Here is a 57,671-nt window from a genome sequence, read left to right as displayed (position 1 = left end):
AAAAAATATCGGAGTTGGATTTCCTTTGCTGACAGTGTGTTTGCCTGAACCATGATTTACCCATTGCTCGTCCGTAAATTTATGTCCCAGTTCCGGAATGAGCACATCGCTGTCCTGCTGTATTTCTTCTTTTCCATCTTTATCCAAAAAATGTTTCCCGCAGGATGTACAACGATAGGTATCCTTCATTCCCGGATTCAGACACTCCGCCGGATATCCCTTTTCTAATTCCAGAATGTGCTCATTCGTCATCGGTATTATCAGCTCACTATCTTCCGTAACCTTCTCGGTTCCCTTTTCATCAAAGAACATCTGCTGACAGTAATCACAAATATAGTAACTTTTTCTTCCCTCATTTGTACAGGTTGCTTCATATCCCTCAATATATCTCATTGTATGATTCTGAGGTTCTGTCGGAATCATCAAATCTGCTTCTTCTACTATCTGAGTTCCTTCCTGATCAAGGAAATATTGATAACAATTATTGCAGTAATAATAAGCTTCCATACCTCCATGTATACAATTCGGCTCATTTTTCTCATGGTATTCCATCTGATGCCCCAATGCCGGAATCATGATATCCTTCTCTGAAATCTCCGTTTCACCATTCCAGTCAGAAAAATTTTTGCCGCAGGTTTCACAATGATAATATGACTGATTGCCTGACTGTGTACAGGTTGCGCTTTTTCCTGCATAATAGGTCAGATTATGACCCAGTTTACTGATAGTCAGACCGCCCCATACTACACTTGAACCTTCTGCATTACAAAAATCCCTGCCACATACTTCGCAGTGCCAATATTGATAGTTTCCATCACTTGTACAGGTTGGCTTAGATTCTTTATGAAAGGTAAGTGGATACTTTATGTTATGGAACGAAAAACTGTTTTCCGTAGCATATGTTTCCGCCGTAGAACCTTTATGTCCCATAATAAGAATATTCTGCTTTGTACCATCTGCATTATAACCAAATGCCTTTTTTTCTATCACTGTGGATGCATTCGCAATGTAAACACTTCTCAGATATGTACAATTAAAAAATGCATTGGTATCAACATGTGTTATATTGTCCGAAAGAATGATCTCTGTCAGACTGGTACAGTTGGAAAATGCTCCATATGGAATTTCTGTAAGATTCTTTGAAAATTTGATTCGATTTAAACCACAATTCTCAAACGCAGACTCTTCAATCGTTGTTACGCTGTCTGGTAAAGTTACTTCTCCCAAAATCGTGTCAGTGAATGCATTCTTTCCAATCTTTGTCACCCCATCTGGAAGTATGATATTTTGTAAGGAGCTACATTCCCAAAATGTACCCTTTTTTATCTCAGTTATATTCTTTGGAATATTTATTGATTGAAGATTAAAATTCCAGTTAAATGCACTTTCTCCGATATCTGTTACTGTATCTGGAAGTTCAATACTTCTAAATTTACAATAAGAAAAAGCCGCATTTCCTATCGTTTTCAGACCTTCTGGAAAATAGATCTTTAATATTTCACTATTAAAAAATGCACTGTTTCCTATACTCGTTATATCTTTTGGTAACTTAATTTCTGTTAAACCACATTGCCAAAATGCCCTATTGCCAATCTCTGTAATGCTATCCGGCAAAACAATATTCTCTAATCGTCCACATCCAAAAAACATCTCTTCGCCTATACGTTTCATGTTTTCAGGTAATTTCACACTTCTTAAATCCCAACATCCATAAAATAACCCATCACCCACATCTATTACTGTTTCTGGTAATACAAAATTTTTTAATGCACAGCCACTAAACGCATAGTTACCTATTTCCGTTATATTGTCTGATAATTTAATACTACTATCCTTTAAACTACTACATCCTCTAAATGCATTTTCTTTTATACTTGTCACGTTATCCGGAATATTAATATTTTCCAAACTACTACATCCACTAAAAACATTACTTTCTATAGTTGTTATTCCCTGAGGAATATTAATACTCTTCAAGCTACTACACTCTTCAAATGCACCATATCCTAGATTAACAATTCCATCCGGCAAAGTAATTTCTTTTAAATTACTGCATCCTGAAAATGTATAGTTTCCCAAACTTGTTAAACTTTTTGGCAATGTTACACTGGTTAAATTCTTACAACCTGCAAATACACCATTCCATGACCTATATTCAAGTAATGTAATTCCCTCTCCAATTTCTACTCTTTTAACCCTTTGATCACTAATGAATCGATCCGAAGATAGCTCTCCACTCCCCTCAATCACAAGTCGTCCATCCTCATAAAGTTCATAAGTAGCATTATTTCCATTTCCAAAACTTCCACAACTAACAACTTCCGAACTTTCGCCCGCACCGACAACTGCTGCTTCTCCGTCTGAAAAGTCGTCTTTCACATCTGCCTGTAATTCTTCTGTATCAGAATTATCTGCTTCCGCGTCCTTCTCCAGTTCTTCGGTGCTGTCCTCAAATAGTTCAAGGTTACTGGTGTCATTATCCTGCGAATCCTCTGAAGCTATTTCCGTTCCTTCTGCTTCATCTGTCTCCGCCTGGAATTCCTCAGCCGCATACACAGACACCGTCTCCACCGGGGCCGACGCTGTTGTCAGGATCATAGCCGCAGACAGCAGCCATGCAATATTCTTTTTCTTCATAGATTTCCCCCATTTTCAAATTCACATTTATAATAAAATTATAAATTTCCCATCACATTTAATCAAGCTTTGTTTAGAATATTTTTGTCATATTTTGTCTGTTTACAGACATTTTTTAACATTTTTTCTACTATAAAAAACCCGGCAGCTGCACATGTGATAACTCTCCATGTTTCATCTGCCGGGCTTCTGTTTTTATTTTCTTTTGTATTCTTTCACTGTTATGGCGATTTTACGTACGCCTGCTTCATCGTTACTTCACCGTTATCTTACAGTTCAGTTTTTTCGCTCCGCTCTGCACGGTGATCACGGCCGTCCCTTTTCGGATTCCCTTTACAACACCTTTGGAATTTACCGTAGCGATCCTGCGATCCGAGGAACGGAAAAGAATCTTTTCGTCGCTGTAATACGGCACGGTCACTGCCTGGATCGTATATGTTTTTCCACGAAGTATGGTTTTTGTTTTGGGCACGCCGGTCATCTTTGCGGTCCTTACTGCGGCAGTATTGTTCAAAAAACGGAACCCATTTTTCTTTGCGTAAGTCTGAGCAGTAGAACCCTTTTTTCCGGCAATGACAAAAGTTTTATTTTTTCCACTATTGAAATTATAGCCGATCGCTTCTTTTTCTATCACTGTTTTACTGTTGAGGATCGTAATCTTTTTCATTGCCAGGCAATCATAAAAAACATGGCTTCTGATCTTTTTCACACTGGCAGGTACTGTAATATTCCCCAGTTTTCGACAATTACTGAATACACCGTTCCCGATCTCTGTAAGCTTCTTCGGCAACGACACCTTTCTGAGATCTGGACAAAAAGAAAACGCACCTTCACCAATAACCGTAACACTGTCCGGAAAGCTTACTCCTGTCAAACCGCAATGCCGAAAGGCCGCTCTTTCTATCCTGGAAACGCCCTGTCCAAGCGCAACCTTTTTCAGTTTCATATCTGCCTCAAATAACGATTCCGGTAATATTTTCACACTTCCCGGAATGATGACAGATTCCAGACTGTTACAGTAACTGAAAGCATATTCATCAATTTTTGTTACAGTTTTCGGTACATCCAGGCTCATAAGCTTACTCTGGTAAAAAGCATATGCACCAATGCTTTTCAGTCCATCAGGAAGCTTGATCCTGGTGATCGCAGTATCTCCAAATGCTCTTACCCCAATACTCCGCAGAGTTCCCGGCAACGAAATCCTCTTCATATTTCTGCAGTCTGAAAAGGTTCTGTCACCGATTCCCGTGATCCCAGATGCAACGGTTACTGTTTTTATCATTGCTGATCTGTATGAAAAATCATCGGTAACCTTAACCTCCCCTTTTCCCTGTATCTGCAGGTTTCCATTGGAGTACAACCGGTAAACAGCTTTACTTCCACAGGAGCCCTTCGCAACAAGCTTTGCAGTGCTCTGCACACCTGCTGCCGATGCTTCCTGTGCATATTCAGCCGCATAACCAGTCTGTGCATGTACAGCCACAGAAGATACACAGGACCCTGTCAGGATCATTGCCGTTGATAACAGTATTGCGATTTTTTTCCCAAACATAAAAGCTCCCTCCCTGAGAATCAATCGGATATCCACGATCTTCTCCCATGTAGCAACAAAAGGACCGACATACATCCGGTCCTCATGTTCATTATTTAGAATCTGTTGGTTAATCCAACCACATACATATCTTCTTTATATTCCGGGATCTTCACAAGAAGTCCTTCTGCAGTATCTTCAGTTTCTACCTTCACTGCCGGATCAAATGGTCTCAGCGCCCCGTGATAGCCCTTGATCAGGAATTCATTGGCACCTTCCTTCAGATGATCTGCAAACACATTCAGATTTCCGTCTTTCTGTGTATAATGGAGCTCGATTCCACTCTCAAGCAGCTCAGATTCACGGTCACTGCAGCGTGTTCCGTAAATACCGTCATGGTTTACCTTCAGCCATGCACCCAGGATCTTCAGTCTTCTTACCTGCTCCTCCGGGATAGTTCCATCTGCCTTCGGGCCGATGTTCAGGAGAAGATTTCCGTTATTTGCCACTGTTCCGACAAGAAGTGAGATCAGATCCGGAACAGAGATCAGCTTGTCATCGCCTTCGTTGGCATTATAACCGAAGGATAAGCCCATTCCACGGCACATCTCCCATTTCTCATTTCTGTTTACAGAACCGGATTTATATTCCTTAGTAAGGAAATCGTGATAACGTCCGTTGAAACGGTCATTTACCACACCCTCCGGAACCTTATTGTAATAATGTGCAAAGAAATACGGCATCATCTCTTCACTCTGTGTCGGCCATCCGATATCATTCCAGAACACACTCGGTGCATAATCATCTACAAGCTCTTTCATCTGATTATAGGAATAATCTGCATATGCAAATGTCGGGCTGGCTGTTCCAAACAGATCATCATCCTCAAAAATAGGATCGTTTGCATACTGCCAGTCGATCAGTCCGGAATAATACAGGCCCATGCGGATTCCTTCGTCACGGACAGCTTCTGTCAGCTCACCGGTGATATTTCTCTTCGGTCCCATTTCTACGGAATTGAAATGTGTATATTTACTTGGGAACAGGCAGAATCCGTCATGATGCTTGGTTGTCAGAACAACATACTCCGCACCTGCTTCTTTAAAAATCTCTGCCCACTGCTTCGGATCCCAGTTTTCAGCTTTCCACATAGGAATAAAATCTTCGTATTTGAAATCTTTTCCGTATTTTTCTATATGATGCTTATATGTAGGGCCTTTTCCAATGTTCAGAGAATTGTAATACCATTCTGCATACGGATTATCCGCAAACCATTCCTTAGAATCAACCTCTCCCAGCTCCCATGTATGCGGTGCAAATGCCGGCACGGAATAAATTCCCCAATGGATAAAAATTCCAAATTTACAATCCTCATACCATTTTGGAACTGTGTGTGCATTTACAGAGTTCCAGTTTCCTGTGAATCTTACATCTCCCATAATTAAAATACCTTATCCTTTCTGTCCTTTCAAAAAGACATTATAATTTACTTGCTTCCCCCAACAGCTATTCTACTGTGATCTTCAATACCACCGGCATATCTCCCGCCTCAATAACCCCTCTTCCGCAGGAAATATCCAGTTCTTTATTTCTCGCAAATGCCGGATGCAGATCTGTTCCGAGGATCTCAATATCCCGGATCGTGGATTTCAAAAGCTTCATATCATTGCCAAGAGCTTTAATATGGATCTCTCCATCCTCCGGCCAGTGCAGAACAGTCGCATAAATATGATTGCTCTTACTTGTAAAACGGATATCCTCAGAAGTAAAGTGCTTATCATAGGTATCCGTGAAATGTCCCTCCGGAACCACCGTCGGTCCCTCTCCGAATGTCTTCCAATATCTGGTTCCGTATATCGCCTCTCCGTTTACCTTCAGCCATTTTCCCATTTCTCTCAGGATATGTGCATCCTCTTCCGGAATTGTTCCATCCGGCTTCGGTCCGATATTAAGAAGAAGTGCACCATTTTTGCTGACTACATCGATCAGATCCAGCACTACATCGGAAGGCTTCTTATAATCATTTCCAATTGTATAGCCCCAGGAGTTCTTAGCTACAGACGTATCATTCTGCCACAGATCCGGCGTGATATGGTCTAACTGACCTCTTTCCAGATCATTGACTGCGCTGCCGTAAACATATGCGTCAAATTTGGCATCAATAGCTGTTTCTTTTCCCCACTGTGCAGAACGGTTGTAATAATATGCTGCAAATTTACGAAGATACGGTTTCCATGCATACTGCTGGATCCACCAGTCAAAATACACGATAGATGGCTGATATTTATCCACGATCTCGCAGGTGCGGACAAGCCAGTCCTGCATATGCTCCTCTGTCGGAGGATTGTCATAAATATCACTCATATCTCTGGTGATTCCTGCTGCCGGCCCATAAAGATCCGCATATTCCGGATCATTGACATCAGCCTCCGGGATCTGACGACCTCCGTTAAAGAACCAGTAATGCTCTGCTCTGTGAGAAGAAGCACCGAGAACCATTCCCTCTTTCTCAACCTCTGTCTTCAGCTCTCCGAGAATATCTCTTTTCGGTCCCATCTCAGCAGCGTTCCAGCGACAAAGGTCACTGGCATACATCTGAAATCCATCGTGATGCTCCGCTACCGGAACTACGAATTTCGCCCCCGCCTCTTTAAATAAGGCCGCCCATTCCTTCGGATCAAACTTCTCAGCCTTAAACTGAGGAATAAAATCCTTGTAACCGAATTTATCCAGAGTTCCGTATTTCTCTGTATGATGCAGGTTCTCCTTAGAGCCTTTCACATACATATTTCTGGGATACCATTCATTTCCGAAAGCCGGAACACTGTAAACACCCCAGTGGATAAAAATTCCGAATTTATCTCTTGCATACCACTTCGGCGTAGGATGCTCACAGAGAGAATCCCAGGTATCCGTGTATGGTCCCTGTGCGATCACCTCATCGATCAGAGAAAGGTATTCTTCTTTTTTCATCTGTTCGTCCTCTTTACATCTTTTATTTATATTGTATGGATGCCTCTATGTTATCATCAAACCTTTTGGTTGTATATGCCCAACAATTCACAAATAAAACGTTTCGTTTTTATATAAAACATACAACAAAAAAAAGACCTTGATGATGTTTTTATTCCAACTTCATCAAAGTCTTTTCTTTTTTACATAATATTCTCTTCGATCACCTTTTCGATCCGTCTCTTCACTTCTTCTGCGAGCTCTGTGGTATGCATATCTTTGTATTCCTCATAATACATCGGAGGAAGGATATGCACCTGTACGGTGATCCTCTCTGTAGAACCGGTATCAAAAGCCTTAAAGGAATCGATCAGTGCAACCGGAACGATCGGGCATTTCGTCTTGGTGGCAGTCTTGAAGCTGCCGCCCTTGAACGGCCCCGGATGATTTCCGTTTTTACTTCTGGTTCCCTCCGGAAAGATCAGATAATTACGACCAGCCTTCACTTCCCGTATTACATTGACGATGACCTGCATGGACTGCTTCAGGTCTTCCCTGTCAATGATAAAGGCCTTCATACAGGCAAAAACCTGCTTCAGAAAAGGAATCTCTCCAACTTCCTTCTTGGCAACTACCGAAAAAGGAACCGGGCATGCCCGGATGATCGCCAGCACATCAAACAGTCCCTGGTGATTCGGAAAAAACATAAATCCCTTTTCTTTTGGGATATTTTCAGCTCCATGCACATCAATATGGATATTTCCGCCTTCGATGGCATGCTCATCTACCAGTCTCAGGAATGCGTATTTCTTCTCTTCCGGATAATCATCTGTATGCGCTGCATACCAGCAAAGCTTGATCCACCAGTAAGGAACAAAGACTATATTTCTGAGCACCATCAGCAAAATCCGCTTCATTCTTACATCCTCCCGCCTCTGCTTTATCCGTTCAGTTTCCCTGCGATCTTATCCTCGTATCCCGGATTCTTTTTCAGAAAAACCTCATAAGCCTTTGTATAATCTGTATAGGTTTTCGTAGTCATAAATTTCTGATAATCCTTAGCAGCCTGCTGGCTGATCTTATCTGAAATCTCAGAAGGCGCATACAGATAATACTTTTTGTCCTGGACCTTTACAAGATAGGTACTGATACATGGATATTCCTGCTCGTTCTCCAGAACAAGATTATAGCGGATATAAACATAAGAATAATTTTTGTTTTCAGAAATGGAGCCACAGCTGTCGATATTTACATCCTTTACTCCATGGGCCTGAAAATATTTTATCGTGGAGGAAATCTCTGTTTTCGCCTCATCCGATAACTTATCCGCACTGTAACAGCTCTGCATCTTTTTATTCTTGCCTGCTGCTGCCGCTTTGATGTAGCCTTCCACAACCCCCTCCGGAGTTCTGTGGCTGATCTTTCCGCAGCCTCTGGCCGCCAGAACGATCACCAGCAGGATCAGAATGATCCCCGCCAGTGTCGCAATGTGGACAAAATTCAGTTTTTTATTAGAGTATTTCAGCTTCTTTACTGATTTTTTTCTGCGTTTTTTCTTTGTCGTCGTCATGACTTATCCTCGACCTTATTCCTCTTCACTGCCTGTGACAGCTTCCTCTGCAGAGCCTTCTTCGTTATCGCCGGTTTCTCCGTCAGCTTTTTCGGCATTTGTATCTGCTTCCGGATCTTTATCTCTTACCTTGGCGATACTTGCAACGGTTACACCCTCTGTAAGATTGATCATCTTCACACCGGAGGTGATCCTTCCAAGAACAGAGATATCCGCACACTGCAGACGGATAATGATACCCTCTGTAGTGATCATCATGATCTCGTTCTCTTCGTTGACAGCCTTGGCGCCGACAACATTTCCGGTCTTCTCGGTGATCTTGTAGCACTTCACACCCTTACCGCCACGGTTCTGGACAACGAACTCACTCATAGCTGTACGTTTGCCCATTCCGTTCTCGGAAACTACAAGCAGATAATCTCCCTGAGTGTTCAGCTGCATGGCAACAACTTCATCACCGTCAGTAAGATTCATACCTCTTACTCCCATGGACGCACGGCCTGTGCTGCGGACATCCGTTTCCTTAAAGCGGATACACTGTCCGTCCCTGGTCACAAGAATAATATCTTTGTTATTATCAGTAGCCTTAACCTCGATCAGCTCGTCATCATCACGGAGAACGATTGCTGTAAGACCTGTCTTACGGACATTCTCGTAATCCTTGATCGGAGTTTTCTTCACAAGGCCTTTCTTGGTGGCCATCATCAGATAATGCCCCTCTTCATATTTACGAAGCGGGATCACAGCTGTGATCTTTTCTCCCGGTGCAAGCTGCAGAAGATTGATGATCGCAGTTCCTCTGGCTGTACGACCGGCCTCCGGGATCTCATATGCCTTCAGTCTGTATACACGTCCTGTATTAGTAAAGAACATGAGATAATGGTGCGTTGTCGTCATCAGAAGCTCTTCGATATAGTCATCCTCAATCGTCTGCATACCCTTGATTCCTCTGCCGCCACGGTTCTGGCTGCGGAAGTTGTCAACGGTCATACGCTTGATATAACCAAGCTTTGTCATTGCGATCACTGTATTTTCTCTCGGGATCAGATCCTCTGTAGAGATATCATATACATCGTATCCGATGGAAGTCTTTCTGTCATCGCCGTATTTCTCTGCAATGGCAAGGATCTCCTCACGGATCACCCGGAGAAGGAGCTTGCGGTCAGCAAGGATTGCCTGGAACTTGCGGATCTTCTCCATAAGCTCTGCATACTCAGCCTCCAGCTTCTCTCTTTCCAGACCTGTCAGTGCACGGAGACGCATATCCACGATCGCCTGTGCCTGCACATCTGTCAGCTCAAAACGTTCGATCAGCTCCTGCTTGGCGATCTGTACGTTGCGGGAACCACGGATGATGCGGATCACTTCGTCAATATTATCAAGTGCTTTCAGAAGACCCTCTAAAATATGGGCTCTCTCCTGTGCCTTATTAAGATCATACTGTGTTCTTCTGCGAACTACATTCTCCTGATGCTCCAGATAGTACTCCAGCATCTCTTTCAGATTCAGAACCTTCGGTTCCATACTTCCATGATTTGGAACAAGCGAAAGCATGATCACACCAAAAGTATCCTGCAGCTGTGTATGCTTGTAAAGCAGATTCAGGATCACGTTGGCATTGGCATCCTTACGAAGATCAATACAGATTCGCATACCCTCACGGCTGGAATGGTCGTTCAGGTCTGTGATCCCGTCGATCTTTTTGTCACGGACAAGCTCTGCGATCTTCTCGATCAGACGTGCCTTGTTTACAAGGTACGGGAGCTCGGTAACCACGATACGGGATTTACCGTTTGGCAAAGTCTCGATATTCGTCACCGCACGGACACGGATCTTGCCACGTCCGGTACGGTAAGCTTCCTCGATCCCTCTCGTTCCGAGGATGGTCGCTCCTGTAGGGAAGTCCGGTCCCTTTACGATCTCAAGAAGCTCCTCCATAGCTGTTTCTCTGTCTTCTTCTACAATGTTGTCAATGATCTTAACAACTGCATTGATAGTTTCACGAAGGTTATGCGGCGGAATATTGGTTGCCATACCTACCGCAATACCTGTAGTACCGTTTACCAAAAGGTTCGGAAAACGTGCCGGAAGCACAACCGGCTCACGCTCTGTTTCATCAAAGTTCGGCTGAAAATCAACCGTATCCTTGTTGATGTCAGCAAGCATCTCCATGGATATCTTGCTGAGACGTGCCTCTGTATATCGCATGGCAGCCGCACCGTCACCATCCACAGAGCCAAAGTTTCCATGTCCGTCAACCAGCGGATATCTTGTGGACCATTCCTGAGCCATATTGACCAGCGCACCATAGATGGAGCTGTCACCGTGCGGATGATATTTACCCATGGTATCACCGACAATACGCGCACATTTTCTGTGTGGCTTGTCAGGACCATTATTCAGCTCGATCATAGAGTACAGAACTCGGCGCTGTACCGGCTTCAGACCGTCTCTTACATCAGGCAAAGCTCGTGAGGCGATAACACTCATGGCATAGTCGATGTAAGATTCCTTCATCGTTTTTTCCAGATCCACTTCGTGGACTTTGTCAAAAATATTATCTTCCATTCTTCTTTATTCTCCTAGATATCAAGATTCTTAACGAATCTTGCATTTTCTTCGATAAATTCACGTCTTGGCTCTACCTTGTCTCCCATAAGAGTGGTAAATGTCAGATCGATCTCAGATGTGGCAGCTTCGTCCATGGTCACACGGAGAAGGATTCTCTTCTCAGGGTCCATAGTAGTCTCCCAGAGCTGCTCGGCATCCATCTCACCCAGACCTTTATAACGCTGGATCTTATTGTTTCCGTCACGTCCGATCTCGGTAAGGATATTGTTCAGCTCATCATCGTCATATGCATACCATACCCTTTTGTTCTTCTCCACTTTATAGAGAGGAGGCTGCGCCAGGTATACATATCCCTGCTTGATCAGCTCCGGCATGAAACGATACAGGAATGTCAGAAGCAGTGTTGCAATATGTGCACCGTCAACATCGGCATCGGTCATAATAATGATCTTGTGATAACGAAGCTTGGAAATATCAAAATCCTCATGGATTCCGGTTCCGAAGGCAGTGATCATTGCCTTGATCTCTTTGTTTCCGTAAATCTTATCCAGACGTGCCTTCTCAACATTCAGGATCTTACCACGCAGCGGAAGGATCGCCTGTGTGGCACGGTTTCTCGCTGTCTTGGCAGAACCGCCCGCGGAATCTCCCTCTACGATATAGATCTCACAGTTCTCCGGATTCTTGTCAGAACAGTCTGCAAGCTTTCCCGGAAGCGACATGCTGTCCAGTGCGGATTTTCTTCTTGTAAGGTCACGTGCCTTTCTGGCTGCCTCTCTGGCTCTCTGTGCAAGAACAGATTTCTCAACGGTAGCCTTGGCAACTGCAGGATTCTGCTCCAGGAAAATCTCCAGCTGTTTACTTACAACACTGTCTACCGCACCTCTGGCCTCACTGTTTCCAAGCTTCTGCTTGGTCTGACCCTCAAACTGCGGATTCTCGATCTTAACACTGACGATCGCAGTCAGGCCCTCACGGATATCATCACCGCTTAAGTTCGGCTCACTGTCCTTGAGAAGCTTGTTCTTACGTGCATAATCATTAAATGTATTGGTGATCGCATTACGGAAACCGGTAATGTGTGTACCGCCCTCCGGTGTATTGATATTGTTTACAAAGCCATAGGTGTTCTCTGTATAGGAATCATTATGCTGCAGCGCAACCTCTACAGACACGCCGTCCTTCTCACCCTCACAGTAAATGATCTCCGGGTAAAGAGCCTCCTTGCTTCTGTTCAGGTAGCTTACAAACTCACGGATACCACCCTCATAGTGGAATACCTTCTCGCGCTCCTGTCCCTCTCTCTTATCCTCCAGAACGATACGAAGACCCTTAGTCAGGAAAGCCATCTCACGAAGTCTCTGTTTCAGGATATCATAATCATAAACAGTCTCCTCAAAGATCTCCTTGTCCGGAAGGAAATAAACCTTCGTTCCTGAAAGCCCCGGATCACAGTCACCTACCACCTTCAGCGGGTACATAGTCTTGCCACGCTCATATCTCTGTTTGTATTCCTTACCCTCTCGGTAGATGGTAACCTCCAGCCATTCAGAAAGTGCATTTACAACAGATGCACCAACACCGTGAAGACCACCGGAAACCTTATATCCTCCACCGCCGAACTTACCGCCTGCGTGAAGAATGGTAAATACAACCTCAACTGCCGGAATACCAGCCTTATGATTGATACCAACCGGAATACCACGACCATTATCTGTAACTGTAATGGAATTATCCGGATTGATATCTACATGGATCTCCGTACAAAAACCAGCCAGTGCTTCATCGACTGCGTTATCCACGATCTCATATACGAGATGATGAAGTCCACGGCTGGAGGTACTTCCGATATACATTCCAGGCCTCTTACGTACGGCTTCCAGTCCTTCCAGGATCTGGATCTGATCCGCGCCGTATTCTGTATTCTCTGCGCCCATGTCATTCCTCCTGTTCTTGTCGTCCGGACGTGTTTGAAAATTCATTTCTGCAGAACCATAGCAGCTTCAGAAATCATTACATCAAATCCTGAGCAAGATAAACTGATCTGTTAATTTCAGGAAATACTGTATTTTCATTTTGCAGAAAGCAATTCTCAAACCCGCTCCGGAAGTGTCATTTATACCTGTAAAATAAATATTTTTTACATACGAATACAGAGTTTATTATAGCACAAAAAAGCCTGTATTTCCACGCAAAATCATAGGAAATACAGGCAAAAAAGTATCTTATTAAATGCAATCCCAAAACACAGCACAATATGCTCTTAAAACATATGAAATATTCAGCTACTCCGGCAAAATCCCAAATTCCTTTAACAATTTCTTCTGGTATTCCGGATCTGATGCCGATCTTATGATATCAGACGTCCTCCCCAGCTCAGCAAGGCAGAGGATCAAACTGTTAATACTATGTTCTCCCTGCTGCATTCCCTGCTGCATTCCCCGCTGCATTCCCTGCTGCATCCCATCCTTTATTCCATCCTGCATTCCAATTCCATAACCTTCATCATAGCCAGCCTGTAAACTTTTTCTTATCTTTTCCTCGATCTGATCCTGTATGATCCGATTTAATGCTTCACACATACAATCCGCCTCCCTGAATTTTTCTTCATTAGCCCTTACGATCATCTGCATGACTGATTCGTACAAAGGATTTTTCTGCTTTTCTCTGTATTCATTGAGAAGTCGTTTCATATCTTCCTTATCTTTTATTCTATCAGTCAGACTTCTCAGCCACAGATTTTTCTTCTTCGACAACTGTTCCGTTACAATAACCTGAATTGGGATCTTAGATCCTGTTACGTAATAAATTCCTTCTTCCATCTTTTTTACCCGGCATTTCCAAAACTCCCTCAAATGGCGGAGCATCTTCCGGGGATATGCCCTGCTTACCAAAGAGATCGTAATCTCCTCAATTGGGATTTCATCCTCAGTTACCGTATCCGCTTTATAAAAAAATGCATATCCACACACCTTATAAAAATCATTGATGCTTATATAATCCGTCGGACTCTTATATTCAATGATATTATATTTCCGGAAGATCCTTCCGATGTTTTTATTAATGGGGATATCTGATTTCTTTTTGATCACAAGCGCATCGATCTCCATTGGTTTCGTCCCAAGCTGATGCTCATTCTCAAAAATCAGATTCTCCCTTTCTGCCTCCAGTTCTATCTGGATATCAGCAAAAAATGCAGGATGCCACTGCCGCAGGTTAGAGCTGTTTGTTCTGTTATTGTTTACGATCATACACGACTCCTCTGTTTTGATCTCAAGGAGCCTCATCTGAAAACTCCTGCTGAAAAATGGAAAAAAGCATGAATTTTCTGAGATGACAGGCAATCTGCCTGATATATGAAATGTAATAGAAAAATAAGATTATTTTTAGAAAATATGCTTTTACAGCATTTCCATAGAATCCCGGAACTGCTTTTTATTTTTGATAAGATCAGCTTACCACAATATGGTCTATACTGCAAGCAAATCATTTCGACAAAATCCGCACAGTACTTTTTATGTTACTGTTCACTGGCAATATTCCGCGAGGTGTTTTTTGTGAGCGAAGGTCACAGAAAACCCGAGACATACCGCGCGGATTTATGCGATTAGCATAAATTCTGTGCATCGCGAAGCGTGTTGCTGAGAACGGAGTGAACAGTAACCTTTTTATTACCACAATAAAAAAAGCCACATACGTTCCCAAAAATCCCTGGTCACAGTATGCAGCTTATTCAATCATCCACGATCACGTTACCTACGATCCGTACCACAATTACACCTGATCATTCAGCAGAACCTTCTCCATCCAGAAGCGCCTTATAAATATCCCGCTTGGAAACACCACGATCCTTGGCAGCAAGCTTCATGGCATCCTTCCTGGAATTCCCCTGCTGCTCATACATCGCCACATGCTCCGCAATGGAAATCTCCTCCCAAGAAGCACGCTTCTCCGCCTCCATCTCACTGCGGCTCCTGCCCTCGATCACAAGAACACACTCACCCAGCGGCTTCTCATCTTTATAAAAATCCATCAAATCATCGATCGTAGTCCGGAATGCCGTCTCATGCTTCTTGGTCAGCTCTCTGCAAAGAGTCATCCGGCGGTTGCCAAGCGCCTCTCTGAGCTCACCAAGAGTCCGTACAAGCCTGTGAGGTGCCTCATACAGGATAATAGTCCTGGTTTCACAGGAAAGCTCCTCCAGGATCGTTTTTCGTTCTTTCTTATCCGCCGGAAGAAAAGCCTCGAAAGCAAAACGCCTGGTATGCAGGCCTGACAAAGTCAGAGCAGTGATGCAGGCAGCAGGACCCGGAAGTGAAGTCACTTCAATTCCGGCTTCATAGCACATGGCGGCAAGCTCCTCCCCAGGATCTGAGATACCCGGAGTACCTGCATCTGTGATCAACGCAATGTTTGTACCCGCCAGCAGCTTTTCCACGAGGACATGGCCCTTATCGATCTTATTGTATTCGTGGTAGCTGGTCATGGGGGTTTTTATATCAAAATGATTCAGAAGTTTTATGCTGTTGCGGGTATCCTCCGCAGCGATTAAGTCCACTTCCCGAAGGGTTCTTAGTACTCGAAGGGTGATGTCTTCGAGATTTCCTATGGGGGTGGCGCATAAGTATAGTTTTCCGTTTTGTTTCATAATTTGCCTCTTTTCTCGCTTGACCGCGGGGAGTTGTTTTCCACTTGGCCGTGGGGGAGTTGTTTCGCTTGACCGCGGGGGTTTGTTTAAGTTTGGGAACTTTGAAAACCGCAAAGGGGCCGCAAAGCCGCGCCCCCTCTGCACACCCCTTGGGCTTTTTTTAAGTAGTGCAAGGGATTCGCTGTTCTTATTTGTTGACTTGTGTCTGTATGCTTCGGTACTCAGCGCACTACGCTGTGCCGATGTTGTTTTATTTCTTCACTTTCTCTGTGGTTCACTTCCGGCAAGGCGTCTGTATGCTTCGGTATTCAGCGCGCTACGCTGTGCCGATGTTGTTTTATTTCTTCACTTTCTCTGTGGTTCGCTTCCGGCAAGGTGCCCGTATGCTTCGATATTCAATGTGCTACGCTATGCCGATATTATTTCATTTCTTCACTTTCTCAGTGATTCACTTCTGGCAAGGTGTCTGTATTCTTCGATATTCAATGCGCTACGCGTTGCGATCTCTCGCTTTGAATCTCAGGCGAGGGGAGGCAGGCTGCTGGTGGTGACGTTAGCGGAGCCCCCGTCAGCGAGGTGAGGATAGCTGCTGCCACCGAGCGCACTGTTTGAGCGAAGCGAGTTTGCGCGAATGGCAGCAAACCGGCGCCGCAGCCGAGCAGGGGGCGCAGCGTGTCACCACCAGCAGCCTGCCTCCCCTCGCCGTCCCTTCACCAACCGAAGTACCACAGCCACCACTACCTCCCAGCCATCCAGCGCAGCGCCGATGGCCCAAAACCTCCCGAGCAGCCACCCCAATCTCTCACAACCGGGGCAGCCACCCTAAGCCACAACATCACAACATTCACACCATCCAATACAACTCCAAAACATCCTCCGTATAAACCCCAGGCCGCTCATAAACCACCAGCGGCCGCTCAACCCGGATCCTGGAATTCCCGCCCTTACAAGCCTCGATCAACACCATATTCGGCTCCTTATCAATAAAAGGATACACCAGCTGCATCCTCTTAGGCTCCAGCTTATACTTCGTCAAAGTCGCCATCAGCTCCACAAGCCGAAACGGCCTGTGCACCAGAAAAAACCGCCCCCGGTCCTTCAGGACCCGGGCAGCCTGACAAGCCACATCATCAAACGAACACAAAATCTCATGCCTCGCAATCGCCTTCGGAAGATGCGGATTCGTCAACCCATGCTGCCCGATCATATACGGCGGATTACACGTCACCACATCAAAAGAAGCCGCCCCAAAAATCCCGGCAGCCTCCCTGATATCACCCTCAACGATCCGAACCCTGTCCTCAAGACCATTATACCTCACACTACGGTCAGCCATCTCCGCACACTCATGCTGGATCTCCAGCCCCGTGAAATGCTCCCCATCCGTACGATCAGAAAGCAAGATCGGAATGATCCCCGTACCGGTCCCCATATCCAGCGCAACCTCACCCCTCTTCACCCGGGCAAAGCCAGACAACAGAACCGCATCCATCCCAAAGCAAAACTTCTTCGGATCCTGGATCACAAACAACCCATTCTGAAGATCATCCACACGCTCACCGCAATAAACCAGATCACTTCTCATTCGGCTTCGAATCTCCCTTTTTAACCTCTTTCTCCTCGTGGTCAGCAGAACCACCCTTACCCTTTTTTCTCTTAGGGCGGAACCTCAGATCACGGACCGGAAACTCCTGGATCTCCTTCTCGTCATTCACCTCAACCACGATCTTAACCATCTGCCGGAGAACATTCACACTCTGGACCGTACCCGAAACACCCTGCGGCGTCGTTACCATATCACCGATACCCGGAAGATTCCGGTTCAGCTCCTCATAAGTCTCCTGCTCATTCTTCAGACAGCACATCAGACGACCACAGACACCAGAAATCTTCGTCTGGTTCAGAGAAAGATTCTGCTCCTTCGCCATCTTGATGGAAACCGGCGCAAACTCCGAAAGATACGTATGACAGCAAAGCGTCCTTCCACAGATACCAATACCGCCAAGGATCTTCGTCTCATCACGGACACCGATCTGACGAAGCTCGATCCTGGTCTTAAACACAGACGCCAGATCCTTAACCAGCTGCCGGAAATCAATACGGCCATCCGCTGTAAAATAAAACAGCACCTTGTTATTATCAAAGGTATACTCCGCATCGATCAGCTTCATATCAAGCCCATGCTCACGGATCTTCTTCTTACAGATCTTAAAAGCCTCTTTCTCCTTCTGGCGGTTCTCAGCCTCATGATCCTCGTCCTCCTTCGTTGCAACACGGAGAACCTCCTTCAGCGGATGGACCACCTCGTCCTCCTTCACGCTGCGCGGCTCCAGGACAACACGGCCATACTCCACACCACGGGCAGTCTCCACGATCACATGATCGCCGACCTTCACCTTATAATTCTTAGGATTAAAATAATAAATCTTACCAACGTTACGAAATCTGACTCCAACTACCTTTTCCATTCTATTTCTCCCTAATTGTCAGGAACAGGAGCTCCAGGGCAAGTTCGAGATTAACATTGGCACGGAGACGCACCTTCGTCTTCTCCAGTGCCTCAAGGATTTTTTCGATATTCTCATAAGAACGCTCGCTGGCCTGCTCTCTGATAAAATTAATCTCCTGTTTAAAAACCAGGTTGTCAATTTCCCTTGTTGCCTTAAACATCAGAACATCGCGGAACCAGAACTGGAAAATATCCAGATAATCATTGATATTATTCTTATCAGCAGTCAAAGTCTTGATCGCCTCTGTCAGCTCATAAACCTCCATGGAATTGGCATATTTCAAAATCTTCAGGGCATTGGCAGTCATATCTGCAAACTCCTGAGAAGTCGCAGCCTCCTTCGCCTTGCCGATACTGCCCTGCGCATAAGACGCATCAATCTCAGCCTGATAATCCGGCACCTGAAGATGCTCCATCAGATATTCCTTCACAAGACTGTCATCCACCACCTTCAGATCCAGACGCACACATCTGGAACGGATCGTAGGAAGAAGACTGTCGATATTACTTGTCAGCAGCATGATCACCGCATATTCCGGCGGTTCCTCGATAGTTTTCAAAATGGCATTCTGCGCCTGCACCGTCATCATCTCCGCATCCGGAATGATATAGATCTTATACGGACTGCAGTACGGCTTGATATCCACATCACGCACAACCTGGTCACGCACCTCGTCAATGCTGATGCTTCCAGGCTTCTCATGAGTTACTGTAATGATATCCGGATGATTCTTGCCGATCACCTTCTTACAGGAATCACAAGTCATACACGGTTCAGACTCTCCCGATTCACACTGCAGCGCTGCCGCAAAAGTCCCCGCAAGAAGCTTCTTGCCGGATCCCGGTTCCCCTGTAAAAATATAAGAGTGGGATACCTTCCCTGTCTCTATCGCATTCTTCAAATGCCTGATTATATCGTCATGGCCGATGATGTCATGAAATCCTGCCATAAGAATCACCTCTTTCTGCCTTTTGTGCCCTCCGTTATACCCGGCGGACATCTTTCAACTAATTATAACATAATCTTCTGTATAAAAAAAACTATTTTTCCTTATTGTACAGATTTTATATAATTTACGATCTCCTTCACACATTCATCCAGATTATGATTCTCAAAACGCTTCCATATACCTGCTTTAAGAATATTTTCCTCGGAAAAATCATTCTGGTCTGCAAGAAAACGCCTGCACATCTCCTCGTACTTCGGCACCTCCTGGGTCTTCTCCCTGGCAAGCGCACGCTCCAGACGCTCTCCGTCTTCCACCTCTATATAAATAGGCCACATCACTTCATTGCCGTAATACTCCCGGAGCCTCACAAAAGACTCCAGTGTACCGATCCCCAGATAGCTGTCATTACCCACAGACACCTGCCCATCATCCGCAGTAAAATATGTCCACGGCCCGTAAACCGTCTGATAAGTACGCGCCTCGATCAGCTTCCCGTTTCTTCGGAACTCCTTCAGTTTATTCTCATCTGCAAAAAAATATTCTCTTCCGTTCTCCTCTCCATCCCGGATCGGACGGGTGGTATAGATCACAAGCCGCTTAAGCCCCAGCTCCTGATTCCCCTCCAGCTGTCTGTAAATACTGTCCTTACCGGAAGAGCTTTTTCCCATAATGTAAAAAATCTTTCCCATATGTCTCCTCTGCTACATCTCATTTCTCACAACACACACCGTCTCATTGGTCTGGTCGCTCAGGCCCTGGACCTCAAAGCCCTGTTCCAGGTATCTTCTCACATTTTTTACGAAATGTCCAGAAATCTGTTCCCCCGGAACGATCAGCGGGATCCCCGGCGGATAAAGATACGCAAACTCCCCGGACGTACGTCCGATACACTCATCCAGCGGACACCGCTCACTCTCCGCATCCATAGCCTGGGAGATCCGCATGATCTGCTTCATTTTTCCGTTTTTCAAAGGCTCCTTCTCCACAGCCTCTTCTCTATATTTTAACGATTCACGGCGGTCGATCTCTTCAATAGCATCACAAAGCCGCTCAAAGCCCTCCGCCGTATCACCCACAGCCGCCAGCGCCAGCACATAATTCTCCGCCTCCATCTCCATTTCCAGATGAAACTCCCTCCGGAGGATCTGATGCAGCTCCCGGCCGTTCAGCGAGCTGTCCACAGTAGAAAGCAATATCTTGGATCTGTCAAAATCAAAAACTCTCTGGCACTCACAGGCCTGCGGCGTTACCAGCCGGATATACTTACACTCGGAAAGACGCCTGCGTGCTTTTTCCAGATTCTCCGTAAACACACGGAACATCTCATCCCCCTCACGCTCCAGCTTATCCATGCACGCATCAATGCTGCTCATAAGAATATAAGAAGGACTGCTGCTCTGATAGATTCCCAGAAAACGCTTCAGTTTTTCCCGGCTCACACGATCACTGCACAGGTGGATCACCCCCGTCTGGGTCAGACAGGGCAGCGTCTTATGCACACTGTTGATCACCACATCCGCACCAAGCTGCGCCGCAGACACCGGAAAATAATCCGAAAACCGAAAATGCGCCCCGTGAGCCTCATCCACGATCAGCGGCACACCATAGCGATGCGCGATCTCCGCGATCCTAGCCACATCCGACACGATGCCGTCATAAGTCGGTGAAGTGATCAGCACCGCCTGGATCTCCGGATTTTCCGCCAGATACATTTCCACACGGCCGGGTGAAATCCCTCCGTTTATCCCCAATTTCGGATCTTCATGTGGATAAATATACGTGGCACTCAGCTCCCGCAGATAAATCGCATGGTAAACCGCCTTATGGCAGTTCCTTGCCACCAGGATCTGTCCCCCCTTATCCACAGCCGCAGACACCGCCGCCAGGATCGCCCCGGAGCTTCCATTAATACTGTAAAAACTCTCCGGCACACCATAAAGCCGTGCGACATCCTCCTGCGCCCTTTTCAAAATATCCTCAGCATGATGCAGGTTATCAAACCCGTCAATCTCCGTAATATCCCTCTCCACCGGAAAATCCCCCTCCACAGCCAGCGGATTCCTCTTATGCCCCGGCATATGAAACGGATAAAAATCACTCTTACCGTACGCTTCCAGTTTCTTGTATAATCTGTCTTCCATAGTTCGTCCTTTTCATCCTAAAAACAAGGAGGGGCTATCACCAGACGATATTCCCCTCCATTTTTATCACATCTCAGCAAAATCGATCCTCAGCTCCTCATAGATCCCCACCTTGATCGAATCCTGAAATGTATACTGCTCCGCATCCTCATTTTCAAAATCATACACCATTATCAGCTTCTTCACAGGATCCACGATCCAGTACTCTCTCACACCGGCAGTCCTGTATTTAAACAGCTTGGTATAGTAATCCATACGCCTGCTCGCCGGAGAAACGATCTCGATGATCCAGTCCGGAGCACCCTTGCATCCCCTGTCATCCAGCTTATCCGGATCACAGATAACAGAAACATCCGGTTCCACATAAGTATTCGTCTTCTCATCCAGATACACCGCAAACGGTGCGGCAAACACCTCACATTTCCCCTTATTAGACTCTATATAGTTACCTATCTTTCTGGACAAGATACTTGAAATCCTCTGATGCATCGTATTCGGCGGCGCCATATAATAAATATGTCCATCGATCAGTTCCGCTCTTTCACCCTCCGGCAAAGCATAAATATCCTCTATCGTATAAACCCTTTCCCTCAACAGCGGCATATCTCCACTCCTCTCAAAAGCACTCAGCAGATCATACACCAGCATTCCGATCTGCACTCATACCCGCCTGCAGCAGCTCCATCCGAAGCCTTCCCCACAGGCTCACACCTTAAACCGATACCCCACCCCCCAGATCGTCTCAATATACTGAGGCTTGGCCGTATTAAACTCGATCTTCTCACGGATCTTCTTGATATGCACCGTAACCGTAGCGATATCACCCACAGACTCCATATCCCAGATCTCTCGGAAAAGCTCCTCCTTTGTAAAAACCCTGTTCGGATTCTCAGCCAAAAAAGTCAAAAGATCAAACTCCTTGGTAGTAAACGTCGTCTCCTCACCATTGACCCACACACGCCTGGCCGTCTTATCGATCTTAATACCGCGGATCTCGATCACATCATTCTTATGCACATTAGAACCAACCAGCCGGTTATAACGCTCCATATGCGCCTTCACACGGGCAACCAGCTCACTTGGACTGAACGGCTTGGTCATATAATCATCCGCACCAAGACCCAGTCCCCGGATCTTATCGATATCATCCTTCTTGGCCGAAACCATAATGATCGGCGTATTCTTCTCCTCACGGACCTGCCGGCAGATATCAAAGCCATCCACCTCCGGAAGCATCAGATCCAGGATGATCAGATCAAACTCCTCCTTCATGGCACGAACAAGCCCCGTATCACCACGGTTCTCGATCTCCACCTCAAACCCCGAAAGCTCCAGATAATCCTTCTCCAGATCTGCGATCGCTTCCTCATCCTCTATAATCAAAATCCTACTCATTCATCGGTACCTGCCACTCAAAATATGTGTAAATATACTCACATCGAGATAACGTAGACTCTCACGAGTTCTACTTACTGCTTCACCGTGTATGTTTTTGATTGACCGAAATCATATCTACTCACAAGTTCTTGTACACTCCACAGTCGTAAATTCCCGAAAATAGCCTTCGGTACATACTTACGTTTGCGTTTTAGTTATGCAACTTCGTAAGTTATTGCATCTCTCAAATTAAGTGCAGCATTGAGATCTCTGTCTTCGACATAACCGCAACTGCATTTGAATATTCTATCTGAAAGCTTTAAATCTTTTTTGACAGCGCCACAGCAGTGACAGGTTTTAGATGATGGATACCATCTATCTACTACTCGAAGTTCGATCCCATTTTCATTGCATTTGATTTGAAGCTTTGTTCTAAATTCATAAAACTTTTGTGATGCAACTGCTTTTGAAAGATGTCGATTCTTCATCATACCATTTACATTTAAGTCCTCGATCGTTATATAAGATGGCTTGGTCTTCACTATCTCAGCGATTGTCTTGTTAATGTAATCAGTACGGATATTATCTATCTTATGATGAAGTTTCTGTACCTTAAGTTTTTGTTTTTGTATATTCGCCCTTTGAGTGACTTCTCCTTTCTTTAGATTTTCATACTTACGGGAGAGACATCTCTGTTCCCGAATAAGTTGTTTCTCAAGCTTTTTCAGTCTTGCTGACTTGTTGATGTTCTTATAAGTCTTACCATTAGAAACAATGGCAAGATCCTTTAATCCCAGGTCTATGCCAATTCCTGCATTGGAATTATCAGCAATCTTGTTATCAGAAATTTCTACAAGAACTGAAACATAGTATCTGTCAGCTTTCATTGAGACCGTGCCGCTTTTAATCACATATCCGTCTTTAGCTGTTGGAATATATCCTTTTTCTTTGATACGGACCCAACCAAGTGACGGAATATTGATTCTATGCCTTTCGCAACGACAATCCTTTGGATTATTCTTTACAAAATACATCTTTACATCAGATCTGCCTTTCTTTTTGAACTTAGGAAAAGCACTCTCGTGATTGAAAAATCTTGTAAAAGCAGTTTGTCCATTATTTACTGACTGTGTTACTGCTTTTGAATAAGCCTCCTTGATCCACAAATACTCCGGATGTTCAGAAAGATATTCATTGTTAAGCCAGACTCTAAACCTGTTACTGCTCATAAACTTTTCACCGTTGTCGTAAAGTTCTTTATTATGGGCAAGATAGAAATTATAAATGAATCTACAAGTTCCTATCGTCTTATGAATCTTGACTTTCTGTTCCTCTGACGGATTTATTTCCGTCTTGAAGCTCCTTAGCAATTTCCACATCCCTTTCTATTTGTTTTTTATACTTACGAAGTCCGTACAACCTGCAAGAGAACACATGGAGTATTGAAACAATATCCTGCACGAGTTTTTGATTTTTTGTTCCATCACTTCATCTAATAATTCGTTCCACTTTTTACGATTGTAATTAAGGCCACTTCCATAATCTTCAATACACTGGTCTACAATAATACCTTTGGCATTACAAAACTATCGTAAAAATACAACTTGGTTTTGTAAATCATCTTTTTGATTTCTTGTAGATACCCTAGTACAGCGAATATTAAGTAACCGCCATATTGACTTGTCTGATTTTTCATCTGCTGCGTCAATATAGCAGAAACTTAATTTTCGCTGTACTAGCATAAATAACTACCTGACGTTGGTCATCTTCAGTATTTATTCCTTTGAATTGCAGATATTGGTCATAAGTGTAATAACGTCTATCAGTTGGAATTCGGTTTGCCTTTAGAGTTCCTTCTCTATCCCAACGCTGTAATGTTTTTACAAATACACCTAACAGTTCAGCAAAATCTTTTAGCTTGTAATTTGTGATATTTGATGTGTTCATAATAATTTACTCTTTTGAGTAAATTCAAACACATTTAATCATATCAGTCAACAGTTTTGATCACTTAAGATATTCTCCTGATATTTTCTGAGAACAAAATACATGATCGTTCCAATCCCCAGCCGGCTTGTGGCCCAGACCTTTCCACCATGATCCTCCATGATCTTCTTTACGATGGAAAGTCCGATACCGCTTCCTCCCTTGGAAGAATTCCTGGAAACATCGGTACGGTAAAAACGGTCAAAAATATACGGCAGATCCTTGGCGGCAATACCCTTGCCGTTATCCTCGATCTCCACCTGGATAAAATCACCCACATCCTTCACCCGAAGCTGGATAATCCCCCTTGGCTTCTCCATATACTTAATGGCATTACTCACGATATTATGGATCACACGGCGGATCTGCTCACCATCCGCAATAACCTGCACACCCTTCTCCACATAATTGGCATACACAAGCTCGATCCCCCTGGTCTCCATCTCAAGCCCAAGCTCCTCCGCACAATCTGAAAAATAATCCTCCACATTCAGTTTGCTGAACGTATACGGAATACGGTTGGTATCGATCTTGGAATAAAAGGTCAGCTCATTGATCAGATGATCCATCTCATTGGTCTTATTATAAATGGTTCGCACATACCGGTCCATCTTCTCCGGCGTATCCGCCACACCATCCATGATCCCCTCCACATAACCCTTCACCGCAGTGATCGGCGTCTTCAGATCATGGGAAATATTGCTGATCAGCTCCTTATTCTCCTTATCCATCAGGATTTTCTCTTCCGTGGACTCCTTCAGACGCTTACGCATCTCCTCAAAATCCTGGCAAAGCTGGGAAAATTCATCATTCCCCTCAACCTCCAGCACAAAATCCAGATTCCCCTCCTTGATGTTCTTGGTAGCCTTCTTAAGCTTCACCAGCGGAACCGCAATACTCCTGTAGATCCACAGCCCCACGGACAATGCGGTAAAAACAAGGATGATCGTTGCGGTCAGGATCATATCCTTGGCCATCAGCTTCACCTGGCTGCTGGAAGACTGCGGCAGCGAAATATCATAGACCATCTGGCTGGAATCCGAAGCCTGGCTGCTGCTCTCCTGCACATGCTTCGCCTGCGTCTGGCTGAATCCGTACAGACTTGCGGAAAAAAGAAGCAGCGGCAGCAGGATGATCGCAACGAAGCCCACAATAATACGTGTTTTTAACTTCATCTGTATCTCCGTCCTTTATAAATTCACACATTCACATACACGTATTATAACATAAACTATATTCCCTATCTCTAAATTTTCTATAAAAAACCCCATCTCACCATGCAAGAAGCCCCCGGTACTGGCACTACCGGGGGCTTCACTCTTTATTCTTCTAAAACGATTATTCGTAGCTGTTGCAAAGATACTTCTTCAGAGTCTCAACCTTGTCCAGATGCTCCCATGGAAGATCAACATCTGTACGGCCGAAATGACCATAAGCAGCAGTCTGCTTGTAGATCGGACGGCGAAGGTCAAGCATCTTGATGATACCAGCCGGACGAAGATCAAAATTCTCACGAACGATCTCAACAAGCTTGGGCTCAGAAAGCTTACCTGTTCCGAAGGTATTCACACTGACAGAAGTCGGATGCGCAACACCGATCGCATAGGAAAGCTGGATCTCACACTTGTCAGCAAGACCGGCTGCAACAATGTTCTTTGCAACATAACGTGCAGCATAAGCAGCAGAACGGTCAACCTTTGTGCAATCCTTACCGGAAAAAGCACCGCCGCCGTGACGTCCTGTTCCGCCGTAGGTATCAACGATGATCTTACGACCTGTCAGACCACTGTCACCGTGAGGTCCGCCGATAACAAAACGACCTGTCGGATTGATGAAATACTTCGTATCCGCATCAACCATATCAGCCGGAATGATCGCATCAAAAACATACTTCTTAATATCCTCATGGATCTGCTCCTGAGTAACATCCGGATCATGCTGTGTAGAGCATACAACAGCATCGATTCTCTTCGGCTTGCCGGCCTCATCATACTCAACAGTAACCTGAGTCTTTCCATCCGGTCTTAAATATTTCAGAGTGCCGTCCTTACGAACCTTTGTCAGCTGCTGAGCAAGCTTGTGAGCCATGTTGATGGCATATGGCATATACTCCTCAGTCTCATTGGAGGCATAACCAAACTGAAGACCCTGGTCACCGGCACCGATGGAATCCAGCTCGTCCTCATTCATATCGTCCTCTTTCTGCTCAAGAGCCTTGTCAACACCCATAGCGATATCTGTGGACTGCTTGTCAAGTGATGTGATAACCGCACAGGTATCTGCGTCAAAGCCATAATCCGCATTGTCATATCCGATCTCACGGATAGTATCGCGAACGATCTTCTGGATATCAACATTAGCCTTGGTTGTGATCTCGCCCATAACAAGTACAAGACCTGTTGTAGTAGCAGTCTCACATGCAACACGGCTCATCGGATCCTGTGCCATCATAGCATCAAGGATCGCATCGGAAATAGAGTCGCAGACCTTGTCAGGATGACCCTCAGTTACAGATTCAGATGTAAATAAAATTTTCTCCATGATCTTCTCCTTTTGTAATAAAACAATGGTTATATACATAAAAAACAGCCCGTACAATCCGGACTGTTTAAATTCTGTAAACAATCCTCTTATTGTTCGATTGCTCGCTCAGGTTGGCACCTTCCTGGATTCTCCGGGGTTGCCGTGGCTTCACAGATCCTTTGTATCTCCACCACTCTGAATAAAAGGCTATCTTTTATGAAATTTACTGCAACACATACAATATACTTATCATACCAAAATGTCAAGAGCAATTTTCGATAAAAAATATCACCCGCTGCTTTTTCATCCCCAATACATAAATATTCCAAAAAAAGAACCGGGCATCCACATCGCCCGGTTCTTCCATCGATCATCCTTCAGAATGATCCGTTATTTATTTTTTCTTCTTTCTCTTAACTCCATAAGCTGCACCACCGCCAACAATGATCGCTGCTGCAAGGATTCCAACCCATACGCCGATCGGTGTATCATCGCCGGTCTTTACAGAACGTCTTGCTGTACCGCTGGTATCGTTCGGAGCAGTTCCGCCCGCTGTACCATTATTCGGGATCGGAGTGATCCGATCTTTTCCACCATGATTTGCTCCAGGTGTAGCAGTCGGAATCGGTGTCGGCTCGGAAGAAAGACTGTTAGTGATCTCCTTTGTTACAGTATATCGGTTATCATTATTCAGTGTAACCTCACCCTGACCGGTAACTGTATACTTAAAGGTATCATCATCAACCGGATTTCCATCCTTATCCGTCTCCAGAACAGTATACGTAACACTGTTGATCTCCTGATCCTTTGGAAGATCCAACATTACCTGAACACTATCATTCTGTTTCAGAGTCACTACCTTCTCAAGCGTCAGCTCACCGTTACTCTCAGTGGAGAACACACCTGCATAGAACGTATCATCCACAGTAGAAGCAACACCATCGATCATCACATTCTTCTTAATGTTGATAAATCCGTTACGGCTGAATATATCGGAAATCTTTGTATAATAGTTATTTACATAAGCCACTGCCTCAGCAGCACCACTATCTCCACCGATCACAACCTGATTGGACTTCTCTTCACTCTCACCATTCGGCTTCGTTACATTGTAATAGTAAAGATTCTCCTCATCCACCTCGATCTTCGTATTCTGCTGAAGAAGCTTTCCGTCCTCATCCAGCTCAAATACATAATAGGTACCATCCGGAACATCCGTCCATGTAGCTGTACCACTGGAAGCATTCTGGATATGGATATCCTTTAAATAATCATCACGGAACGGGATCGTACCTTCCTGATCCGAAAAAACACCAACCTTATAAGTTACATCCTCCTTCGTTTCCAGAGGAATCACATTGTCGTTCTCATCAACATTATAGATCCTCTTCGTAACCTGGATCTGTGTATGCTGTTTCGTTGAAGTCTTCGGATATGCCTGCACATCATACATCCAGCCCTGCTCCTGATCTGCAAAAGGAACGGAGATCAGCATCGGTGAAACCGCAACACTGCTGTTCGCATCTGTCTGCACCACCAGATACATGCCCTCAGACAGATCGGTAACAGTAATATTACCCTCTGCATCAGAGGTTCTGGACAGACCCCACACATCCACGCTTCCGCTGCTGATCATATCTGCCAGCTTCTCTGCTGCTTCATACCAGCCGTCAGCCGTCGTGATGGAATCAAAATCGATTGCAGCGGCAGCCAGTGCCTCATCCAGCACGAAACGCACATTACCATCAAAATTCACACTGCCAACCTTGTAGATCGTCAGCCCTACATCCGGCAGCGGAGTCTGGTTTCCCTCCTCATCCGCCTGCTGAACCGTCAACGTCAGATTACCCATTGTTCCAGCTACATAATCCCCGGCGAAAACCGGCTGCAAAACACTCGTGACCAGCATAGCCGTCAGCATCAGAACAGCCAGAAGGCTCCGGAATATTTTCCCTTGCTTTCTTCTATTTTTCATCGCTCTCTGCCTCCTCTTTCCTTTCTGAAAGCTGTTTCATTCTGCGTTTTTTATCCTTGCGGCGGACAATCAGGTAAATCAGCAGAATCAGAATAACAAGCGCTGCCGCACCGCCGGCAAGAACCCTCTTCGGATCCACAACCGCAAGCTTCTGCGGAATCGTTTCGTCATTCTTAGTAACTTCTTCCTCCACATACTTCGTCCGAACACCACGAACAAGAAGTCTGTGGGTATTCACCGCATAAGGCGTACACGTAACCAGTGTCACATGATCCTCGCCCTCAACAATATCCAGGTCACTGGTCTCATCCGGAAGCACCGTCTTGATCTGATCCACCTTGTAGGCCAGATGCTTGCCAAGAATGTGCAGGATAAAAATATCTCCCTTTTCCATCTGATCCAGATCTGTAAAAAGCTTCGCATTCGGAAGACCTCGATGCGCCGCCAGAACCGCATGGGTGCTCTTGCCTCCGATAGGAAGACTGGTGCCCTCCACGTGACCCACACCCTTTTCCAGCACGGTCTTGCTCAGTCCGTGATAGATAGCCAGCTTCGCTTTGATCTTCGGGATCTCGATACTCCCCATCAGACCATCACCGTTCGGATCCAGAACCCTGTCATAAGGATGACTCAGCTCATAAGTATCCTCTTCCTCAAAAGCATCTACAATGGCATTCACCGGATGCTCGGCATTATACTCCTTCGCCTCTTTCCACAGCCTGTCATAGTCGTTGTCCGAAAGCTCTGTTACCGATTCCTCGTACTTACTGACCAGCTGGGCATTTCGATACTGGTTCCACATATCACTGATCGTGGGATAAAGGAACACTCCCGCCCCCGCCAGAAACACCAGAACGATAATGATGTTCAGGACAACATTACTCTTTTTCTTTTTTTTCTTTTTAGCCATAAACTATTTCCTGCGTCGTTTTTTGTTCTGAGCAGAATTGATACCGGCAACCAGGATCACCGCGATCACAATTCCGATCACAACACAGAGAGCAAGCATCGGAAGCGTCGGATTGGTGATTCCGGTAACCTTCTTCTCTGTTTTCTGAACCGCCTTCGCAGCCTTCATCGGAACTCTGTGTCCCCTCACCAGAAGTCTGTGCGTATTCACCGCATAAGGCGTACACGTAACCAGCGTTACATAATCATCCCCATCCGTGATACCCAGAGACTCTGTCTGCTCCGGAAGAACGGTAAGAATCTGATCCACCTCGTAGGCAAGCGTCTTACCCAGCACATGCAGGTAAAAAACATCTCCCTCTTCCACAAGATTCAGATCTGTAAAAAGTTTCGCACTTGGAAGTCCTCTGTGTGCCGACAAAATACAATGGGTACTCTTGCCGCCAACCGGAAGACTGCTGCCGAACAAATGACCGGCACCCTTCTCCAGAGACTCATCTGTCGTGTAATGATAGATTGGAATGCTCACATCGATCACAGGAATCTCCACATACCCCATCATTCCGTCACCATTCAGGTTCAGAAGAGACTCATATGTACTGTCCGTCTGGCCATCCCTCACGGAAAAAGCATCCGGCACACTTTCCTGCTTGATCTGTTCGTTATACTCCTGTGCTGCCTTCCACATACTGTCAATCTTCTCCGAATTATCATCCGAAGAAACACTGCTGCTATAATTACTGATCAGCAGGCTGTCCCTGTACCGGTTCCAGGCATCACTGACCATTGGATACAGCAGTATGGACAACCCTATCAGAAACAGCAAACCAAGTCCAATATAATTTTTCTTCTTATTCTTTCTCATAGGTTTCTCCATACTGTTGTATTACCATCCGGCCCCCGAAGGAGCCGGGCGGTAATGATTTCTTCAACAGAATAATCAGAAACTATTCTGTTTTAATACTTGCTTTGTCGTTGCTTATAAATAATCTTTGAATTGAATCGATCCGGCAATCAAATGATTACTCCTCAGATCCTTTTCTGCGGCTGATGAAGAAAGCACCAGCAGCGCCAGCCATAACTACAACACCGATGATAGTGAAGAGGTATGTTCCCATGCCACCTGTGGATGGAAGAGCGCCGAGTTTGGTATCGGTTACAGAAAGAGTTACATTTTGAGTTGCAGTACTCTCTTTTGTAAGTGTTACATTCTTGATATTTTTATTAATACTATATCCTTTTGGTGCTTTTGTCTCTGTAATCACATAAGTTCCTGCGCCAAGACCTTTTACTAAAACAGTTCCTTCAGTTGCTTCTACATCTGTTACAGCAGTTTTGCCAGTCTTATCTGTGTCAGATGTATCCATTGTATAAATACCTGTATCCGTTTTTACAAACTGAATCGGATCATTCTCACCCTGTTTTTTAATCTGGAATGTTGCGCCTTTCAAAGACTTCTTCTCTTTTGAATCATCAGTCTTATTAATTGTGATAGAACCAGACTTTCCTTCTACATTAGAGTCTTTAGAAGCTTTATTTGTTTCAGCTTTATTAGTATAATTTGTATCATCTGTGATAACACCAGTTACTTCAACACGTACACTCTGTCCAGCATGCTTATTATCATCACCAATATAAGTACCTTTGAATTTTACAGTCACAGCTTCTGTTGTTGCTAATTTTTTATCTAATGTATATGCATCATCAACTCCTACTTCAACTCCATTTACCAGTACTTTAATTTCTGTAATTTTCATACCCATTGGAGTATCTTTGATCCAGAACTCTCTATTTTCTGCATCAAGCGCATAACTTGGGAATGTAGTATCAATATTGAATTTTACTTCTTCACCTTTTGCTACGAATATCTGATCACCATTAACTAATGTTTTGGTAAGCTGATAATCTGAAGATTTAGCATTGATTGTTTTTGCAGCTGGAACGATTAAATTGTTAGCATCATAACCATAAGGTGCCTCACCCATAACATTGTATATTGTATGGGTACCTGTCGCAATAATCATGTACGCACCAATTTCAAGTCCATCAATTGTAACTGTTGTCTGATTCTCTGAAACGTTGATTTCTTTTACAGGATTTGGAAGTGGGTTGACACTTTTCAATGCTTCCCAGTTAATATTAACTACATGATTAGTATTAGTCGCATAATTATTTGCCCAATCCTCAATAGTCCAGTCACTGATATTTTCATCAAAACCAACTACTTTATAAACCTTCAAAGTAGTATTATCATTTGCAGTTAAACCAGTTACGGTAATACTACCCGTTGCTGTTGTAGCTGATGTTTCATCAGCAAATACCGCTGTGCACATAGACAGTACCATAACCGCTGCCACTAATAATGCACCAATCTTTTTAAATAAATTTTTCATAAGGTTTGCTCCTTTCTTTCTCTGCATTTTTCTTTTTCGCCCTTCATCGGCCATTTACAATTAATGTGTTACGATCTCTTTGCTTCTTCCTCCCTTCGTTTATTATTTATAAACAACAGGAGTGCAGTTGCAAGAATCGCTACACCACTGATTGTAAATCCATAGGTTCCCGGACCACCGGCACTTGGTAAGGAATATAATTCTGTGTTAGTGATCGTCAATGTTGCATTGGATCCATCCCAATCGCAATTCCTCTTATCACTTCCATCAGATAAACCAGTTAAAACTCCATTCACAAACACTAACGACCACGTGGTTCCACTAATACAATAGCCACTCGGTGCTTTTGTCTCTGTTAATGTATAAGTACCATTTAGTTCTGCTGTAGGTTCATTCCAGCTAACCTCTCCGGTGTCGTTCGCGGACGTTCCTGTTGTAACTGTTTCATTGTTTGCATTTGTCAGTTTGAACTCCGCTCCACCAAGTTTAACTTCATTGCTTGACCCCGCCTTTACTACTTTCCATTTTAAAGTATTTGTAATAGAAGTAAAGTCATTATCCTTGCTATAACTTTCTGTATAATTACTTGGTACTTCCTGCTCAACTACACGGTACTCCTTACTAACATCAAGATTTTTAATCTCAGAACGCCAACAATTTGTATCTTGTTCAATTACATTGTTTTTATCTAATGTAACTGTAACATTACTGCCATCTTTTGTATAATCGCTCCATTCATCAGAATTACTATCTCTGTACTGTAACTTGAAGCTTACGCTAGTAGGTCTTGTATTATTTGCATTGTTTCCATCATTCCATATTTTCTCAACAACAAGAGTCCGCTTTACTTGTTTATTAACAAAGTAAATATTATTCCCTGCTTTATTAGAAGTTGTACATTCATAATAACCATCTGATGGAAGTTCTTCTTCCGCACTATAGCTATTTCCGTTTTTCAGTTTAGGAACAGTAAGTGTTGCACTCCACTTGTTAGCAGTATTTGATTCAGAACCAGCCTTTAAACATATTGTTCGCTGTGGTTCATTATTAACTTTTAAATTAATATTCAGACTAGATGGTCTGTTTTCATACTCATTATGGTTATCATCCCAATACTTACTAACAGTTACCTGCTCTGTCACAAGCTTATTGACAATGTAAAAGCTTTCATCAACATCTCCTGTATCTGACGTATTATTTACGTCTGTCTGTACAGCTTTTTCATCTCCACCAGAATCACTTGCAGACATAACAGCCGCATCATTGGATTCTACATTGTCCTGAGTACTCTGAGTTGTTTCACTGTTGCCTTCTGCCGTTGGAATATTTGCATTCTCCTCTGTCACCGTTTCAATTTTTGAATCAGCAATTACAGAAGTGTTCTCTTCTTGATAATTTGAACCATCGCCAACTCTTACTTCTGACTCTTGATATGCATAGGAGCTGTTTACCTCGCCCTCTTTAACAGACCAATCAATTAAATTATTGTCGTCATCATATATCGGAACCCCTTTCCAAATACACTTCCAGGCATTTGTGTTTCCAGAAGAAGCACTCTCGACCGTAACACCCTCTTTATTCTCTTTCGTAAGAACAGCACTCTCATTACTCAATGTCACAACATAGCTCTTTGCGACTTGATTTTTTACCTTTCCCTGTAATGTTATATTCAGATTCTCGGGCCTTGATCCATAATAGTTATTAAAATCATCCCATATCTTTGTAAAAGATATGTTCTTCTGATTATTGACATATGTGTTTGTAAACTTAAAGTTTGCTGCATTTCCACCTACAATCAGAGTACTTTTTCCATCCTGCTGAACAATACCACCGGTAATTGTTTCTGTTGTAGTACATTTATAACCTTTTATATCTGAATATGCCTCTTCCACTTTGAACAGATACTGTGCATTAGCGGACATTTCTTTATTCTCAAATAACTTGTAATAAGTACCGTCCGTTTCATTTTGAATCATATCTCTTAATTTAAAGGTATTTTCTCCTGGTAATACCTGCTCCGTAATTTCAACATTCGGATTATCCTTGCTATACACCTTGATAGTAAAAGTAAGTTTATCTTTAAGCTGCTCAATCTGCTCATCAGTTATATTATTAAATGCCTTCGTTATCTGAAGTGTATACCTATCCGGATCTGCTGCAACTAACCCCTGTGTAAACTGTACATTATCAAGGAAATTACCTACCGTAGCTTTTCCACTACTAGTCGTTCCTGCAACAAAGAAAAATCTTGTCAGTGTAGATTTTGCTGTATAAACTCTATTTTGGATAATTTTATTCCAGTCTTGATCGTCACTTGAAATTCTTGCTATATAAACACCTTCAGCATCATTACAACACGGTACAACTTCTTCGCGCCCAGCAATATTGGTTGTATAATTCATTCCAATTTTCTTTTGAATATACTGAACCAACTGATCCTGTGTTTTTAACTCTCTTCCGCTTGCAGCTGTTTTTGCTATTTTTGTCGGCATAATAACCACATACATGGTATCATACTCTTTTGTTGTTGAGCTGCTCTCTCCTCGTGCTCGATGAGATAACCCATAACTTAATTTCTCATCTGCGTAAGTCATTACATCCTGATATAATACACCCGATTCCTCACAATTTAATTCGGCAAACTGCCCTTTTCCCTTACCATCCGGTGATGAGTTTTTACCACTAGCATCCATTACTGTTCCATACCAACTATAGCCACTCAGATCGTTAGCAGCAGTTGTAACAATCTCTATATCCGCACCCTCAGGATCAGAATATTCTGATGCTGCATGTGTTCCTGTTGTCTGCCATACACCTCCAAGCTTCTTATAATTCTCATTAGAATACTGCCAGTTGCTTGTTTTTACATGTCCAGATGTAACAACATTAGGAGTTTCAAAATCACCATTTCGAAGTTCTCTGTAATATTCAACATTATATACTCCAGAAAGAATTTCTTTTGAATCGTCTATAGAAAGACCAACTTGATATTTTACAGATGTCTGAGTATTACTCAATTCTCCATGATCCAGCGCCACATTCATAGTACTTAATTTTGTAGTCGCATCTTCTTCGATATTATATTTATTTTTAGTGACTTTTACTCTCTTAACTTTTTCAAACTTACCATTATTAATGCTCTTATACCACGTGCATTTTACATTTTTACTATTGTTTATCTGTGTCTTCAATGCATCACTTATCTTTGGTATCAGAGTTCCTGAATCCATCAGATCATCCTTAATACTTAATGGTTCCTGATATAACAGATATATATCAACATTTGTAATTGTGGATGTTTGCCAGTTTCTGTTATCTGTTGAATACTGGATACTCCATGACCATGAATGCTTATTTTGATCGTACGTGGCTGTTGCTTTAATATACTTCAAGCTCTCACCATTATATTTATCAATTCTGGCGCCTACATAAGTATAGTTATTAATATTTTTTGCATAATCCTCTAATTTAACCGAATCTCCAGAACGCATACTTACTAGCGTCTTCTGATCGCCCAAAATATCATTGCCTTCAAAATCAACATAATGAACCGTTATACTTTTTGAAGTATCAGAATACCTATGCGTCCAAGTAATCGTAAACGTAGAAAAGCTCTCCGTCTCAAACTCAGCCTTCTGGACCTCGCCCTCTGCATTTGTTTCTACATTAGCGGTATCGTCCTTAGTCATATCCACAACGGACTCTACATTTCCGTTCTCATCTTCTACGAAGTGCATTACAGAAACAGAAAGATTCTGCTCTGCCGTCTCTGTATCATCCTGGCTGCTTTCGTCTGCAGAAGCCATTGCCATTGTTGCGGCATCTGCTTCCTTCACTTCATCCGGAGCAGTTGCATTCTTATATTCCATGGAAACTTTAACCTTTCCGTCTTCCGGATTGATCTTGTTTCCTTCACTGTCCTGGAAGTAGATATCGTAGGCAAGGAAACCGGCGATAGAATAATCTTCGTTCTCGGCTTTCTTTTCAAGTCTGTCAGCTACATCTGCATACTGGTCAGAACCTTTCTCGATCGGAGTCACAACAAACTGTGCACCTTCCGGAATAACGTCCTTCGCTGCTGTTGCAGTTACGACTACATCACCAACTTCCTGAGAATAAGAAACTTCTTCGCTTTCCAGAACATCCTCAACTTCTTCTGCCTCATCACTGCTGTCAACAACCTGTGCCATATCACTTCTTATGTAAGCCTCGGTTCCTTCCCAGGAAACCTTGTACCAGGTTGCTCCGTCCTCTGCTGTTACGGTATCCAGAAGTGTGAGCTGTGTTCCTGCGTTTACAGTTGCCAGAACCTCTGCCTCGGTAGATGGGCTGACACGAAGATTCGTATCGTCTCCCAGAACCTCGATCAGGCTTGTCTCACCATTCTCATCTGCTGCCGGAACCTCCTCCGGGCTCGCAATATCCTCTGCCGGTTCTTCCACCACATCCGGATTCTCAGCCGGCGCTTCGGTAGGTTCAGCATCCGGATTTTCCGCCGGAGCCTCTGTCGGCTCAACTGCCGGCTCCTCAGAAGGCTCTGCCTCAGGAGTTACCTCCGGATTCTCTGCTGCCGGTGTCTCAGCTGCATCCTGCTCAGGCTCGTCCGAAATATCCATTCCGTCCGTAGCTTCCTCTGATGCGATAGGCACCTCGTCCTCATTACCGGAAACAGCTTCTGCCTCGACATCTGCTGTCTCAGGAGAATCCCACATAACGGCAAAAACAGCTGCGTTGCCAGTCTCAACCTGAAGTGTCTGGATCTGTTTGCCCTCGTTGACATTCAGAACCTTCAGATCCTCGTTGGCCTGTAAGGTGTTAACATCAGTATCACCGGTACTGCTGTTATAATGAAGCTTCTCAACGGTTACACTCGTGCTGGCTGCATCGGTAAGCTCCGGTGCTGCCGGTGTCTTGTACTCAAAAGTTACTCTGACTCTGCCGTTCGGCTCGACTCTGTTTCCGTCGCCATCAGCAAAATACACATCATACGCAAAAAAACCTCTCAGGCTGCTGCCCTTGTCTGTAGCTGCTGCTGAAAGCTTCTGAGAAACTGTATCATAAGATACGGATGAATTCTCGTTTACGCCGTCAGCCTTCAATGCTGTATTCTGCGGAAGAGCTCCGTCCTCCAGTGCCTCTGCAGTTACTTTAACAGAATCATTCTCATATGTAAGCGTCGATTGCTGCGCCTGTTCCGTTTCCTCCTGGTCAGCGCTGCTTACATCCGGTGTCGATTCTTCGGCCGCTGGTTCAGATGTAAATTCGCCATCTGTAAATATATCCTCCGTTCCATCTCCGAACGCCTCACTCGCGGAGATCGTATATGCACTCGGCATACAGGATACCATCAACGCCAAAGCCACCATAAATGCCAGGAGTTTTCTGATCTTATTATTCCTTAATTTTTTCATACCTTTCCCGCTTTCCTATGTGTGCATTAACGTGTACTGTATTTCTTATTACTTTACTTCTGTTTATATTCCTTTCTCTTAAAAAAGCTTCATGTTTTTAGCCGGTGAGTAAACAGGTTACACCTTTTCAGTATTTTACCCTTATGTGATTGTAGTGTCAATATACCAGGCATTTTTGGTAAGGATATTGACATTATCAGATGCTATCGAAAATCAGTCTTCAACTCCTCCTTCTTAACTTACTCGTTTACTGGTTCTTTTCGCCTGATTTCTCCGATAAAATCTGACTATTCGTGATATTTATTATACAACACTACCAGTTGTTTTGTAAGGCCCGTTTTTTCAAAAAAAAGTGCCTCTGTCACTATTTTAACATGAATTTTTTCAGCTCATCCCGCTTCTTGACATTCAGCTTGCAAAAGATATCCGTAAGGTAATGCTTGACAGTATTAATGGAAATCCCCAGATGCTCTCCGATCTCCTTATTGGTCCATCCCCCACTTGCCAGCATGGCAATAGAAAACTCCATCGTCGACAGCTCCCCCGTAACCTTTCTCCGGTTTTCCGGATTATGAAGCGCCATCCAGCCCCTGCTGAAAGAAATCACACCCTCCGTGATCCGCTGATACGCCTCCGGATCCCGGTTCCGGATACAAGCCTCGATCAGCCCCCGCAAAAGCCCATGATGCTCAATAAAAGGCTCCAGAAACCCATCCATCTTCGCCAGCTCCCAGCTCCGGAGCATCTCCTCCTGCGCCTCCTGCTTATGCTTTCGGTTGATCGCACACACCGCCATCATACAATGGATATACGTCATACTGATCGGATACGGCCTCTCCGCCATAAACAAAGCAGCCTTACCCATCCCATAAGCACTCCATATCTCCCCGTTAAGATAAGTATGGTGAGCCATCACATACGTGGCAAAAAGCCTCAGCCCCTCAGGAAGCATCCTGCTGTACTCCCCAAAAGCAGGCATCCCATCCGTAGGCAGATGAAGCAAAACCGCCCCACATACCCCGCCAGAAGACAGGACGCATAAACATCCTTAGGAACCTTCTTCTTCATAGCAATCTTCACACAGGACTGGATCCCCTCCATCCCCCGCTTAGCCGCCGCCACATTCCCCAGAGTCAGATTAGAATACCCATACAAAATACACGCCGAAAGCTTCAGCTCAATAACCCTGCTGGACAAATACCCCCTCGTGATCTCACAACACTCCTCCGCCTGCCCCGTAAAATAAAAAAGCTCAGCCCGCGCAATATTCCTCAAATCCACATCCACAAACCCCTCAACAACCTCCCGAGCCCTCCCAGGCTCAAAAGACGAATTCAAAAGCGGCAAAACCACATAATTACACATACAACCCACTCTCCTCCAAAACCCAGGCAGCCCCCAAAAGACCACCCTCAAAACCAAACCAACAAACCTCCGAAGCCCTCACACAAGCCACATCAACACACATCCGAAGCCCATCACACACCCCTCATCAACATACATCCGAAGCTCATCTCTCAAACCACATCAGCATACATCCGAAGCTCTTCTCTCAAGTCCCATCAGCACACATCCGAAGCTCTTCTCTCAACCCTCATCAGCACACATCCGAAGCTCTTCTCTCAAGTCCCACATCAGCACACATCCGAAGCTCATCTCTCAACCCTCGTCAGCACACATCCGAAGCTCTTCTCTCAAGCCACATCAGCATACATCCGAAGCTCTTCTCTCAAGTCCCACAAAACAGTCACCAAAACTCCGGATATCAATCAACCAGTCAATCAGTCAACCAATCAGGCCAACCATCTTTTTCCATAATTATAATCCAAAATCCTCCAAAAATAAATTTAAATATTACACAAAAACACTACAATATATCCAAACCAGCCTCTATTCCCCAATCCCCTCACGACAAACCGCAAAAAAACTCACCCCACCCACATCCAGCGCAGCGCCGATGCCACACCATCTCCCGGCAGACCACAAAGAAACTCAGCCCCTGCAGCCATCCAGCGCAGCGCTGATGGCTCACCCTTTCCCGGCAAACCACCACACCTCACACCCCAAAAACCAGAACGGACAGACTGCCAGCGGGGCGGCTGCATGGTCGGGCCCCGGTGCGTCGGAGTAAGCCGCTGGTCATACTTGGCGCCTGAGGCTTCTGACGGGAAGGTACTCTGCGGCCACAAGCCGCAGAGTAAGCCCCATCTGTCTGAGCCAGGTTCGCATCAGCGTACATGGCGAGTTATGGGGTGCCCTGCACGGCAGAAGCCTCAGACGCCTAGTCTGACCCGGCGAAACGACCGCACCAGGCACGACCATGCAGCCGCCCCGCTGGCAGACTGTCCGTTCGTCCCTCCCTCCATTCATCCCACAAAAAAAGAGCCCCCAGGCCCAAACACCCAGGAACTCTCCCCAAAACCAAACAACATCATCTCCCCCTCCGCAGCTTCCTCAGTTCCCTCTCCAACCGATCCGCACGCGCCTTCTCCCTCAACGTATTCACCCTCTCTTCACTCCGCCCCTGTTCAATCCCTTGAGCGATTCCCTGGCTAATTCCCTGGCTGATTCCTTGGCTAATTCCCTGTTCAATCCCTTGGGCGATTCCTTGACTGATCCCCTGTTCAATCCCCTTATTAATCCACATCTGCTCAATTTCAAAACTCTTCATATATGCCACCGTAACCTTTCCATCATCTTTAACAACCCTGACCATCTCCAGCAACTCCCTCAAAACATCATTTACCGCATTCACCTCCCTGGTATCTTCCAAAAAATGAAGCAGCGCCACCAGCTCCTCAGGCACACCCGCACCATCTCCCTTCGTATTCAGAAAAACCGTCCTCAGCCCATCATCATACTCCATCTCCGGAATCTCCTCACACATATTCCGGATCGTATACACCATCCTACCCCGATCAAACGGATCATACGAACAGACAAAAATAACAAAAACCCTCTTAAGCTTCCCGAAACCCTCACCCTTCTTCAAACACCGGCTGTCAATGATCGCATGATAAAACCTCACCCGCTTCGGCAGATCCTTCAGACTCACAACATCACCATTATTATCCGGCTCAATATCAAAAACAGAAGGATCCGCCAAAACATCCATCAGCTCCTCCTCAGCCAGAACATCAAGCCGCGCCCCGCGAAAGCCCTCATCCCGGCCACCAAAAGCCCTCTGCGCAACAACCCGCAGCCTCCCGATCTCACGCCCCAGCACCACCTGCAGCAGCAACCTGCAAAACCTCTCACCAATACCAGGAAACGTCATCACCGCGTTAAACAAAAAATCATCCAGAAGATTCATATCCTCAAGCCGCTTCCTCTGCATAAGCTTCCTCCTTTCACTATGATGGCAAAAGAAAAAACCTCACACAACCAACCGGCTCCTCCCCGCCATATTTATACAACCAACCATATGGGGATCAGATAGCCGAACGGCCCAGAATGTTCCCAGATATGTATCTTCAGTATAACCACCCCACCAGCAAAAGTCAACAAAAACCCTTCGACAAAAACCGCCAAAACCTCATTCCACTGCATCCACCACAGCGCCGATGCCACACTCCCCCCACAACGCATCCACCACAGCGCCGATGCCCATCCCCTCCCGGCACACCACAAGGAAACTCAGCCCCTGCAACCATCCAACGCAGCGCTGATAGCCCACACCCTCCCAGCACACCACAAGGAAACTCAGCCCCTGCAGCCATCCAGCGCAGCGCTGATGGCCCACCACCTCCCGGCAAACCACCACACCTCACACCCCCAAAAACCAGAACGGACAGACTGCCAGCGGGACGGCTGCATGGTCGGGACCCGGTGCGTCGGAGTAAGCCGCTGGTCATACTTGGCGCCTGAGGCACCTGGCGGGAAGGTACTCTGCGGCCACAAGCCGCAGAGTAAGCCCCATCTGTCTGAGCCAGGTACGCATCAGCGTACATGGCGAGTTATGGGGTGCCCTGCACGACAGGCGCCTCAGACGCCTAGTATGACCCGGCGAAACGACCGCACCAGGCACGACCATGCAGCCGCCCCGCTGGCAGTCTGTCCGTTCGTCCCTCCCACCCACACAAAAAAAGAGCCCCCAGGCCAAAACACCCGGGAACTCTCCCCAAAACGCAAAACTCAAATTTCCAATTATCATCAATCGTTACCAGTTGTCACCAACCATCACCCAACGCGCAGCCGAAACTTCTGAATCTCCTTCTCACTGGAAACCCTCTCAATCTCAGCCCCAAGACTCCTGAGCTTCTCCTCAAAATTCTCATACCCACGCTGGATATAAACAATATCATCAACAACCGTAACACCCTCAGCAGCCAGACCCGCAATAACAAGCGCAGCCCCCGCACGAAGATCCGGCGCACTCACACGCGCCCCCGTAAGCTTCCTCACACCATCAATAATAGCAGAGTTCCCCTCCACCTTAATATTGGCACCCATCCGGGAAAGCTCATCCGCATACTTAAACCGGTTCTCAAAAATACTCTCAGTAACAATACTCGTACCCTCAGCCAAAGCCAAAGTAACCGCGATCTGCGGCTGCATATCCGTAGGATAACCAGGATAAGGCAACGTCTTCACATGCGTACGATGAAGCACATGCGGCGCACGGACACGAACCGCATCATCAAACTCCTCAACCTCACACCCGATCTCCTCAAGCTTAGCCGTAGTAGCCTCAAGATGCTTAGGAATAACATTACGAACAGTAACATCACCACGAGTAGCCGCAGCAGCAAACATAAACGTACCAGCCTCGATCTGGTCCGGAATGATCGAATACTCCGTACGATGAAGCGTCTCAACACCACGGATACGGATCACATCCGTACCGGCACCCTTGATATTCGCCCCCATACTGTTCAGGAAATTCGCCACATCAACAACATGCGGCTCCCTCGCAGCATTCTCAATGATCGTACGACCAGCCGCCATAGAAGCAGCCATCATAATATTAATAGTAGCACCAACAGAAACCACATCCAGGAAAATATGGCTGCCATGCAGATTCTCCGCCTTGGCAACAATAGCACCATGACAGATATCAACATCCGCACCAAGAGCACGGAAACCCTTCAAATGCTGGTCGATCGGCCTGCTGCCGATATTACATCCACCCGGAAGCGGAACCTCCGCATGCTTATACTTACCAAGCAAAGCACCCAGAAGATAATAAGAAGCACGGATCTTCTTGATAAACTCATAATCCACGCTGAGATTGCCGATAGTAGAACCGTTGATCTTTACAGTAGACTTATCAATACGCTCAACCTGAGCCCCGATCTCGGAGATCGCCTCAAGCAGAACATTGATGTCCCTAACATCTGGCAGATTCTCGATCAATATAGTTTCATCAGTCATAATGGCTGCTGACAATATCGCAAGCGCCGCATTCTTCGCACCCGCAATATCCACTTCTCCAACCAGAGGATTGCCGCCTTTAATCACATACTGTTCCATAACACACCTCTATTATTTACTCCTCTATGAGCAGAAACTTTCTCTGAATTTACTGCAGGAACAAACGTTCCGCAATACCGTTTTTTAGGTCAGTTGTATATTATAACACATATTTCAGATTTGTAAACAATTTATGACGAAAACCTGTCACAACCCATGACCCGAAACACTCCAGCAAACCGTTTCCACAAGCCAACAGTTACGCCTTATCTCCCCTGTTTTTCAGTGCCTCAAGCACAACCTGGAGACTCCCCTCCAGATCCTTATCCTCTTCATCCACCACAATGTCCGCATATTTCTCATACAAAGGAACACGCTCATCATAAAGACTCGCCAGCGTCTGCCCCTCCTTGAGCACAACACCACGCCCCTTAAGATTACCAAGACGCCTGGAAAGAAGCTCCAGCGAGATCTTAAGATACACCACAACACCCTCAGACTTCAGATGCTGCATAGCCTCGTCGCAATAAACCACACTTCCACCGGTAGCGATCACCGTATTCTCCACCTGGATCGAAGCATTCACACGATTCTCGATCGCCTTGAAGCCCTCCGTACCCTCATCCGCAATGATCTCACTCAAAGTCCTCTTCTCCGCCTTCTGGATCAGCAGATCAGAGTCAATAAACTGGTACCCAAGTACCTTCGCAAGAACGACACCGATGCTGCTCTTCCCCGCACCAGGCATTCCTATCAGTGTAATATTATTCATACTGTATCCTTTCATTTTAGCATAACAGCCACCAAATCTCAATAAACCTTACAGCTCCGCAGAACCTACCGTTTCTCTCTCCCTGCCTTCCCCGACGTCTTTAATTTCCCTGACATCCTTGGCTTTCCTGACATCTTCAACTTCCCTGACATCCCTGGCTTTCCTGACGTTTTCAACTTCCCTGACATCCCTGGCTTCCCCGACGTCTTCAACTTCCCCGCCATCTCTGCCATCTCTGATTCCCTGTCTGATTTCTTATCCAACTTCTTCTGCATCTGCTTCTTCTGCTGCTTCTTCTTTACGCTGTAGCCGAAGGTTCCCACCTTCCGACCACCCGCCAGATACTCCCCATGGGAATAAACCAGAAGACCCGCATCATTAAGACGAAACCTGTTGTTTTTATCCATATAAGCTTCATCCGCATGGACCGCAAGCACATCCGCAAGAAACATGTCATGAGACCCCAGCTCCTTCACCTCACGCACCCTGCACTCGATCGAAACCGGAGCCTCCCCGATCATCGGTGCAGAAACAAACTGCGCTTTCTCTTTCGTAAGGTTCAGCTTCTGGAACTTGTCCACATCACGTCCCGAACGGACCCCGCAGAAATCCGTTGCATACGCCAGCTTCTCCGTTGTCAGATTGATCACAAATTCACCCGTTTTCCGGATCATATCATAGGAATAACGGGAAGGTCGGACAGAAATATAAGCCATCGCCGGATTGGTACACACCGTACCCGTCCACGCAACCGTTATGATATTATCATGCCCCTCACCATCGGTAACACTCACCATTACAGCCGGCAGCGGATAGATCATGTTCCCCGGCTTCCATAACTGTTTCGCCATTTTCCGTCACCTCTTACGCATAATCGCTGTTCATCAGCTGAGCAGCCTCCATCATAGCCGGAATCAGCTGCTTCTTTCTGGAAACCACACCCGGCAGACTGAAGGTATCTCCATCCGGTTTCCGCTCAAAAGCGATCTCCGCCATCTGCTGGCTACCCTCCCCGTAAAACAGAAGCTCTGTAGACTCCTCCAGGATATTCGTCAGCATAAAATAAACTCTCGTGATATCATGACGGCCACACTCACTCACCATAAACGGCATCAGCTTCTCCTTGATCTCCTTAAGCTCCTCGCTGTCCATGGAACTGATCTGACCCACACCAAAGGAAACATTACCCTCACCGATAAACTTCTTGTAATCCTGATAAAAAATCTCCTCCGGAGACTTATCCTTCAGATTACTTCCCGCAGAAAACATCTCTCGGGCAAACTCCTCGATCTTGATCCCCGCGATCAGCGCAAGAGCACTGGCAGCGATCTTATCCGTCTGCGTACAGGTCGGTGAACGGAACATCAATGTATCCGAAATAATAGCCGCACAGAGAAGCCCCGCGATCTTTTCCGGGATCTCCAGTCTCTGCTCTCCGTAGATCTCATAAAGGATCGTACCCGTACATCCCACCGGCTCATTACGAAAAGCAACCGGCGTCATGGTCTGCAAGGTACCCAGCTTATGATGATCGATGATCTCAAGGATCTCCGCCTTCTCGATATTATCAACAGCCTGATCCACCTCATTATGATCCACAAGAACCACTTTCTTTTTATGCATATCCAGAAAATTACGTCTGGAGATCGTACCGATGCACTTACCATGAGGATTGATCACCGGAAACGCCCTGTGACGGTTTTTGATCATAACATCCTGGATATCATCCGTAAAATCCTCGGTATTAAACGTAACCATGTTATCCCGCTTCATAACAAAGCTGACCGGAATACTCTGATTGATCAGACGCGCAATATTAAACGTATCATACGGAGACCGGATGATCACGATATTCTTCTCATGAGCAAGCTTTATAACCTTCTCGGAAACCACGATATTCAGCCCCACGATGATACAGCTGACATTCTGGCTGATCGCCTGAAGATGATCCTCCTCACGGTCACCCATGATGATCATATCATCCTCCTCAACGTAGCCCTCCAGCATCTTCGGGTTGGCAGTACCGACAAGCACACGCCCCTTCACAAAATATCCGTGTCCGTTACCTTCCACCACTTCACCGCCAACAGTCTCGGCAATTCTCTGATACTGCGTCCTCGCATTGGAAAGAAGATAACTGTCTGTAGTATCCATATAGGTCTTTGCGATATCACCAATCGTCACAAGCCCCTCCAGACACCCATCCTTATCACGGATCGGAAGAGAAACGATCCCGTTCTCCTGCATCAGATCCCAGGTATTCTTCAGCGACATATTCTTATCCGCCTGCGGACTGGTCCGGATATCCATATCCTTGACCTGCGTACCGATATTTCCCAGATAAGCCGGCGGCTGTACGCCAAAACGGTTCAGCACATACCTGGTCTCCTCATTGATCTGCCCCGCTCTCTTCGGGATATATTTTTTATTCTGCGTAGTTCTGTTTTTAATATCCGCATAAGCAATAGCCGAACAGATGGAATCCGTATCCGGATTCTTATGTCCGATTACAAATATTCTCTCCGGTTTTTTCATACACATCCATCCTTTTTCATCCAAAATAATCATAATTTAATATTTGCAAACAAAGCACCCAGGGAAGTAGTAGCCTCCTCCCCCGACTCCGGAAGCTCAAAAGACTCCTCCTCAACCTCCTTAGCCATCAGATCCGATGCCTCTTTAATACTCAGGCTCAGCTTACCATCCTTGATTGCGATAACCTTCACCTTAACCTTATCCCCAACACTCAAAACCTCAGAAGGCTTCCGAATCCTCTTCTCACAGATCTGAGAAATATGCACCAGCCCGGAAACCCCGTTCCCAAGCTCCACAAAAGCACCATACGGCTGCAAACTCTCAATCGTACCCTCCGTCACAAAACCAACCTGGATATTGGAAATCTTATTCCGTTTCTCCACCTCAGCCCTCTCACGAAGAATCTCCCTCGCCGAAAGCACCAGCCTCTTCTTCGCCTTATCAACCTCGATCACCCGCACCTGGATCGGCTTATTCAGAAACACCTCAGTATCCTCAACAAACTCCAAAGCAAGCCTGGATGCCGGAATAAAACCACGGACACCCTCAACATAAGCAATGGCACCCCCGTTAACGATCCCCTTCACAACAACATCCAGCACCTCACCCGAATCCTGAAGCTCCTTCAGCCTGTCCCAGGCAAGCACATCCGCAGCATCCGCTCTGGAAAGAAGAATATTCCCCTGACCATCATCCCTGCGAAGAACCATCGCCTGAACCTCATCCCCCGGCTGAACAGCCTCTTTAATATTAAACCCCGGCACCCGGGAAAACTCCTCCACCGGAATAAAACCCTCAGCATAAAACTTAAGATCAAGAACAACCCCCGACTCATCCACACTCACAACAGTCCCTGAGATAATATCACCCTCATCGATCCTCTTAAAAGAAGCCTCCAGCTCCCTCTCAAAATCCTTCATAGACTCCGCCATATCCAGACCTCCCATTCAAACAAAAACCCAACCACCGCCGCCCCAAACCAGACGACAGCACTATAATCCTAATCATTATAGCATGCACACCCCACCCGCGCTATATTTTTTGCACTGGAAATTTCTTACCCCTTTATTTCTCTCCAACGCACAGAACGGACTTAGTACGATTCCAGAATTTCTTTGTAGTGCATCCTTTTTGTTTCTCTCCAACGCACAGGACGGACTGCCGGAGGGGCGGCTGCATGGTCGGGACCCGGTGCGTCGGAGTAAGCCGCTGGTCATACTTAGCGCCTGAGGCTTCTGACGGGAAGGTACTCTGCGGCCACAAGCCGCAGAGTAAGCCCCATCTGTCTGAGCCAGGTACGCATCAGCGTACATGGCGAGTTATGGGGCGCCCTGCACGGCAGAAGACTCAGACGCTTAGTATGACCCGGCGAAACGACCGCACCAGGCACGACCATGCAGCCGCCCCTCCGGCAGTCCGTCCGTCCCTCCCTCCATCCCCACCCACAAAAAAAGAGCCCAAAAAAGGCCCAAAAACGAGGAGTGCCCCGGTAGTGGCTTACCGGGGCGATTATTATGAAAAAAATTGTATGTGTAATGATACAGATACACACCATTACAGCGTCTTTCGTAACGTTCTTTCGAACTATCCATATACTACCAGACAAATATGAACAAACAATGAACATCTCGTAAACAATTAGCGCATTTGCACAATTTTTTCCAAAACACCCTCCCCCAATTTATAAAAACACCACATTCACAAACAAAACCAAAACCCTAAACATTGTACATATTGTACATCTCAACCAAACAAACCAACAACAACCCCAACAAAAGAGCCACAACCCTCACCCTCTAACTCAAACTCCATCTAAAACATCATCAAAAACACCAGCCATCACAAACCATCACCGCCGTGAAAGCATCCCCTTAATAAACTCAATCGCCTTCTCAAAAATATTCTTCACATCAGACTTCGTAACACCCATATCCTTCAAAGTACTATAAGCATCACTCACATACCCCTTGATCTGATCATCACTCATCTCGATCCCACGGAACTTACTGATAATATTAACCAGCGAACTCTTATCATCCTCATTAAGACTCACCCCAAAATGATCCGCAGCCTCATCGATCCCCTGAGAAATCTCATCATCCGTGATCTGGTTAGAATCAAAAAGCCCCTTCACATAAACAATGATATCCCCAACCTTATCCGGATCAGAAGCAAGAGACCCAACCTCATTATCCTTCAGGATCTCCTCCGCCTGACTCATAACAGAACCGGAATCAGACGCCATAACCATCATCGGAGATGTACATGAAATAACACCCGCAATAACCAAAGCTGTAACCTTGTTCAATCTTCTCATAATATTCAACCTCCATACGGGCACCAGCCCTTATCAAAAATTGCCTTTTACTATTTTTAACTATCTTTTACTGCCTTTTTATTACCTCATCATTACCTTTTCGACGCCCCTCAGTATACCACACACCCCCACCCCTCTGTAAACCTCAATTTTCCCCATTCCCACCCACACCATTCAGACTTTATGTATATTACCAAAAATATATTCACAATATTTTCATATTTTAAACAAACTTTCCTAACATCTCATCAGTAAAATAAAAAATGTAAATTTTTCATTACTTACTTATGTCTGACACCTCAGACATAACCTCCTTTCTATAACAAATATATAGGTCCGGACAGGAAACCTCTCCAACATTCCCGTCCGGAAACGCAAAAAGAACCCGGAACAGCTGCCCGGGCTCTTTTTGCGTTTATCATATATTAATTTTTCTCATCATAAATACAGTTGGCAAGCATCGCAAACTGCTCCAGTGTCAGCGCCTCACCCCTGATATTCAGCGGAAGATCACACCTGTTGAACACATCCTCGATCTCCTCCTTACTCAGGGAAAAATCTCCGGAATTTCTGATCCCGTTCACAAGCGTCTTTCTCCTCTGGTTAAAAGATGCACGGATCAGACGGAACATAAGCCCCTCATCCTTCACATCCACCGGCGGCTTCTCATAACGCGTCAGCTTGATCACCGCACTTCCAACCTTCGGCCGCGGCATAAAACAGTTCGGCGGTACATTCGCAACGATCTCCGGCTTCGCATAATACTGCACAGCCAGAGAAAGTGCACCGTAATCCTTGGTACCGGGACCAACCTGCATACGGTCTGCAACCTCCTTCTGCACCATGACAGTGATCGAATCCACAGGAACATTCTTCTCAAAAAGCCCCATGATGATCGGAGTCGTAATGTAATACGGCAGATTCGCAACCACCTTCACAGGCTTACCGCCGTTTTTCTCATCTGCGATCTTTTTGATATCCGTTTTCAGGATATCGTTATTGATCACGGAAACATTATCCCAGTCCTTCAACGTATCCTTAAGGATCGGGATCAGCGAACTGTCGATCTCCACAGCAGCCACCTCTCTGGCAGCCTCCGCAAGATACTGGGTCATAGTTCCGATACCCGGACCGATCTCCAGTATAAAATCATCCTTCGTGATACCCGAAGACTCAATGATCTTTTCCAGAACATGCTCGTCGATCAGAAAATTCTGACCAAACCTTTTCTGGAAAACAAAATGATACTTTTGAAGGACTTCAATGGTATATTTCGGGTTACCAAGATAAGGTCTGGCCATATTTTTTACCTCTGCTTTTTCTTATTTTCAGCTGAAATCCTTTTCAAAAAGTACCGTGTAGCCATCACGGTCCACACGCTTCTTGGAACGCTTGAACAATCCGCTCTGAGCTCTCTCCATAGCCTTATCCAGCATGGTCTTCACAGTACCGATGCACATCGGCTGATCCTCCTTCTGGTTGATCCCGATCAGATTATACAGAGCAAGCATGCCCATCTGGTCGATACGGAATCCATTCTCCATGGTATAGACCTTGGCGAAATTAACAAGTTCATCGTTTGTAAATACAGGAATGTTGATCATGGATGTAAACTTCTTCGCAAGCTTCGGATATCTTGCGATCAGCTTACGCATACCGATCTTTTCATCCTCCAGGATCACGATCATTCCCTTTGTGTTTCCGGTCATAGCTTCCTCAAGCTCATCTGCTGTTTCCTGGGAAAGCTGGTTTGCATCCTCGATAACAAGGAAACCGCCGGCAAGCTTGGATACGATCTCCGGAATATCCTTTCCGTTGAGATCATCCGCAAATATATAGGCAACCTTGGAAGCCTCGATATTCAGCTCTTTACAGATTGCCGGGATCAGACTTGAGATCAGTCTCGTCTTACCTGTTTCTCTGCCGCCCATAACGATCACATTTCCGGTCTGGGAGGTCTTATCTGCTGCGCCCATCTGCACATCACAGAGTACATCAAGCAACTGTTCCTTCATTCCGGGAACTGTAACAAAATAGGTGAAAAGCTGTTTCTCTTCATCTGTGAGCTCTTTCTTTCTGGAAACGATCTTTGTAGGATCCTTTTCCGGATGGATCGTAGCGATAAATTTCTCAAGCTGCTCTTCCTCGCTGAGCTCCTCTTCCTCATCGTCCTCTTCCATGGCTTCATCAGAATCATCACCGATGAGACTGCTGATAAAGTCATCGTCATCCTCTTCCTGGAATTCAAAGGCGTCATCACTGTATTCTTCTTCCTCATCAAGAAGATTTTCCTCTTCCACTGCAGCCACCGGTTCCTCATGATGAAGCTTCGCTGAAGGCTCTGCTGCCGCCTTCTGCACCTGCTCCTCAGATTCCAGTGAAGGAATCTCCGGAGGCACATCCTCTTCTTCCACCGGCTTCTGTACTCCTGACGGACCATTCAGAAACTCTGCTTCTGCAGCCTGAAGATCCTCCTCAGTAACCGGCTCCTCATCTTCATCAAATACGATATCCGGAAGTCTGGTATCGGAAGTCTCCGTTACCTCTTCCTCCTGCTGAGCGGAGATCTGCGCCATGATATCCTCGATATCTGCCGCATCCGGCTCCTCCGGAACAAATTCATCAGCCGCAATATCCAGATCCTCAATACCTGCTGGCTCTTCCGTTACGTCGGACTGCTGGACATCCGGAGATTTCTCTTCCTCCGGGATATCGATTCCCTGCTGTGTAGCTGCTGCCAGAATAGTATCCTCCAGGTTGAAGTCCTTATCTTTATCCTTCTCGGACCTGTCACCTACAGATGCCGCAATATCCTCGATATTTCCAAAAATTCCGGACGCATCCGGGATCTCCGCGGAACTGCTTGCATTCTCCGGGTCCACATTGATCATGGACTTCGGGATCTTCAGCTCCGGCATACGGATCGTTGCGGAAAAATCAGGCTTGCCTTCCTCATTGAGCGGAACCCCTGCAGGCTTCTCCTCACTTTCCTCATTTCCGGCAGCCTTCTCCTTCATGATCTCTGCAACACTCTGGGACAAAGACATCTCTGTAGCTTTCTCAGCCTCAGCTTCTTCCGCTTCCTGATAAGTCTCTTCTTCCTCTTTATCCTGCTGTTCCTGAGCCTGCAGCTTCATACTTCCGGATGACAGGTTCTCAACACCGGATGCCAGCGGGATCTCATCCGCTTCCTGTCCGGAAAACTCTTCCTGCTCTTCAGAAGGCTCATCCGAAGCTTCCTCACTTCCTTCTGCTGCTTCGATCTCCTCAGAATCTGTAAACTCCTCTGACGGTTCTGCTGCCGCAGCAGTCTCAGCCTCCGGCGCTTCCGCCTGTTCCGTTACATCCTCAGAGCCTGTGGAAACCTCATCCTGCTCTTCATCCTGCGCAGCTTCTTTTTCCTCCATATCCTCTTCCGCAGATTTCTTATGTCCGCCAAAGATATCACGGAATCCCTTGGAAAGCTTCTCCTGGAATGTCTCCGCACTGTTCAGATCCCGCTCATCATCTACCTGGATGGTATCTGTGACCGGTTTTGCCTCCTCATACTCGCCGGATGCTTCCTTACTCTCCCTGATCTCCTGCGCCTTTTCCGGCGGGATCAGCTTCGGGATAAAACGCTGTTCGTATTTCTCTTTCTCTTCGCCAGTGAGAACACCCATCCGCTGTTTCAGGTCAAGGGCCTTCATCACATAAGTTCCGTCATTGAACCAAAGGATCATCTCATTGCAGAGATCCAGGCACTTCTGCTTGTCTCCTGCCTTGTAATAGAGCTTGGCCAGCTCATAGGACCAGCGCTCCGTAAATTCCTTCTCCTTATATTCCTCAAGAATACGGATCTGTTCATTCAGAGATGCATTCTTCGCTCTGGCGATCTTATATTTCAGTATATACTGGCTGTTATCATTACCTGCCACTTCTCTGTATTCATCAAAGAATTCTGTGGCTTCACTGATCTGTCCCATTTTCAGGGAAACCTCGATCAGACGGTAAAGTATGTTCTTGCCGATCGGCGCTCTGTGGTAGGCAAGAAGAAAAATTTCCTTGCTCTCTTCATAGCGCTTGTTGGCCGCGTAGATCTCGCCCACTACACAAAGGGTACGGACGTTTTTCACACGACGCCAGTCAATGCTGTCCACAATCTGCATGGCGCCTTTGTAATCCTGGGTCTCGACCAGCTTATTGATCTGTCCCAGCTTAACGCGAAACTCCTCTTTATCCAAAATATTCACCAACTTTCCATAATCAGAATCAGTTTACCATATGCATACGGGCTTGTCAAAACCCTTTAGGCATATAAACATGCCCCTTTACCACCTGAAAAACCCTGTTGATCTTGAACTGATGGCTGACAAAATCATCCAGTCCTGTACAGGTGATCAGAGTCTGTATATCGTGGATGCTTTCCAGCAGATATGTCTGCCTGCTGCTATCCAGCTCCGAAAGAACATCATCCAGCAGAAGAACCGGTGTATCCCGGATCTTTTTCTTCACCAGATAGATCTCCGAAAGCTTCAGGGAAAGGGCCGCAGTCCTCTGCTGCCCCTGGGAACCATACCTCCGGATGTCGATCCCGTTGACCTTTACGCAGAAATCATCTCTGTGCGGTCCCACGGAGGTCAGCTTCATCCGAAGATCCCGCTCCCGGTTCCTGGAAAGCTTATCCTCAAACTCCGCGGCCGTCACACTTGGCTCGTACAGGATCTCCAGCTCCTCGATCCCGCCGGTAAGGCCTTTATGAAGCCCCCTTGCGATCTCGTTAAGCTCCTCCACAAAGGCTTCCCGCTTCCCGATGATCTTCTTTCCGTAATCGACCATCTGCATATCCCAGACATCCAGGGTACTTTTCAGCCCGGGGTTCATATAACAGTCTTTGAGAAGACGGTTTCTCTGGTTCACGATGTGATTGTAGCCGGCCAGCTCCGTGATATAAACACCATCCAGCTGACAAAGCTCCGAATCCAGAAAACGTCTTCTCTCTCCCGGTCCATTCTTGATAATATTAAGATCCTCCGGAGAAAAAAACACCAGATTCACCACCCCCAGCAGCTCCCTTGCCTTGCGGATCGGCAGCCCATTGATGGCAACTCCCTTTGCTTTGTTTTTCCGGAGGTGCATGTCTATTTTGTATGAAAGATCGCCCTTCTTCACCATCATTCGGATATGGGATTCCTCATTCTCAAAGCGGATCATCTCCCGGTCCTTGCTTCCCTTGTGGGATTTGCTGGTACCTGCCAGATAAACCGCCTCCAGGATATTGGTCTTTCCCTGGGCATTGTCGCCGTAGAGAATATTGGTGCCCTGATCAAAATTCATCTCCAGCGACTCATAATTCCTGAAATTATTCAGTCTGATGGATTCAATGTACATTCCTTCACCCGATCACATAAATATCTTTTCCATCGTAGGAAATGGTATCTCCAGGATGGATCTTGCGGCCACGGCGGTTCTCCACCTCGCCGTTCACCAGTACCAGACCATCATTGATGGCATATTTCGCCTCAACGCCGTCCTCCACAACACCGGCCAGCTTCAGCGCCTGACCAAGCTTGATAAATTCGTCTTTAATTCTGATCTCCAATTTTTTCTCCTCTTATCTCCGGGGTATTTTCTCCGTCAGATCGGTCTTTTCTGATCTTCTGGCGGTATTTAAAATCCCCCAAAATACAAATTTCACCGGAAGGTGGTAATTTAAATACCCCCTTCCAGCAGTTTACGCATGAAACAATTCTCAGAACACGATCGCATTCCCATGCACAATCGGTCAAAAACGGTCACATTACCCCAGGTCTTATCTGGCCTGATTCTGATTGATGTTTACAGGAAGAATCAGGTAAGTATAGTTCTCCTCATCATCACGGATAAAGCACGGGGCCTTCGGATTTACAAGATAGATCGTCACGGTTTCATCATCAATAACACGAAGCGCATCGATCAGGAATTTCGGGTTGAAGCCGATCATGATATCCTTACCCTCTTTTTCAATATCGATTTCTTCATTCATGGAACCCATTGCAGAATCAATGCGCAGCTCCATATCATCGTCTGTGATGTTGATGATGATCGGTTTTTTATCAACCTCACGTACCAGAAGTGTGGCACGGTCGATACAATCCAGGAACTCTTTTTTGTTGATCTTCAGTTTTGTCTCATAATCACTGGAAAGCATCTGGTCAATTCTGAAATATTCTCCCTCGATCAGTCTGGAAACTACCATAGTCTGATCAAATTCAAATAAAATATGGTTTTTTGTAAAGTAAATGCTGACCTGATCATCCACTTCTCCGGAAAGAATCTTGCTGACCTCGCTTAAAGTTTTGCCCGGAACTACCACCTTACGGTCAGAATAATCTTTCTTAAGGGACATTTTGCGGATAGAGATACGATGTCCGTCCAGAGAAACTACCTTCAGACAGTTATTTTTGATCTCAAAAAGTTCACCGGTCATAAGCTTATTGTTCTCATTTACAGCAATCGAAAAAATAGTCTGGCGGATCATTTCTTTCAGTGTGTACTGAGAGATCGTCAGCGGTTCATCCTTCTCGATCATCGGTAAATAAGCAAAATCTTCTCCTGATTTTCCAGGGATATTGAATTTTGCTTTTTCACAGGTAATGGTTGCTGCATATTTATCATCGGTCTTAATGGTAACATCATTATCCGGAAGTCGTCTGATGATTTCATAGAAGATTTTTGCATCAAGAGCAACTTTACCTTTTTCTTCAATAGTACCCTCAACGATGGTTTCAATTCCCAGTTCCATATCGTTGGTGGTAAATTTGATCTGGTTTGTGGTTGCATCCATGAGAATACATTCCAGGATTGGCATTGTGGTTTTTGATGGAACTGCTTTGAGTGCGATACTTACACTTTTTAACAGACTTGATTTGGAGCAGATGATTTTCATAGTGTGTATAACTCCCTTTCTGAACAATTTGTGGTTTTTATAAATATATTTATAGAAAAAATCCGCAGTAACCGCCGTAGGGGGCCAGATTTTGTGAAAAACTCCCGCAGGCCTGATGGTTTCAGGGGTTTTCCGTTGGGATAACTTTGTGTAAAAGTGGTATTTTCGCATGTGAATAACCCGGGGATAAAATTACCGCCGCGTTTTGGCAAAAAAGTTGTACACATCTCTCCACATACAATCAACACGTTATACACCAGTAATGTGGAAAACTTCCCTAACCTTGTGGATTAATCTTCTTTTTCAATATATCAATGGTATTTTTTAAGTTATCGTCGTTCTGCAATTCGTTTTCGATCTTTTCGATACCGTGCATAACGGTGGTATGGTCACGGTTTCCGAGCGCTTTTCCGATATTTTTCAAAGGTGTGGATATGATCTCACGGCAGAGATACATGGAAACCTGGCGGGGCATGACGATCTTGGAGTTTCGTTTGTTTCCGCTTAAGTCCGCAGGTGTGACTCCGTAATGCTCTGCAACAACGGAGATGATGTATTCCGGTGTGATTACTTTTTTCTCATCCGGAGAAATAATATCCTTCAGTGCCTGTTCTGCCAGCTCCAGAGTTACTTCCTTTTTCTCAAGCTTGGCTCCGGCCATGACCTTGTTGAAGGCACCTTCCAGCTCACGGATATTGGATTTGATATTGGTAGCGATATATTTGATAACATCTTCACTGATGTTGTAGCCGTTCATTTCTTCATTTTTATGAAGGATCGCCATTCGGGTTTCGTAATCAGGCAGCGTGATATCTGCGATCAGACCCCACTCGAACCGGGAACGGAAGCGCTCTTCCAGGATTTCCATATCCTTCGGTGGTTTATCAGAGGATATGATGATCTGCTTTTTGGCACTGTGAAGACTGTTAAATGTATGGAAAAATTCCTCCTGTGTGGATTCTTTTCCTATAATAAACTGAATATCATCGACAAGAAGAACGTCGATATTTCTGTATTTTTCACGGAATTTGCTCATTGCCGTGTTATTTCCGTTTCGGATGGTTTCGATCAGCTCGTTGGTAAATTCCTCACTGGTTACATACAAAACACGGCTGTTTTCGTCGTGTTCCAGAATGAAATGAGCGATGGAATGCATAAGATGCGTCTTACCAAGACCGGCTCCGCCATAGATAAACAGTGGATTGTAGGTATCTCCCGGTGATTCGGCAACTGCAAGAGCTGCGGCCTGGGCGAATTTGTTATTACTTCCTACAACGAAGGTGTCGAAGGTGTATTTTGGATTTAAATGCGCCTCTTCGTAACGTGTATCCTGAACCTGTTTATCATAAGAAGTGTTTTTTTCTGTTTTTTTGGGGAGATCTTTTTCCAGAACGAAGCGAACCTCGCATTCTTCCATGCCTGTCAGTACACAGATAGTAACCTGGAGGGGTATTTTGTAGCGTTTACTGATGTAATTGACTCCGATCGCTGCCTGTTCAGAGGGAACAACCACTGTTATCAGCTTTCCGTCAACCTCATAAACTTTCAGCGGCTTGAGCCAGGTATTAAAAGGGACATCAGTCACCTCATATTCAGATTTGACAGTTTGCAGGATCTCCTCCCATTTTTCAATAACAGCGTCCAT

At 45.4% G+C, this 57,671-nt stretch carries 40 protein-coding genes, 2 pseudogenes and 1 riboswitch (1 of these 43 running past the window's edge); all 42 genes and pseudogenes read right to left on the bottom strand.

Annotated elements, in window-relative coordinates; all coding sequences use genetic code 11:
• Positions 1–2,637 carry the 5' portion of a leucine-rich repeat protein gene (locus NQ489_RS00210; protein WP_021651685.1) on the bottom strand. Its footprint begins 807 nt before the window's first position, so only the first 2,637 of its 3,444 coding nucleotides appear in the window; the start codon lies at positions 2,635–2,637; its stop codon lies off the left edge, out of view.
• Between the two features lie 253 nt (positions 2,638–2,890).
• On the bottom strand, positions 2,891–4,189 hold the full coding sequence (locus NQ489_RS00205) for a leucine-rich repeat protein (protein ID WP_198013391.1): 1,299 nt from the start codon (positions 4,187–4,189) through the stop codon (positions 2,891–2,893).
• A 95-nt stretch (positions 4,190–4,284) separates the two neighbouring features.
• Positions 4,285–5,607, bottom strand: a complete 1,323-nt coding sequence (locus NQ489_RS00200; RefSeq protein WP_021651687.1) for an alpha-L-fucosidase — start codon at positions 5,605–5,607, stop codon at positions 4,285–4,287.
• Positions 5,608–5,674: 67 nt separating this feature from the next.
• Positions 5,675–7,141 carry an alpha-L-fucosidase gene (locus tag NQ489_RS00195; protein ID WP_021651688.1) on the bottom strand — a complete coding sequence of 489 codons (1,467 nt, stop codon included), beginning with the start codon at positions 7,139–7,141 and terminating at the stop codon, positions 5,675–5,677.
• 182 nt (positions 7,142–7,323) lie between these two features.
• Positions 7,324–8,037, bottom strand: coding sequence for a lysophospholipid acyltransferase family protein (locus NQ489_RS00190; protein ID WP_021651689.1), 714 nt, complete (start codon positions 8,035–8,037; stop codon positions 7,324–7,326).
• A gap of 23 nt (positions 8,038–8,060) precedes the next feature.
• Complete coding sequence (locus NQ489_RS00185) at positions 8,061–8,690, bottom strand: hypothetical protein (RefSeq protein WP_021651690.1); 630 nt, start codon at positions 8,688–8,690, stop codon at positions 8,061–8,063.
• 15 nt (positions 8,691–8,705) lie between these two features.
• Positions 8,706–11,258 carry a DNA gyrase subunit A gene (gyrA, locus tag NQ489_RS00180; protein WP_021651691.1) on the bottom strand — a complete coding sequence of 851 codons (2,553 nt, stop codon included), beginning with the start codon at positions 11,256–11,258 and terminating at the stop codon, positions 8,706–8,708.
• Between the two features lie 14 nt (positions 11,259–11,272).
• Positions 11,273–13,198 carry a DNA topoisomerase (ATP-hydrolyzing) subunit B gene (gyrB, locus tag NQ489_RS00175; protein WP_044961587.1) on the bottom strand — a complete coding sequence of 642 codons (1,926 nt, stop codon included), beginning with the start codon at positions 13,196–13,198 and terminating at the stop codon, positions 11,273–11,275.
• Positions 13,199–13,546: 348 nt separating this feature from the next.
• Positions 13,547–14,512 carry a hypothetical protein gene (locus NQ489_RS00170; RefSeq protein ID WP_044961595.1) on the bottom strand — a complete coding sequence of 322 codons (966 nt, stop codon included), beginning with the start codon at positions 14,510–14,512 and terminating at the stop codon, positions 13,547–13,549.
• A gap of 533 nt (positions 14,513–15,045) precedes the next feature.
• Complete coding sequence (gene rsmI, locus NQ489_RS00165) at positions 15,046–15,909, bottom strand: 16S rRNA (cytidine(1402)-2'-O)-methyltransferase (RefSeq protein WP_044962018.1); 864 nt, start codon at positions 15,907–15,909, stop codon at positions 15,046–15,048.
• Positions 15,910–16,753: 844 nt separating this feature from the next.
• Positions 16,754–17,494 (bottom strand): tRNA1(Val) (adenine(37)-N6)-methyltransferase, encoded by a 741-nt coding sequence (locus tag NQ489_RS00160; protein WP_021651244.1) that lies wholly within the window; start codon positions 17,492–17,494, stop codon positions 16,754–16,756.
• Positions 17,484–18,377 carry a PSP1 domain-containing protein gene (locus NQ489_RS00155; RefSeq protein WP_021651243.1) on the bottom strand — a complete coding sequence of 298 codons (894 nt, stop codon included), beginning with the start codon at positions 18,375–18,377 and terminating at the stop codon, positions 17,484–17,486. Before NQ489_RS00155 ends, NQ489_RS00160 begins: the two co-directional genes overlap by 11 nt.
• Position 18,378: 1 nt before the next feature.
• Positions 18,379–19,368, bottom strand: coding sequence for a DNA polymerase III subunit delta' (gene holB, locus NQ489_RS00150; RefSeq protein WP_015526578.1), 990 nt, complete (start codon positions 19,366–19,368; stop codon positions 18,379–18,381).
• Between the two features lie 101 nt (positions 19,369–19,469).
• A complete protein-coding gene (locus NQ489_RS00145; RefSeq protein WP_021651241.1) occupies positions 19,470–20,057 on the bottom strand; it encodes a hypothetical protein in 588 nt (195 codons plus the stop codon).
• 12 nt (positions 20,058–20,069) lie between these two features.
• Positions 20,070–21,509, bottom strand: coding sequence for an aminotransferase class I/II-fold pyridoxal phosphate-dependent enzyme (locus tag NQ489_RS00140; RefSeq protein ID WP_021651240.1), 1,440 nt, complete (start codon positions 21,507–21,509; stop codon positions 20,070–20,072).
• Positions 21,510–21,575: 66 nt separating this feature from the next.
• Positions 21,576–22,112 (bottom strand): Uma2 family endonuclease, encoded by a 537-nt coding sequence (locus NQ489_RS00135; protein WP_044961399.1) that lies wholly within the window; start codon positions 22,110–22,112, stop codon positions 21,576–21,578.
• A 102-nt stretch (positions 22,113–22,214) separates the two neighbouring features.
• Positions 22,215–22,904, bottom strand: coding sequence for a response regulator transcription factor (locus NQ489_RS00130; RefSeq protein WP_015526575.1), 690 nt, complete (start codon positions 22,902–22,904; stop codon positions 22,215–22,217).
• A gap of 197 nt (positions 22,905–23,101) precedes the next feature.
• A complete protein-coding gene (locus tag NQ489_RS00125; protein WP_227945563.1) occupies positions 23,102–24,265 on the bottom strand; it encodes an RNA-guided endonuclease InsQ/TnpB family protein in 1,164 nt (387 codons plus the stop codon).
• Positions 24,195–24,818, bottom strand: a pseudogene (locus NQ489_RS00120) (recombinase family protein). Before NQ489_RS00120 ends, NQ489_RS00125 begins: the two are co-directional and overlap by 71 nt.
• 62 nt (positions 24,819–24,880) lie before the next feature.
• Positions 24,881–26,047: a sensor histidine kinase gene (locus tag NQ489_RS00115; RefSeq protein ID WP_021650572.1), complete on the bottom strand. Its 1,167-nt coding sequence runs from the start codon at positions 26,045–26,047 to the stop codon at positions 24,881–24,883.
• A 163-nt stretch (positions 26,048–26,210) separates the two neighbouring features.
• Complete coding sequence (gene metK, locus NQ489_RS00110) at positions 26,211–27,413, bottom strand: methionine adenosyltransferase (protein ID WP_044960865.1); 1,203 nt, start codon at positions 27,411–27,413, stop codon at positions 26,211–26,213.
• An 86-nt stretch (positions 27,414–27,499) separates the two neighbouring features.
• Positions 27,500–27,601: riboswitch (SAM riboswitch) on the bottom strand.
• Between the two features lie 188 nt (positions 27,602–27,789).
• Positions 27,790–29,370: a pilin N-terminal domain-containing protein gene (locus tag NQ489_RS00105; protein ID WP_021650575.1), complete on the bottom strand. Its 1,581-nt coding sequence runs from the start codon at positions 29,368–29,370 to the stop codon at positions 27,790–27,792.
• A complete protein-coding gene (locus NQ489_RS00100; protein WP_021650576.1) occupies positions 29,360–30,280 on the bottom strand; it encodes a class C sortase in 921 nt (306 codons plus the stop codon). Before NQ489_RS00100 ends, NQ489_RS00105 begins: the two co-directional genes overlap by 11 nt.
• A gap of 3 nt (positions 30,281–30,283) precedes the next feature.
• Positions 30,284–31,144, bottom strand: coding sequence for a class C sortase (locus tag NQ489_RS00095; protein WP_044960868.1), 861 nt, complete (start codon positions 31,142–31,144; stop codon positions 30,284–30,286).
• A gap of 157 nt (positions 31,145–31,301) precedes the next feature.
• Positions 31,302–32,672, bottom strand: a complete 1,371-nt coding sequence (locus NQ489_RS00090; RefSeq protein WP_198013383.1) for a SpaH/EbpB family LPXTG-anchored major pilin — start codon at positions 32,670–32,672, stop codon at positions 31,302–31,304.
• A 68-nt stretch (positions 32,673–32,740) separates the two neighbouring features.
• Positions 32,741–38,083: a Cna B-type domain-containing protein gene (locus tag NQ489_RS00085; protein WP_227945562.1), complete on the bottom strand. Its 5,343-nt coding sequence runs from the start codon at positions 38,081–38,083 to the stop codon at positions 32,741–32,743.
• Between the two features lie 364 nt (positions 38,084–38,447).
• Positions 38,448–39,035 carry a helix-turn-helix transcriptional regulator gene (locus NQ489_RS00080; RefSeq protein ID WP_227945561.1) on the bottom strand — a complete coding sequence of 196 codons (588 nt, stop codon included), beginning with the start codon at positions 39,033–39,035 and terminating at the stop codon, positions 38,448–38,450.
• Positions 39,017–39,448 carry a hypothetical protein gene (locus tag NQ489_RS00075; protein ID WP_021651736.1) on the bottom strand — a complete coding sequence of 144 codons (432 nt, stop codon included), beginning with the start codon at positions 39,446–39,448 and terminating at the stop codon, positions 39,017–39,019. Before NQ489_RS00075 ends, NQ489_RS00080 begins: the two co-directional genes overlap by 19 nt.
• A 563-nt stretch (positions 39,449–40,011) precedes the next feature.
• Entirely contained in the window at positions 40,012–40,188 is a 177-nt protein-coding gene (locus NQ489_RS00070) for a hypothetical protein (RefSeq protein WP_227945560.1), read from the bottom strand.
• Between the two features lie 326 nt (positions 40,189–40,514).
• Positions 40,515–41,420 (bottom strand): Rpn family recombination-promoting nuclease/putative transposase, encoded by a 906-nt coding sequence (locus NQ489_RS00065; RefSeq protein ID WP_021651436.1) that lies wholly within the window; start codon positions 41,418–41,420, stop codon positions 40,515–40,517.
• Positions 41,421–42,262: 842 nt separating this feature from the next.
• The gene (locus tag NQ489_RS00060; protein WP_021651440.1) at positions 42,263–43,555 is read right to left on the bottom strand and encodes a UDP-N-acetylglucosamine 1-carboxyvinyltransferase; all 1,293 of its coding nucleotides are present in this window, start codon (positions 43,553–43,555) and stop codon (positions 42,263–42,265) included.
• 199 nt (positions 43,556–43,754) lie between these two features.
• Entirely contained in the window at positions 43,755–44,267 is a 513-nt protein-coding gene (locus NQ489_RS00055; protein WP_044961515.1) for a shikimate kinase, read from the bottom strand.
• 266 nt (positions 44,268–44,533) lie between these two features.
• A pseudogene (locus tag NQ489_RS00050) lies at positions 44,534–45,118 on the bottom strand (flavin reductase family protein); the annotation flags it as partial.
• A 13-nt stretch (positions 45,119–45,131) separates the two neighbouring features.
• Positions 45,132–46,802, bottom strand: coding sequence for a putative manganese-dependent inorganic diphosphatase (locus tag NQ489_RS00045; RefSeq protein WP_044961512.1), 1,671 nt, complete (start codon positions 46,800–46,802; stop codon positions 45,132–45,134).
• Positions 46,803–46,831: 29 nt separating this feature from the next.
• Positions 46,832–47,734 (bottom strand): 30S ribosomal protein S1, encoded by a 903-nt coding sequence (locus tag NQ489_RS00040; protein ID WP_044961511.1) that lies wholly within the window; start codon positions 47,732–47,734, stop codon positions 46,832–46,834.
• Positions 47,735–48,651: 917 nt separating this feature from the next.
• Positions 48,652–49,119 carry a DUF1002 domain-containing protein gene (locus NQ489_RS00035; protein ID WP_015526559.1) on the bottom strand — a complete coding sequence of 156 codons (468 nt, stop codon included), beginning with the start codon at positions 49,117–49,119 and terminating at the stop codon, positions 48,652–48,654.
• 425 nt (positions 49,120–49,544) lie between these two features.
• Positions 49,545–50,420: a 16S rRNA (adenine(1518)-N(6)/adenine(1519)-N(6))-dimethyltransferase RsmA gene (gene rsmA, locus NQ489_RS00030; protein ID WP_015526558.1), complete on the bottom strand. Its 876-nt coding sequence runs from the start codon at positions 50,418–50,420 to the stop codon at positions 49,545–49,547.
• Between the two features lie 27 nt (positions 50,421–50,447).
• Positions 50,448–53,342: a hypothetical protein gene (locus tag NQ489_RS00025; protein ID WP_156906894.1), complete on the bottom strand. Its 2,895-nt coding sequence runs from the start codon at positions 53,340–53,342 to the stop codon at positions 50,448–50,450.
• 55 nt (positions 53,343–53,397) lie between these two features.
• Complete coding sequence (gene recF / locus NQ489_RS00020; protein ID WP_021650165.1) at positions 53,398–54,489, bottom strand: DNA replication/repair protein RecF; 1,092 nt, start codon at positions 54,487–54,489, stop codon at positions 53,398–53,400.
• Between the two features lie 4 nt (positions 54,490–54,493).
• The gene (locus NQ489_RS00015) at positions 54,494–54,700 is read right to left on the bottom strand and encodes an RNA-binding S4 domain-containing protein (protein WP_021650164.1); all 207 of its coding nucleotides are present in this window, start codon (positions 54,698–54,700) and stop codon (positions 54,494–54,496) included.
• A gap of 210 nt (positions 54,701–54,910) precedes the next feature.
• Positions 54,911–56,026, bottom strand: a complete 1,116-nt coding sequence (gene dnaN / locus NQ489_RS00010) for a DNA polymerase III subunit beta (RefSeq protein WP_015526556.1) — start codon at positions 56,024–56,026, stop codon at positions 54,911–54,913.
• Positions 56,027–56,303: 277 nt separating this feature from the next.
• On the bottom strand, positions 56,304–57,671 hold the full coding sequence (gene dnaA, locus NQ489_RS00005) for a chromosomal replication initiator protein DnaA (RefSeq protein ID WP_015526555.1): 1,368 nt from the start codon (positions 57,669–57,671) through the stop codon (positions 56,304–56,306).

The organism is Blautia sp. KLE_1732_HM_1032, assembly GCF_025147905.1.
In the GTDB taxonomy this organism is placed as follows: Bacteria; Bacillota; Clostridia; order Lachnospirales; family Lachnospiraceae; genus Blautia_A; species Blautia_A fusiformis.
This window is presented reverse-complemented; position numbering and strand designations above follow the sequence as displayed.

Coding starts and splice junctions, on each gene's coding strand:
- NQ489_RS00190 (WP_021651689.1), bottom strand. CDS start 8,037: ATGAAGCGGATTTTGCTGATGGTGCTCAGAAATATAGTCTTTGTTCCT.
- NQ489_RS00170 (WP_044961595.1), bottom strand. CDS start 14,512: ATGATCGTAAACAATAACAGAACAAACAGCTCTAACCTGCGGCAGTGG.
- NQ489_RS00045 (WP_044961512.1), bottom strand. CDS start 46,802: ATGAAAAAACCGGAGAGAATATTTGTAATCGGACATAAGAATCCGGAT.
- rsmA (WP_015526558.1), bottom strand. CDS start 50,420: ATGGCCAGACCTTATCTTGGTAACCCGAAATATACCATTGAAGTCCTT.
- metK (WP_044960865.1), bottom strand. CDS start 27,413: ATGGAGAAAATTTTATTTACATCTGAATCTGTAACTGAGGGTCATCCT.
- NQ489_RS00125 (WP_227945563.1), bottom strand. CDS start 24,265: ATGTGGAAATTGCTAAGGAGCTTCAAGACGGAAATAAATCCGTCAGAG.
- NQ489_RS00115 (WP_021650572.1), bottom strand. CDS start 26,047: ATGAAGTTAAAAACACGTATTATTGTGGGCTTCGTTGCGATCATCCTG.
- NQ489_RS00200 (WP_021651687.1), bottom strand. CDS start 5,607: ATGGGAGATGTAAGATTCACAGGAAACTGGAACTCTGTAAATGCACAC.
- NQ489_RS00095 (WP_044960868.1), bottom strand. CDS start 31,144: ATGAGAAAGAATAAGAAGAAAAATTATATTGGACTTGGTTTGCTGTTT.
- dnaN (WP_015526556.1), bottom strand. CDS start 56,026: ATGAAAATCATCTGCTCCAAATCAAGTCTGTTAAAAAGTGTAAGTATC.
- NQ489_RS00075 (WP_021651736.1), bottom strand. CDS start 39,448: ATGTGTAATTATGTGGTTTTGCCGCTTTTGAATTCGTCTTTTGAGCCT.
- dnaA (WP_015526555.1), bottom strand. CDS start 57,671: ATGGACGCTGTTATTGAAAAATGGGAGGAGATCCTGCAAACTGTCAAA.
- holB (WP_015526578.1), bottom strand. CDS start 19,368: ATGGCAGGATTTCATGACATCATCGGCCATGACGATATAATCAGGCAT.
- NQ489_RS00070 (WP_227945560.1), bottom strand. CDS start 40,188: ATGCAGCCGCCCCGCTGGCAGTCTGTCCGTTCTGGTTTTTGGGGTGTG.
- NQ489_RS00135 (WP_044961399.1), bottom strand. CDS start 22,112: ATGCCGCTGTTGAGGGAAAGGGTTTATACGATAGAGGATATTTATGCT.
- NQ489_RS00100 (WP_021650576.1), bottom strand. CDS start 30,280: ATGGCTAAAAAGAAAAAAAAGAAAAAGAGTAATGTTGTCCTGAACATC.
- NQ489_RS00205 (WP_198013391.1), bottom strand. CDS start 4,189: ATGTTTGGGAAAAAAATCGCAATACTGTTATCAACGGCAATGATCCTG.
- NQ489_RS00105 (WP_021650575.1), bottom strand. CDS start 29,370: ATGAAAAATAGAAGAAAGCAAGGGAAAATATTCCGGAGCCTTCTGGCT.
- NQ489_RS00160 (WP_021651244.1), bottom strand. CDS start 17,494: ATGAGAAGTGATCTGGTTTATTGCGGTGAGCGTGTGGATGATCTTCAG.
- NQ489_RS00040 (WP_044961511.1), bottom strand. CDS start 47,734: ATGGCGGAGTCTATGAAGGATTTTGAGAGGGAGCTGGAGGCTTCTTTT.
- NQ489_RS00195 (WP_021651688.1), bottom strand. CDS start 7,141: ATGAAAAAAGAAGAATACCTTTCTCTGATCGATGAGGTGATCGCACAG.
- NQ489_RS00060 (WP_021651440.1), bottom strand. CDS start 43,555: ATGGAACAGTATGTGATTAAAGGCGGCAATCCTCTGGTTGGAGAAGTG.
- NQ489_RS00090 (WP_198013383.1), bottom strand. CDS start 32,672: ATGAAAAATTTATTTAAAAAGATTGGTGCATTATTAGTGGCAGCGGTT.
- NQ489_RS00155 (WP_021651243.1), bottom strand. CDS start 18,377: ATGGAAAAGGTAGTTGGAGTCAGATTTCGTAACGTTGGTAAGATTTAT.
- NQ489_RS00140 (WP_021651240.1), bottom strand. CDS start 21,509: ATGGAAGACAGATTATACAAGAAACTGGAAGCGTACGGTAAGAGTGAT.
- recF (WP_021650165.1), bottom strand. CDS start 54,489: ATGTACATTGAATCCATCAGACTGAATAATTTCAGGAATTATGAGTCG.
- NQ489_RS00035 (WP_015526559.1), bottom strand. CDS start 49,119: ATGAGAAGATTGAACAAGGTTACAGCTTTGGTTATTGCGGGTGTTATT.
- gyrB (WP_044961587.1), bottom strand. CDS start 13,198: ATGGGCGCAGAGAATACAGAATACGGCGCGGATCAGATCCAGATCCTG.
- NQ489_RS00185 (WP_021651690.1), bottom strand. CDS start 8,690: ATGACGACGACAAAGAAAAAACGCAGAAAAAAATCAGTAAAGAAGCTG.
- NQ489_RS00145 (WP_021651241.1), bottom strand. CDS start 20,057: ATGGGAAAGATTTTTTACATTATGGGAAAAAGCTCTTCCGGTAAGGAC.
- gyrA (WP_021651691.1), bottom strand. CDS start 11,258: ATGGAAGATAATATTTTTGACAAAGTCCACGAAGTGGATCTGGAAAAA.
- NQ489_RS00085 (WP_227945562.1), bottom strand. CDS start 38,083: ATGAAAAAATTAAGGAATAATAAGATCAGAAAACTCCTGGCATTTATG.
- rsmI (WP_044962018.1), bottom strand. CDS start 15,909: ATGAAACAAAACGGAAAACTATACTTATGCGCCACCCCCATAGGAAAT.
- NQ489_RS00055 (WP_044961515.1), bottom strand. CDS start 44,267: ATGAATAATATTACACTGATAGGAATGCCTGGTGCGGGGAAGAGCAGC.
- NQ489_RS00080 (WP_227945561.1), bottom strand. CDS start 39,035: ATGCTTCCTGAGGGGCTGAGGCTTTTTGCCACGTATGTGATGGCTCAC.
- NQ489_RS00130 (WP_015526575.1), bottom strand. CDS start 22,904: ATGAGTAGGATTTTGATTATAGAGGATGAGGAAGCGATCGCAGATCTG.
- NQ489_RS00065 (WP_021651436.1), bottom strand. CDS start 41,420: ATGCAGAGGAAGCGGCTTGAGGATATGAATCTTCTGGATGATTTTTTG.